At 69.5% G+C, this 57,208-nt stretch carries 46 protein-coding genes and 3 pseudogenes (2 of these 49 running past the window's edge); 26 read left to right on the top strand and 23 right to left on the bottom strand.

The features are described from left to right. On the top strand, window positions 1-1,159 hold the 3' portion of the coding sequence (locus OG456_RS04455; RefSeq protein ID WP_266557396.1) for a family 43 glycosylhydrolase. 170 nt of this gene lie to the left of the window's left edge; the window shows 1,159 of its 1,329 coding nt (coding positions 171-1,329); the start codon falls outside the window, past its left edge; it ends in the stop codon at window positions 1,157-1,159. Window positions 1,160-1,196: 37 nt separating this feature from the next. Here the strand turns inward: OG456_RS04455 and OG456_RS50435 are convergent, their stop codons facing one another. Next, window positions 1,197-1,787, bottom strand: coding sequence for an integrase core domain-containing protein (locus tag OG456_RS50435; RefSeq protein ID WP_323136295.1), 591 nt, complete (start codon window positions 1,785-1,787; stop codon window positions 1,197-1,199). A 93-nt stretch (window positions 1,788-1,880) separates the two neighbouring features. On the opposite strand from OG456_RS50435, the gene OG456_RS50430 reads away from it, so the two are divergent. Beyond that, window positions 1,881-2,138, top strand: coding sequence for a hypothetical protein (locus tag OG456_RS50430; protein WP_323136294.1), 258 nt, complete (start codon window positions 1,881-1,883; stop codon window positions 2,136-2,138). 337 nt (window positions 2,139-2,475) lie between these two features. Here the strand turns inward: OG456_RS50430 and OG456_RS50425 are convergent, their stop codons facing one another. Further along, entirely contained in the window at window positions 2,476-2,799 is a 324-nt protein-coding gene (locus tag OG456_RS50425; protein ID WP_323136293.1) for a hypothetical protein, read from the bottom strand. A 163-nt stretch (window positions 2,800-2,962) separates the two neighbouring features. On the opposite strand from OG456_RS50425, the gene frc (OG456_RS04440) reads away from it, so the two are divergent. The 4 genes from frc (OG456_RS04440) to OG456_RS04425 all read left to right on the top strand — a co-directional run bounded on the left by frc (OG456_RS04440) (window position 2,963) and on the right by OG456_RS04425 (window position 8,444). Beyond that, entirely contained in the window at window positions 2,963-4,192 is a 1,230-nt protein-coding gene (gene frc, locus OG456_RS04440; RefSeq protein ID WP_266557394.1) for a formyl-CoA transferase, read from the top strand. Window positions 4,193-5,299: 1,107 nt separating this feature from the next. Then, entirely contained in the window at window positions 5,300-6,694 is a 1,395-nt protein-coding gene (locus OG456_RS04435; RefSeq protein WP_266557392.1) for an OFA family MFS transporter, read from the top strand. Between the two features lie 204 nt (window positions 6,695-6,898). Next, on the top strand, window positions 6,899-7,450 hold the full coding sequence (locus OG456_RS04430) for a carbonic anhydrase (protein ID WP_266557390.1): 552 nt from the start codon (window positions 6,899-6,901) through the stop codon (window positions 7,448-7,450). A 202-nt stretch (window positions 7,451-7,652) separates the two neighbouring features. Continuing rightward, on the top strand, window positions 7,653-8,444 hold the full coding sequence (locus OG456_RS04425) for an acyl-CoA dehydrogenase family protein (RefSeq protein ID WP_266557388.1): 792 nt from the start codon (window positions 7,653-7,655) through the stop codon (window positions 8,442-8,444). On the opposite strand, the gene OG456_RS04420 is transcribed toward OG456_RS04425, so the two are convergent. Next, a complete protein-coding gene (locus OG456_RS04420) occupies window positions 8,405-9,091 on the bottom strand; it encodes a GntR family transcriptional regulator (RefSeq protein ID WP_266557386.1) in 687 nt (228 codons plus the stop codon). The genes OG456_RS04425 and OG456_RS04420 overlap by 40 nt on opposite strands. 430 nt (window positions 9,092-9,521) lie before the next feature. On the opposite strand from OG456_RS04420, the gene OG456_RS04415 reads away from it, so the two are divergent. The 5 genes from OG456_RS04415 (at window position 9,522) to OG456_RS04395 (ending at window position 16,647) form a co-directional block, all read left to right on the top strand. Next, window positions 9,522-10,052 carry a formate dehydrogenase subunit gamma gene (locus tag OG456_RS04415; RefSeq protein WP_266557384.1) on the top strand — a complete coding sequence of 177 codons (531 nt, stop codon included), beginning with the start codon at window positions 9,522-9,524 and terminating at the stop codon, window positions 10,050-10,052. Next, window positions 10,049-11,683, top strand: a complete 1,635-nt coding sequence (locus OG456_RS04410) for an NADH-quinone oxidoreductase subunit NuoF (protein WP_266557382.1) — start codon at window positions 10,049-10,051, stop codon at window positions 11,681-11,683. The genes OG456_RS04415 and OG456_RS04410 overlap by 4 nt, the downstream gene beginning before the upstream one ends. Then, complete coding sequence (fdhF, locus tag OG456_RS04405) at window positions 11,680-14,502, top strand: formate dehydrogenase subunit alpha (protein ID WP_266557380.1); 2,823 nt, start codon at window positions 11,680-11,682, stop codon at window positions 14,500-14,502. Before OG456_RS04410 ends, fdhF begins: the two co-directional genes overlap by 4 nt. A 4-nt stretch (window positions 14,503-14,506) precedes the next feature. Beyond that, complete coding sequence (locus OG456_RS04400; protein WP_266557378.1) at window positions 14,507-14,719, top strand: formate dehydrogenase subunit delta; 213 nt, start codon at window positions 14,507-14,509, stop codon at window positions 14,717-14,719. A 509-nt stretch (window positions 14,720-15,228) separates the two neighbouring features. Beyond that, entirely contained in the window at window positions 15,229-16,647 is a 1,419-nt protein-coding gene (locus tag OG456_RS04395) for an OFA family MFS transporter (RefSeq protein ID WP_266557372.1), read from the top strand. A 208-nt stretch (window positions 16,648-16,855) separates the two neighbouring features. Here the strand turns inward: OG456_RS04395 and OG456_RS04390 are convergent, their stop codons facing one another. The 3 genes from OG456_RS04390 to OG456_RS04380 all read right to left on the bottom strand — a co-directional run bounded on the left by OG456_RS04390 (window position 16,856) and on the right by OG456_RS04380 (window position 20,765). Then, window positions 16,856-17,554: a GntR family transcriptional regulator gene (locus OG456_RS04390; RefSeq protein ID WP_266557371.1), complete on the bottom strand. Its 699-nt coding sequence runs from the start codon at window positions 17,552-17,554 to the stop codon at window positions 16,856-16,858. Window positions 17,555-17,741: 187 nt separating this feature from the next. Next, a complete protein-coding gene (pntB, locus tag OG456_RS04385; protein ID WP_266557369.1) occupies window positions 17,742-19,214 on the bottom strand; it encodes a Re/Si-specific NAD(P)(+) transhydrogenase subunit beta in 1,473 nt (490 codons plus the stop codon). A 6-nt stretch (window positions 19,215-19,220) separates the two neighbouring features. Beyond that, window positions 19,221-20,765, bottom strand: a complete 1,545-nt coding sequence (locus OG456_RS04380) for a Re/Si-specific NAD(P)(+) transhydrogenase subunit alpha (RefSeq protein WP_266557368.1) — start codon at window positions 20,763-20,765, stop codon at window positions 19,221-19,223. Between the two features lie 253 nt (window positions 20,766-21,018). Here OG456_RS04380 and OG456_RS04375 point away from each other — a divergent pair, with 253 nt between their 5' ends. Continuing rightward, window positions 21,019-21,993: a 2-dehydropantoate 2-reductase gene (locus OG456_RS04375; RefSeq protein ID WP_266557367.1), complete on the top strand. Its 975-nt coding sequence runs from the start codon at window positions 21,019-21,021 to the stop codon at window positions 21,991-21,993. 167 nt (window positions 21,994-22,160) lie between these two features. Then, a complete protein-coding gene (locus OG456_RS04370; RefSeq protein ID WP_266557365.1) occupies window positions 22,161-23,096 on the top strand; it encodes a LysR family transcriptional regulator in 936 nt (311 codons plus the stop codon). A 37-nt stretch (window positions 23,097-23,133) separates the two neighbouring features. Here OG456_RS04370 and OG456_RS04365 read toward each other — a convergent pair whose 3' ends face one another. After that, entirely contained in the window at window positions 23,134-24,705 is a 1,572-nt protein-coding gene (locus OG456_RS04365) for a FadD7 family fatty acid--CoA ligase (RefSeq protein WP_266557363.1), read from the bottom strand. A 292-nt stretch (window positions 24,706-24,997) separates the two neighbouring features. Between OG456_RS04365 and oxc the strand changes: the two genes are divergently transcribed. Next, window positions 24,998-26,749 (top strand): oxalyl-CoA decarboxylase, encoded by a 1,752-nt coding sequence (gene oxc, locus OG456_RS04360; protein ID WP_266557361.1) that lies wholly within the window; start codon window positions 24,998-25,000, stop codon window positions 26,747-26,749. An 88-nt stretch (window positions 26,750-26,837) separates the two neighbouring features. Continuing rightward, entirely contained in the window at window positions 26,838-28,094 is a 1,257-nt protein-coding gene (gene frc / locus OG456_RS04355; protein ID WP_266557359.1) for a formyl-CoA transferase, read from the top strand. 178 nt (window positions 28,095-28,272) lie between these two features. On the opposite strand, the gene OG456_RS04350 is transcribed toward frc (OG456_RS04355), so the two are convergent. The 3 genes from OG456_RS04350 to OG456_RS04340 form a co-directional block, all read right to left on the bottom strand. After that, window positions 28,273-28,716, bottom strand: coding sequence for a PAS domain S-box protein (locus OG456_RS04350; RefSeq protein ID WP_266557357.1), 444 nt, complete (start codon window positions 28,714-28,716; stop codon window positions 28,273-28,275). Window positions 28,717-29,248: 532 nt separating this feature from the next. Further along, window positions 29,249-32,275 (bottom strand): glycoside hydrolase family 38 C-terminal domain-containing protein, encoded by a 3,027-nt coding sequence (locus OG456_RS04345; RefSeq protein WP_266557355.1) that lies wholly within the window; start codon window positions 32,273-32,275, stop codon window positions 29,249-29,251. A gap of 47 nt (window positions 32,276-32,322) precedes the next feature. Further along, on the bottom strand, window positions 32,323-33,921 hold the full coding sequence (locus tag OG456_RS04340) for an ABC transporter substrate-binding protein (protein WP_266557353.1): 1,599 nt from the start codon (window positions 33,919-33,921) through the stop codon (window positions 32,323-32,325). Between the two features lie 291 nt (window positions 33,922-34,212). Here OG456_RS04340 and OG456_RS04335 point away from each other — a divergent pair, with 291 nt between their 5' ends. Together OG456_RS04335 and OG456_RS04330 are read left to right on the top strand one after the other, a co-directional pair. Continuing rightward, complete coding sequence (locus OG456_RS04335; protein WP_266557351.1) at window positions 34,213-35,811, top strand: ABC transporter substrate-binding protein; 1,599 nt, start codon at window positions 34,213-34,215, stop codon at window positions 35,809-35,811. 56 nt (window positions 35,812-35,867) lie between these two features. Continuing rightward, on the top strand, window positions 35,868-36,794 hold the full coding sequence (locus OG456_RS04330) for an ABC transporter permease (RefSeq protein WP_100597836.1): 927 nt from the start codon (window positions 35,868-35,870) through the stop codon (window positions 36,792-36,794). Here OG456_RS04330 and OG456_RS50785 read toward each other — a convergent pair. Next, window positions 36,732-36,920: pseudogene (locus tag OG456_RS50785) on the bottom strand (hypothetical protein); the annotation flags it as partial. The gene OG456_RS04330 and the pseudogene OG456_RS50785 overlap by 63 nt on opposite strands. A gap of 16 nt (window positions 36,921-36,936) precedes the next feature. Here OG456_RS50785 and OG456_RS04325 point away from each other — a divergent pair. Genes OG456_RS04325 through OG456_RS04315 form a run of 3 tightly spaced genes read left to right on the top strand, consistent with a single transcriptional unit; the run spans window position 36,937 to window position 39,725 of the window. Continuing rightward, window positions 36,937-37,689: an ABC transporter permease gene (locus tag OG456_RS04325; protein WP_354006143.1), complete on the top strand. Its 753-nt coding sequence runs from the start codon at window positions 36,937-36,939 to the stop codon at window positions 37,687-37,689. Window positions 37,690-37,704: 15 nt separating this feature from the next. After that, window positions 37,705-38,709 (top strand): ABC transporter ATP-binding protein, encoded by a 1,005-nt coding sequence (locus OG456_RS04320; protein WP_266557346.1) that lies wholly within the window; start codon window positions 37,705-37,707, stop codon window positions 38,707-38,709. Further along, entirely contained in the window at window positions 38,706-39,725 is a 1,020-nt protein-coding gene (locus OG456_RS04315) for an ABC transporter ATP-binding protein (protein WP_266557344.1), read from the top strand. The genes OG456_RS04320 and OG456_RS04315 overlap by 4 nt, the downstream gene beginning before the upstream one ends. 7 nt (window positions 39,726-39,732) lie before the next feature. Here the strand turns inward: OG456_RS04315 and OG456_RS04310 are convergent, their stop codons facing one another. Further along, window positions 39,733-41,391 carry a BTAD domain-containing putative transcriptional regulator gene (locus tag OG456_RS04310; RefSeq protein ID WP_266557342.1) on the bottom strand — a complete coding sequence of 553 codons (1,659 nt, stop codon included), beginning with the start codon at window positions 41,389-41,391 and terminating at the stop codon, window positions 39,733-39,735. Between the two features lie 73 nt (window positions 41,392-41,464). Next, on the bottom strand, window positions 41,465-42,685 hold the full coding sequence (locus OG456_RS04305) for an aminotransferase class V-fold PLP-dependent enzyme (protein ID WP_266557340.1): 1,221 nt from the start codon (window positions 42,683-42,685) through the stop codon (window positions 41,465-41,467). A 241-nt stretch (window positions 42,686-42,926) separates the two neighbouring features. Between OG456_RS04305 and OG456_RS04300 the strand changes: the two genes are divergently transcribed. After that, complete coding sequence (locus OG456_RS04300) at window positions 42,927-43,616, top strand: FadR/GntR family transcriptional regulator (protein ID WP_100597842.1); 690 nt, start codon at window positions 42,927-42,929, stop codon at window positions 43,614-43,616. Between the two features lie 149 nt (window positions 43,617-43,765). Here the strand turns inward: OG456_RS04300 and OG456_RS04295 are convergent, their stop codons facing one another. From OG456_RS04295 to OG456_RS04280, 4 genes are all read right to left on the bottom strand, one after another. After that, window positions 43,766-43,951 carry a hypothetical protein gene (locus OG456_RS04295; protein ID WP_266557337.1) on the bottom strand — a complete coding sequence of 62 codons (186 nt, stop codon included), beginning with the start codon at window positions 43,949-43,951 and terminating at the stop codon, window positions 43,766-43,768. Between the two features lie 110 nt (window positions 43,952-44,061). After that, on the bottom strand, window positions 44,062-44,532 hold the full coding sequence (locus tag OG456_RS04290) for a helix-turn-helix domain-containing protein (protein WP_266557335.1): 471 nt from the start codon (window positions 44,530-44,532) through the stop codon (window positions 44,062-44,064). Window positions 44,533-45,160: 628 nt separating this feature from the next. Further along, entirely contained in the window at window positions 45,161-46,531 is a 1,371-nt protein-coding gene (locus OG456_RS04285) for an APC family permease (protein ID WP_266557329.1), read from the bottom strand. Next, window positions 46,528-47,406 carry a carbon-nitrogen hydrolase family protein gene (locus tag OG456_RS04280; RefSeq protein ID WP_266557328.1) on the bottom strand — a complete coding sequence of 293 codons (879 nt, stop codon included), beginning with the start codon at window positions 47,404-47,406 and terminating at the stop codon, window positions 46,528-46,530. Before OG456_RS04280 ends, OG456_RS04285 begins: the two co-directional genes overlap by 4 nt. A 193-nt stretch (window positions 47,407-47,599) precedes the next feature. Here OG456_RS04280 and OG456_RS04275 point away from each other — a divergent pair, with 193 nt between their 5' ends. Together OG456_RS04275 and OG456_RS04270 are read left to right on the top strand one after the other, a co-directional pair. After that, window positions 47,600-48,496 carry a LysR family transcriptional regulator gene (locus OG456_RS04275; protein WP_266557327.1) on the top strand — a complete coding sequence of 299 codons (897 nt, stop codon included), beginning with the start codon at window positions 47,600-47,602 and terminating at the stop codon, window positions 48,494-48,496. Between the two features lie 207 nt (window positions 48,497-48,703). Beyond that, on the top strand, window positions 48,704-50,536 hold the full coding sequence (locus OG456_RS04270) for a hypothetical protein (protein ID WP_266557325.1): 1,833 nt from the start codon (window positions 48,704-48,706) through the stop codon (window positions 50,534-50,536). 387 nt (window positions 50,537-50,923) lie between these two features. Here OG456_RS04270 and OG456_RS04265 read toward each other — a convergent pair whose 3' ends face one another. The 3 genes from OG456_RS04265 to OG456_RS04255 are packed head-to-tail and all read right to left on the bottom strand — an operon-like array spanning window position 50,924 to window position 52,281. Then, entirely contained in the window at window positions 50,924-51,217 is a 294-nt protein-coding gene (locus OG456_RS04265) for a DUF1330 domain-containing protein (protein WP_266557323.1), read from the bottom strand. Between the two features lie 33 nt (window positions 51,218-51,250). After that, the gene (locus OG456_RS04260; RefSeq protein ID WP_266557321.1) at window positions 51,251-51,700 is read right to left on the bottom strand and encodes an MFS transporter; all 450 of its coding nucleotides are present in this window, start codon (window positions 51,698-51,700) and stop codon (window positions 51,251-51,253) included. Then, window positions 51,697-52,281, bottom strand: coding sequence for a carboxymuconolactone decarboxylase family protein (locus tag OG456_RS04255; protein WP_266557319.1), 585 nt, complete (start codon window positions 52,279-52,281; stop codon window positions 51,697-51,699). The genes OG456_RS04260 and OG456_RS04255 overlap by 4 nt, the downstream gene beginning before the upstream one ends. A gap of 138 nt (window positions 52,282-52,419) precedes the next feature. On the opposite strand from OG456_RS04255, the gene OG456_RS04250 reads away from it, so the two are divergent. Beyond that, the gene (locus OG456_RS04250) at window positions 52,420-52,716 is read left to right on the top strand and encodes a helix-turn-helix domain-containing protein (RefSeq protein WP_266557317.1); all 297 of its coding nucleotides are present in this window, start codon (window positions 52,420-52,422) and stop codon (window positions 52,714-52,716) included. Window positions 52,717-52,780: 64 nt separating this feature from the next. Beyond that, window positions 52,781-53,662 carry a PhzF family phenazine biosynthesis protein gene (locus OG456_RS04245; RefSeq protein ID WP_266557315.1) on the top strand — a complete coding sequence of 294 codons (882 nt, stop codon included), beginning with the start codon at window positions 52,781-52,783 and terminating at the stop codon, window positions 53,660-53,662. 104 nt (window positions 53,663-53,766) lie between these two features. On the opposite strand, the pseudogene OG456_RS04240 reads toward OG456_RS04245, so the two are convergent. From OG456_RS04240 to OG456_RS04230, 3 genes and pseudogenes are all read right to left on the bottom strand, one after another. Then, window positions 53,767-54,196: pseudogene (locus tag OG456_RS04240) on the bottom strand (integrase); the annotation flags it as partial. 31 nt (window positions 54,197-54,227) lie between these two features. Next, window positions 54,228-55,308: pseudogene (locus OG456_RS04235) on the bottom strand (integrase core domain-containing protein). 388 nt (window positions 55,309-55,696) lie between these two features. After that, the gene (locus OG456_RS04230) at window positions 55,697-56,761 is read right to left on the bottom strand and encodes a helix-turn-helix domain-containing protein (RefSeq protein WP_266557313.1); all 1,065 of its coding nucleotides are present in this window, start codon (window positions 56,759-56,761) and stop codon (window positions 55,697-55,699) included. A gap of 194 nt (window positions 56,762-56,955) precedes the next feature. Here OG456_RS04230 and OG456_RS04225 point away from each other — a divergent pair, with 194 nt between their 5' ends. Next, on the top strand, window positions 56,956-57,208 hold the 5' end (the start) of the coding sequence (locus tag OG456_RS04225; RefSeq protein ID WP_266557311.1) for a S8 family serine peptidase. The gene runs 3,608 nt beyond the window's last position; 253 of the gene's 3,861 nt are visible here — the first part of the coding sequence; it begins with the start codon at window positions 56,956-56,958; the stop codon falls past the right edge of the window.

Raw genomic sequence — 57,208 nt, 5'->3', positions numbered from 1 at the left:
GTACGGACTCGCCGACACCCGCAAGGACTTGTGGCCGCGCGAGGACAACTCCTTCGTCCTGCCCCTCGAGCTCCGTCCCCGCGACAAGGAGCTGGGTCGGGTCTGGATGCGCGACACCTACGTCAACTGCTTCGTCGTCGACGGCCGTCCGCTCTACGTCGCCACCGGCACCACCCGCGTGCCCGGCCTCACGGCGGCCGCCCCCTGGAACGACGGCCTCTTCGTATGGACGGCACCGTCCTTGCACGGCCCGTGGCGGCTGGCCGACACCACTGGCATTCGGCCCGGCGCCGAGCGCGGAAAGGTGTGGTCGCCCGAGTTCGTCGAGGAGAACCGCCCCGGCCGCACGGTCGTCGCCCCGTGGCAGGAGTACTGGTACGACGACGCGTTCGGCAAGCGCGGCGAGGCGTGGGCGCCCGAGCTGCACTACTTCCACGGCAAGTGGTACCTCGTCGCGTGCATGGGCGACCACTCCCGGAAGGTCGGCTCGTTCCTGCTGGTGAGCGAGGGCGGGGTCGCGGGCCCGTACCGCCTCGTCGAGGGCAATCTCGACAAGCCCTTCGGTGACTCGTTCATCGGTGGGCCGTCGTTCATCAAACCCGGCGCGTACCACCACATCGACGGCAGCCTCTACACGGAAGGGGCCGACGCGTGGCTGGTGCTGCACAACCACGTCTACGCCAAGTTCCGCAAGGACATGGAGGACATCGTCCCGACGACGAACCTGCCGGCGTTCCGGCAGACGCCGTACACGCCCGAGCCGTACCTCGAGGGCGCCTACGTCTTCAAGCACGGTGGCAAGTACTACCTGGTGCACGCCGCGTGGGACCGTACGTCGGTCAATGCCGACGGCAGCACCCGCGCTGCCTACGATCCGCCGGGCACCGGCCGGACGCAGTACCAGTACGACGCGGTCGTCGCCGTCGCGGACCGTTTCGAAGGTCCGTATTCCGAGCGTTGGACCGCGGGTGTGGGCGCCGGGCACAACAACTTCTTCAAGGACAGCGACGGTGGCCTGTGGGCGACCTTCTTCCGTAACCCGGCCAGCGGCTACTGGGCCGACCCGTCCCGTGTCGGCGATGCCGCGGTCGCCGGCGTCGTCCGCCTGGAGTGGACCGGACCGAAGGGCAACCGCCTGTACGTACGGCGTCAGGCCTAGAGTCCCAGACCGACCTGCATGCCCCGTCGCGCCGGCGTCACCGAGCACGCACAAGCTCTCTCCTGGGCGCCTGCGTATCCGGTGAAACCGACAGGGCGGCCCTGGGCCAGGTGACGACGTCGGGTCGTGCGCGAACGAGTCCCTGCCCATCCGGGCAGGGGCTCGTTCGCGGGCGGTTACGGCCTGTGGGGCTCAAATATATGGGATTCGGTCGCTGATCTGCGGGTTCGTAGTGGTGCCAACTGGCGGTCTGGTATTCGTTGATGAGTCCGCCGAGGACCGCTGCGTGGTGGACGTGGTGGTCGGCGAGGTCGGTGGGGCGCGGCGGTCCGGCTTCAGCTTGCGATGGACAGAGCTGGTTCAGTGCGCGGTGAGGCCGGTGCCCGTTGTAGTGCTCCAGGTATTTGGTGAGGGTTCGGCTCAGGTGCCGTTCGTTGACGATGAGTGTCCGGTCGGGGAGCTCGCGGCGCAGGGTGCCGTTGAACCTTTCGCAGTGTGCGTTCGCTTTCGGGGCCTGGGGCGGGCTTTTGAGGACGCGCAGGCCGACGTCGGTGAAGACGGCGTCGAAGGCGTCGGTGAACTGGCCGCCGCGGTCACGGATCAGGAACTTGATGCCTGCGATGTTCATGCCGGTGTCCATGAGGAAGTTGCGGGCGGCCTGGGTGGTCCATGGGCCGGTGGGGTTGGCGGTGACGCCGAGCAGGTGCGCACGGCGTCTGCCGTGTTCGGGTATGACCAGGGCGTAGGTGCGTTTGAGGTTGATGGTGTCGACGTGCAGGTAGTCGACGGCGATGATGTGCTCGGCCTGGGCTTGGAGGAACTGCCTCCAGGTTGGTCCGGTACGACGTGGGATGGGGTCGATGCCGGCCTGGTTGAGGATGTTTCACACGGTGGAGGCGGCCATCTTGTGGCCGAGGCGGGTGCGTTCGCCGTGGATGTGCCGATGGCCCCATCCGGGGTTGTCGGCCGCCACGCGTAGGACCAGGGCTTTGGCTGCGGGGCTCGTGGGCGGGCGTCCGGGTCGGCGACGCTGGCTGTGGTCCCACTTCTTGCGACGAGTTTGCGGTGCCGGTCCGGCAGCGTGGCCGGGGTCCTGGGGAGGACCTGAGGCCGGCGGCGGCGCGGTATGAGGTGCGAGTGCGCGGCGATCCACAGGTGGTCGGCTGGTTCGTAGCGTAGGCGTGGGACGTGTCGGCGCAGGACCGCGTTTTCGTGGCGCAGCACCAGCAACTCCGCGTCCTTCGTGACGTCACGCTGCAGGAGCAACGCGGGCAGTGACAGAAGGCGGCGGGTGACGGCGTACAGCGTGGACAGGATCACGAAACGTGATCCCAGATGCGGCAGAGCCGCTGCTCAGGGTCCTGTGCTCCCGGTTCTTTGCGGCGAGGGGCTTCAAAGGCGGGACGGCGATTCGTGTTTTTGAGCCTCACAGGATCGCCCGGGCCAGGGCGGAAGGCCGACTGCACCGCGTGCTGTTCCCGCTCGGACAGCTCCTCGCTGAGGTGCCGCAGGGACTCGGCGCGCTCGGCGCGCCGCTGCCGGAAGGCCTCCAGACCGGCGCCGGTGGCTTCCACAAGGACGACCCGGCCGTCACTGCGATCGGCGTACGGACTCTGGACAACCACTCCCTCTATGGCCATGATGACGAAACAACTCCATACGGTATGCAATCTACAGTCTGGGGTTGGCCAGGCGTGATGACTGCCGTCGTCGCGCAGGGTGCGCGTGTTGGGCCTGGCCTCCGTGCCAGCGCGTTTTCAGCCCGACCCGACGTCACGACGTATCAGTGAGGTGAGGACGGCCATGGCAAAGGCACTAGAAGGCATCCGAGTTCTGGACATGACGCACGTGCAGTCCGGGCCCTCCGCCACCCAGCTCCTCGCCTGGCTCGGCGCGGACGTCATCAAGGTGGAGGCGCCTACCGGCGACATCACGCGTAAGCAGCTGCGCGACCTGCCCGATGTCGACTCGCTCTACTTCACGATGCTCAACTGCAACAAGCGGAGCATCACCCTCAACACCAAGACCGAGCGTGGCAAGGAGCTCCTCACCGAGCTGATCCGGCGCTCCGACGTCATGGTCGAGAACTTCGGGCCGGGCGCCGTCGATCGGATGGGGTTCACCTGGGAACGTATTCGGGAGATCAACCCGAAAATCGTCTATGCGTCCATCAAGGGCTTCGGTGAAGGGCCGTACACCAACTTCAAGGCGTACGAGGTGGTCGCGCAGGCCATGGGTGGGTCGATGGCGACCACCGGGTTCGAGGACGGGCCGCCGCTCGCCACCGGCGCCCAGATCGGCGACTCGGGAACGGGCATCCATGCCGTCGCCGGCATCCTGGCTGCCCTCTTCCAGCGCGAGAACACCGGGCAGGGGCAGCGCGTGAACGTGGCCATGCAGCACGCCGTGCTCAACCTGTGCCGGGTGAAGCTTCGGGATCAACAGCGGCTCGCGCACGGCCCGTTGGCCGAGTACCCGAACGAGGACTTCGGAGACGAGGTGCCGCGCTCCGGGAACGCCTCCGGCGGCGGGCAGCCCGGCTGGGCCGTGAGGTGCGCTCCGGGTGGGCCCAACGACTACGTGTACGTGATCGTGCAGCCGGTCGGCTGGCAGCCGCTGAGCGAGCTGATCGGGCGGCCCGAACTGGCCGACGACCCCGAGTGGGCGTCGCCCGCGGCGCGGCTCCCCAAGCTCGGCAAGATGTTCCAGCTCATCGAGGAGTGGACCTCGACGCTCCCCAAGTGGGACGTTCTGGAGAAGCTCAACGCGCACAACATCCCGTGCGGCCCGATCCTGTCCACCAAGGAGATCATCGAGGACGCCTCGCTCGTCGCCAACGACATGGTCGTCGAGGTGCCGCACCCCCAGCGCGGCTCGTTCACCACCGTCGGATCCCCGCTCAAGCTCTCCGACTCTCCGGTCCACATCACCAGCTCGCCGTTGCTCGGTGAGCACAACGAAGAGGTCTTCGTCGGTGAACTGGGCCTGGACGATGAAGAGTTGGCCGTGCTGCGGACCGGTGGAGTGATCTGATGCCGCTCGGACCGGATGGCAGCGTTTTCGTGCGGACGTGCTGTCGCCACGGTCACCGCCCCAGCCGCGCCGGCGCGCCTCGGTCACGTGCCGTGCACCGCGTTGTCTCCCGGATCCACGGGTATCCGCACTGCGCCGCCCGTACCACCCGTACCGCCCGTACGACCTCACGCTGAGGCGTCGGCCCTCATCGTGCCCGCGGTGGCTGACCCCGTCCGCCGCCGCGGCGCGGGTGCGAGGCCGGATGGTGTTCTCAGGCGCCCCCTGGCACCGTCCGGCCCGCCCACCCCTGCCTCGTTCCATCGCGCAACGGCACGATGGAACGGCCGCGCAAAGCCATGAGCGCCACCGTGAGCGCCGTCGGCGACCCGTCGCGCCCGACCGCATCCGCTGGCGGGCCCACCCTTCGTGAAGCCGTCAACTCGCCTACGCTGCAAGGAAATGCCACATTCGTAGGCCTGGAGTCGGGGTGCGCCCCGTGGGCGTCCACAGCGACCGCATGACGGCGTGCCGCGGCTCCTCTCGACGCGCTCGGCGCGGAATTCGGCTTCACGCCCGCGGTGCCTGCACGCTCTCGACTCCGTGGATGCGATCCCGCCCCTGCGCTACGGGAAGGCCAAGGTTCTTCCTCGGGGCGATGTGCCGCAGGTCGGCAGCGCAGGACACGGCCCCCGCGGACATCTTCGTCAGAGACTTGCGCGGCACTCCAACACCCGTACGCCCCAAGGGGATCGTGGTCCGACGGGCACCCGCCGAGGTCCGACGCGGCGGACGTGGACGTCCGTATGACCCGCATGGCATTCGCGCGAGAAAGACGGAGTGCAGCCCCTAGACAGAGAGGCGACCCCTCTACAGAATACGGGCTACTCCATATCGTATGCAAAGTTACGGCGTGTGGAGTGGATCACTGTTCCCGTCGTCGCGGAAGGGGTCGCACATGTGGTGACGCGAAGTCAGGACTCGTGAGCGCACGCGCGCTCCGGGCCACGTCAGGGCGCAGGGAGCTCCGGCCGGCCGTGGGGGCGATCGCGGGGCGGAGGGTCCTGACGGCACGTGAGAACCGGACAGGGGGCGCTGGCCAGGGTTCTGCGACGTAGGGGTAATGGCATGACGACAACTGACATACCGTCACACGTTCCGTGCAGGGAGGTGACGGACGGAAACGGACGCACCTACCGGATCGGCGAGTCCGACCGGGACATCATGGGACGCCCGCGATGGACCATGGTGCTCTTTCCCTGGATGGGCATGCTGGGCATCAGCTCCTCGGAGTACGCGTTCACATCCGCCGAGGACACGCTGCACGAAGCTCATCTGTGGAACAGCGGGCACATCTTCTGGCTCATGGGCGTCTGGGTGTTCTTCCAGGCGGCTGTGGCCCTTCCGGCCGGACAGCTGCGCGAAAGCGGCAGGCTGCCGGCTCGCAACGCCATGATGCTCGGTGCCCTCGGCACCGTCCTCGGCTATCTGTCGCTGGCGTACGCGCCGAATGTGTTCGTGGCCTATCTCGGTTTCGGCATGTGCAGCGGCATCGGCGCGGGTCTCGTCTACGCGACCTGCGTCAACATGGTCGGCAAGTGGTACCCGGAGCGCAAGGGCGGCAAGACCGGCCTGGTCAACGGCGGTTTCGCCTATGGATCGGTGCCCTTCGTGTTCCTGTTCACGTCCTACATGGACCTCAGCAACTACGAGACCGTCCTTGTCATGGTCGGCCTGATCTGCTGCACCGTGGTCGCGGTCGCGGGCTGGTTCTTCAAGGACCCGCCCAAGAGCTGGTGGCCCGAGCACGTCGACCCACTGAAGGTCTCCGACGATCCGCGGATCGTGCGCGCGCTGGAGAAGAACCCGCCGGCCGTGAAGCAGTACACGACGAAGGAAGCCGCGCGGACCCCTGTGCTTTGGATGATGTGGTTCTGCCTGCTCTGCACGGCGGGGATCAATATCTTCGGCATCGCCTTTCAGGTCCCGTTCGGCAAGGACATGGGATTCGCCGGCGGCATCGTGGCGACCGCCATGTCGCTGAAGGCGATCGTGAACGGTACGGGCCGCGGGGTCATCGGCTGGATCTCCGACAAGTACGGCCGTCGCAACACGCTCATCCTGGTCTGTCTGGTCCTGGGATCGGCGCAGTTCGGGGTGCTGTTGTCCGGATCGATGGGCAGCATGCCGTTCTTCCTCTTCTGCTCCATGGTCTCCGGTTTCGGCGGCGGCGCGATCTTCCCCCTGTTCGCCGCGATGACCGCGGACTACTTCGGTGAGAACAACAACGCCTCCAACTACGGTCTGGTCTACAGCTCCAAGCTCATCTCCGGGCTAGTCGGCTCCGGCATGGGTGCCGTCGTGGTCGGCGCGTGGGACTACGAGGGGGCGTTCGTCCTCGCCGGTTCCATCGGCCTTTGCTCTGCGGTGCTCGCGGTGTTCCTGCGGGCGCCGGGCCGGCCGAAGAAGGACGGTGTCCGCACCGCCCCGGCCACGGGCGCGGTCGCAGGGGAGGCGCTCTGAGCGGGAGGTGAGGGTTCGGCCCCGCCCAGTGCGGGGCCGAACCGGCCTGTCCTCGCAAGGCGGCCCGCCGCACCGGGCCGCCCACGCTCCTGACGTCAACGACCACTCCTGGTCTCCCTTCTGTCGCCCCCGGTTCGCCGGGCGACAGCGTTCTGCCCGGCTCCGTTCTGGCCGGGCATCGATCCGTCTGAGAGGCGACCGAGCATGCTGACATCGACATCTTCCGGTGCGCGCCCGTCCACCGGTTCCCCCGGCCAGGAATCGGTCATCGAGTCTCTGGTGCAAGCCAACCGCGCCTACGCCGACGTGTTTCGCGACCCCGGAATGGATGCCCGTCCCGTCCTCGGAGTGGCGGTCGTGGCCTGCATGGATGCCCGGCTCGACCTGCACGCTGCGCTCGGCCTGGAGCTGGGGGACTGCCACACCATCCGCAATGCCGGTGGCGTGGTCACCGACGACACCATCCGCTCCCTCACCATCAGCCAGCGCGCCCTGAACACCCGAAGCGTCGTCCTCATCCACCACACGGGGTGCGGCCTGCAGACACTGACCGAGGAGTTCCGGTACGACCTGGAGCGGGAGGTCGGGCAGCGCCCGGCATGGGCGGTGGAGTCGTTCCGGGACGCCGACCAGGACGTGCGGCAGTCGATGCGGCGGGTGCGTACGTCCCCGTTCCTGCCCCACACCGACGACGTGAGGGGCTTTGTCTTCGACGTGGCGTCGGGGCTGCTGAGGGAGATCCCGGACCTCGGCTGAGCCCCCTTGCGTCCTCGCGAATCTGCGTCGTTCGAGGGGGAGTTGGATGGTCGCACCCCTCAGATACGTAGCGCCACCGCGGAGACCAATGGCATACTGTATGCAATACAGGTCGATGCCTCGCTGATCCGCGATCCGCGGCCGAGGCCATCGGGACCGCCCGCCCGGGGCGGATCGGACATCGCACCCAAGGGGGCGCCCCGTGTCGTATCCCAGCGCACTGCACGACGTCATCGCTCTGACCGCCCAATTGGCTTGCCAGGAAGGGAAGTTCCCGCGCACGGCGGTCACGGCCCTCGGCCGGGCCGGGCTCCTCGGGCTGACTTGCCCGGCCGAACCCGCCGGTGGTGGCGCCGACTTGGCGTTGGCCGCCGAGGTGGTAGCCCGGGTCGTGCCCGTGTGCCCGGCCACGGCCGCGGTGCTCCAGTCCCACTACGCTGCGGCCGCGGTGGTCGGGGCGTACGGCGGGCGGTGGCTGCGGGGTGAGGTCGCGGCCGGCCGTCACCTGTGCAGCCTCGCGGTGGTGGAGGACGGTGTCGGGGGAACTGTGCGCTCGACCGTGCGGCGCAGGGGAGGTGTGGTGACGCTGCGGGGGCGCAAGCGCGATGTGGTCGCCGCGGGTGAGGCGGACAGCTATATCTGGTCGTCGCCGGCTGTCGCGGACTCCGGCGGCCTGACGCTCTGGGGCGTCCCGGCTCACGCACCCGGCCTGTTCGTTCCGGCGCGCGCCACCGGGGCGCCGCTTGCCAGTGCCACGTCCACGGTGGTAGCCGACCCGGTGCGCGTCCCGGCCGAGGCGATGCTGGGGGCGGACGGCGAGGGGTTCGGGATGCTGCTCGGCGCCGTGTTGCCGTGGCTGCTCGAGCTGTGCGCCGTCGTCGGGTCCGATGCGGTGCACCCCTCGCTGGGTGTGCTGGCGCGGTCCGCTTCGGGGGCCGCGCGCTCTGGAGACGGTCAGGCGCTGGCGGCCTCCGCTTCGATGGCTTTGCGGTAGGTGCGGGTGCGCTCGGTGTGCTTGCGCATGATCTCGCCGGCCCGCTCCGGGTCGCCCTTGGCGATGGCCTCGATGAGGCGGGCGTGCTCGTTCCAGGAGCCCTTGGAGCGGGAGTTGGCGATCGGGGTGTAGTACCAGCGCACCTTGCGCCCCACCTGTGTGATCAGCTCGGCGAGTACGTCGTTGCCGCCCACAGAGGTGATGTAGGTGTGCAGGGCCGTGTTCGCGGCGACCAGGCGGTGGGTCGCACTCTCGGCCAGCGCGTCCATGCCCTCCTGCTGGAGCTGCCACAGGCGCTCGATGTGCTCGGGCTTGGCGTGCTGCGCCGCAAGTTGTGCGGAGTAGGTCTCCAACACCGTACGGACGCCGAGGAGTTGGGTCGCCTCTTCCTGCGTGGGGACATGTACGAATGCGCCCTGGGCGGGCCTGAGGTCGACCCAGCCGTCCGTGTGCAGGCGCTGCAGTGCCTCGCGCACGGGTTGCCTGCTGACCCCCAGCTGCTCGGCGAGATCCGCTTCGACCAGGTGCTGGCCCGGTTCCAGGGTGCCGCTGATGATCAGCTCTGCCAGGGCGTCGGACACCGCCTGGCGCAGCGGGGTGGGGCGGGCGACGCGTCGGGCGGAGGCAGCCGTCAGGCCTTGGCGCATGGTTCTCCTGTTCCGCCCCCGATCTCACCGAGTCGGCGGCTGTGCCGGCCGTTGCCCCCGGGCGGACCGCGCGGCGGCCGATTCAGGATACAGGTTTTCGTATGCAGAGTGATGTCCCGCGGCGGCCTTGCGTGATGTCCCGCCTGGACGACGGGCGGTCGGGGACCGGATCAACTCAGCTCCTCCAGCAGTGGATTGACGGGACATCGCGGTGAATGCGTCGATGCAGTTCTGTTTGGGATTCTGTATGCAGGAGCTTGTATGCATGCCAGTTTGCTGCTTCGCTAGGACTGTTTCGCCCCTTGCGCCGTCCGTGCGCGCGAGGTGAGGTCGAGGTGCCTCTGTGACCGCGAACCGTGGTGCTCGGACCGGACCCCCAGGTGCCCGTGCCCGTACCTCTCCCACGGCCCTGACGAAAGGCCGCACGACCATGAAGATCCGGACCAGTGATCCGACGGTGGAGCAGGTGGTGAGGACGGTCGCCGCCGCCCATCGCGAGCAGCGTGGCGCGCTGCTGCCGATCCTCCACGCCGTGCAGGCCGAACTGGGCCATGTGCCCAAGGAGGCCGTCCCAGTCCTCGCCGACGAGCTCAACCTCTCGCGGGCCGACGTTCACGGAGTGGTCAGCTTCTACCACGACTTCCGCGCCGAACCCGCGGGCCGCCGCACCGTCCGCGTCTGCCGCGCGGAGGCCTGCCAGGCACAGGGCGCCGGGCGGCTCGTGGAGTACGTGGAGCAGAGCGGGCTCGCCCTCGGGCAGACCGCACAGGACGGCTCGGTCACCGTCGAGCAGGTCTTCTGCCTCGGCAACTGCGCCCTCGGACCCGCTGTCGAGGTGGACGGACGCCTGCACGGCCGGGTCGACACGGAGCGGCTCGGCGCGCTGCTCCACGGAACCGACCGGACGCGGCGCGACGGCGTCGGCGCCACGCACGACGGAAGTGAGGTACCCCGGTCATGACCCGGCATCCCGCGCAGCCCCCTGTGCGGATCTACGTCCCCCGCGATTCGGCCGCTCGGTCAGTGGGCGCCGACGAGGTGACCGCAGCACTCCAACAGGCCGTCGACGGCGCAGACATGGCCCTAGATCTCGTACGCACCGGATCGCGCGGCATGCTCTGGCTCGAACCGCTCGTTGAGGTCGCCACCGAGCACGGGCGCATCGGGTACGGTCCGGTGGCCCCCGACGACGTTCCCGCGCTACTCGCCGCCGGCCTGCTCGACGGCGGCGAACACCCCCTGCGCCTCGGCCTGGTGGACGAACTTCCGTGGCTGGCACGGCAGAACAGGGTCACCTTCGGACGCGTCGGCGTCATCGATCCGCTCGACGCCGACGACTATCTGCGCCACGGCGGACTCACCGGTCTGCGCACCGCGCTCAAGCTCACGTCCGCCGACGTGGTCGCCGAAGTGACCGACTCGGGCCTGCGAGGGCGCGGCGGGGCGGGCTTCCCCGCGGGCATCAAGTGGAAGACTGTCCTCGACTGCCCGGGCGAACTCAAGTTCATCTGCTGCAACGCCGACGAGGGCGACAGCGGGACCTTCGCCGACCGCATGCTCATGGAGGGCGACCCGTTCCTGCTCATTGAGGGCATGACGATCGCCGCGCACGCCGTCGGCGCCCGCGAGGGCTACCTCTACATCCGCTCCGAGTACCCGGACGCGGTGGTCACGATGCGCGCCGCCATCGAGATCGCCCGCGAGCGCGGCTGGCTCGGCACCTCGGTCCTCGGCACGCCGCTCGCCTTCGACCTGCACGTGCGGGTCGGTGCGGGCGCGTACATCTGCGGCGAGGAGACCTCCATGCTGGAGAGCCTGGAGGGCAAGCGCGGCATGGTCCGCGCCAAACCGCCGATCCCCGCCATCGAGGGCCTGTTCGGCAAGCCGACCGTCGTCAACAACGTCCTCACCCTCGCCACCGTCCCCGTCGTGCTCGCCCAGGGCGCCAAGGCGTACCAGGAGCTCGGCGTGGAGCGCTCGCGCGGCACCCAGGTGTTCCAGCTCGGCGGCAACATCGCCCGCGGCGGCATCGTCGAGACCGCCTTCGGCATCACGCTGCGTGAACTCGTCGAGGAGTACGGCGGCGGCACGCGGTCGGGCCGGCCGGTGCGCACCGCCCAGGTCGGCGGGCCGCTTGGCGCCTACCTGCCGCCCTCCTCGTTCGACCTGCCCATGGACTACGAGGCGTTCGCGGCGGCCGGGGCGATGGTCGGGCACGGCGGCATCGTGGTCTTCGACGACACCGTCGACATGGCCGCCCAGGCGCGCTTCGCCATGGAGTTCTGCGCGGCCGAGTCCTGCGGCAAGTGCACCCCGTGCCGGATCGGTTCGGTACGGGGCGTGGAGACCATCGACCGGATCGTCGCCGACGAGAACCGGGACGAGAACCTGGCGGTCCTGGACGACCTGTGCGAGCTGATGACGGACGGCTCGCTGTGTGCGATGGGCGGCCTGACCCCGCTGCCCGTGCGCAGCGCGCTCACCCACTTCCCGGACGACTTCACCGGGCCGGCCCGTTCCCTCAGCGGGGCGCGGACGGTCGACATCCCAATCCCGCGCGTTCCAGGTGCGAGGACGGAGGGCACAGCATGACGCTTCTGAAGGAACCCGACTTCGGCACCCCGGAGCGGCCTGGACCGGCCACCGTGTCGGTCGAGGTCGACGGCATACCGGTGAGCGTGCCCGAGGGCACCTCGGTGATGCGGGCGGCGGCCGAGGCCGGCGTCGACATCCCCAAGCTCTGCGCCACCGACTCCCTGGAGGCCTTCGGCTCCTGCCGCCTGTGCGTCGTCGAGATTGACGGCCGGCGCGGCACGCCCGCCTCCTGCACCACGCCGTGTGCCGACGGCATGCAGGTGCGCACCCAGACCCCCAAGGTCGAGAAGCTCCGCCAGGGCGTCATGGAGCTGTACATCTCCGACCACCCGCTGGACTGTCTGACCTGCCCTGCCAACGGGGACTGCGAACTACAGGACATGGCGGGCGTGGTGGGCCTCAGGCAGGTCCGCTTCGGTCAGGACGGGGCCAACCACCTGGACGCGCCCAAGGACACCTCCAACCCGTACTTCGACTTCGACGCCTCCAAATGCATCGCCTGCTCCCGCTGTGTGCGCGCCTGCGGCGAGATCCAGGGCACCTTCGCCCTGACCATCGAGGGACGCGGCTTCGACTCCAAGGTGGCGGCGGGCGCGGGAGAGTCCTTCATGGACTCCGAGTGCGTCTCCTGCGGCGCCTGCGTGCAGGCCTGCCCGACGTCCACGCTCCAGGAGAAGTCGGTCGTCGACCTCGGGATGCCGACCCGTTCGGTGATCACCACCTGCGCGTACTGCGGTGTCGGCTGCTCCTTCAAGGCCGAACTGCGCGGCGACGAACTCGTGCGCATGGTGCCGTACAAGGACGGCGGCGCCAACGAGGGACACGCGTGCGTCAAGGGCCGCTTCGCCTTCGGCTACGCAACGCACCCCGACCGTGTCCTCAAGCCCATGGTGCGCGAGAAGATCACGGACCCGTGGCGCGAGGTCGAGTGGGACGAGGCCGTCGCCACCGTCGCGCGCCGGATGCGGGGCCTGCAGGAGACGTACGGGACGGGCGCGGTCGGCGCGATCACCTCGTCGCGGTGCACGAATGAGGAGGTGTACGTCGTCCAGAAGATGGTCCGTGCCGCCTTCGGCAACAACAACGTTGACACGTGTGCGCGCGTCTGCCACTCGCCCACCGGATACGGGCTCAAGCAGACCTTCGGTGAATCCGCGGGGACGCAGGACTTCCGCTCGGTCGCCGAGGCCGACGTCATCGTGGTGATAGGCGCCAACCCCACCGACGGACACCCGGTGTTCGCCTCCCGGATGAAGCGCCGGCTGCGCGAGGGGGCCCGGCTCATCGTGGTCGACCCGCGCCGCATCGACCTCGTACGCTCGCCGCACATCGAGGCCGACCACCATCTGCAGCTGCGGCCGAGCACCAACGTAGCCGTGATCAATGCCATGGCGCATGTCGTGGTCACCGAGAACCTCGTCGACAAGAACTTCGTGGCCGAGCGGTGCGAGGGCTATGAGGAGTGGGCCGCGTTCGTGGCCCGCCCCGAGAACAGCCCCGAGGCCGTCGAGCCGGTCACCGGGGTCCCGGCCGGCGAACTGCGCGCGGCCGCCCGGCTTTACGCGGGGGCGCCCAACGGGGCGATCTACTACGGCCTTGGCGTCACCGAGCACAGCCAGGGCTCGACCATGGTCATGGGGATGGCCAACCTCGCGATGGCGTGCGGGAACATCGGGCGCGACGGTGTGGGCGTCAATCCGCTGCGGGGCCAGAACAATGTCCAGGGCTCCTGCGATATGGGCTCCTTCCCGCACGAACTGCCTGGCTACCGGCATGTCTCCGACGACGCGGTGCGCACCGTGTTCGAGGACCTGTGGGGCGCCACCTTGCTGTCCGAGCCGGGACTTCGCATCCCCAACATGTTCGACGCGGCCATCGACGGCTCCTTCCGCGGACTGTTCGTCCACGGCGAGGACATCGCGCAGTCCGACCCGAACCTCAAGCACGTCACCGCAGCCCTGGAGGCGATGGAACTCGTTGTCGTCCAGGACCTGTTCCTCAACGAGACCGCCAAGTTTGCCCATGTGTTCCTGCCCGGGGCGTCGTTCCTGGAGAAGGACGGCACGTTCACCAACGCGGAGCGCCGGGTCAACCGGGTGCGCGCGGTGATGGCGCCGAAGTCGGGCAAGCACGAGTGGCAGATCGTCACTGAGATCGCCACCGCCATGGGGTACCCGATGGCGTACGAGCACCCGAGCCAGATCATGGACGAGATCGCCTCGGTCACCCCGACGTTCGGGGGTGTCTCCTTCGAGCTGCTCGACAAGGTGGGCAGCGTCCAGTGGCCGTGCAACGCCGAGGCGCCCGAGGGTACGCCCGTCATGCACATCGACGAGTTCGTACGCGGCAAGGGCAAGTTCGTCGTCACGTCCTACGTGCCGACCAATGAGCGCTCCACCCGCCGCTTCCCGCTGGTGCTCACCACCGGGCGCATTCTCAGCCAGTACAACGTCGGGGCGCAGACGCGCCGCACGGGCAATGTCGCCTGGCATGCCGAGGACGTCCTGGAGCTGCATCCGCACGACGCGGAGGACCGCGGGATCGCCGACGGCGACCTGGTCACCCTGGCCAGCCGGGTCGGCCGCACCACGCTGCCCGCGATGGTCTCCGACCGGATGCCGACCGGTGTCGTCTACACGACCTTCCACCACCCGGTCACCGGCGCCAACGTGGTGACCACGGAGAACTCCGACTGGGCGACGAACTGCCCCGAGTACAAGGTGACGGCCGTCCAGGTCGCCCTGGCGCCGAAGGGGCAGGAAGGGGCCGTCACGGCCGCCGAGGCCCCCGTGGGCGCCCTGACGGCGGGGGACTGACACCATGGCCGCCACCGAGCCGTCTGAGCGCCGCATGGCCAACGACATCGCCGTGAACCTCGCGCATCTGCCTGCGGGACGGGCCGCCGCCGAACTGGCCGGACACATCAGCAGGTTCTGGGATCCGCGGATGCGCACCAGGCTGTGCGCGCTGGCGGACGGCGACGCGCCGGGCATGCACCCCTTGGTCATCGAGGCGGTCAAGTTGCTGCGCTGACAGTGGAGTTGAAGGCACAGCCCGCTGCGGAGTGACGTAGCGGGCTGTGTGTCGTGCAGCCCCGCGGGCAGAGCCCACGGGGCCCTTCGGCCTGCCCGGAACCGGTCTCTCCGCTCGCTGCGGCCTGTAACCACACGGCTGCCAAAGGTAGTTGGGTAATGCAGTGGTCAAGCTTCACGCCGTCCCACTGGACACGAGAATTCCGCACTCCATACCGTATGCAATCTGCGGTCAGGCTCCCTGCGCCTGATCGGCAGGTCAGTTGTCTGCCATACCTCGCCGCGGACGTGAATCCGCCGCCCCGAGGACGAACCACCAGGTCACCGCCTGCGCGCCGGCGGATTCCGGGATGCCGCCCCGGATCCGTGACGAGCCGACGGCGTACCCCCCACCGCGCCCGGCCCCAGCCCGGGCGCGCATAGCCGGAGGGGAGTCGCTTTCACCACTGCACGAAGAGCAAGGCCCCAGGGGGCGCACGCCAGGCTCTTTTCAGGCAAGGGAAGGCACACATGTCAGTAACACCGCAGGCGACTTCCACCTCGTACCGGGAAGTCACCGACGCCAACGGGCGCGTCTACCGCGTCGGCGAGACCGACCGCTCCATCCTGGGCAGGCCCCGGGCATGGATGGTCTGGCTCCCGTGGATCGCGATGATGGGTGTCAGCGTTTATGAGTACGGATACAGCTCGGCGGAGTCGACGCTCGAGCACGCCCACGGCTGGACCCTCACCGAGGCCTTCTGGATCGCCAGTATCTGGGCGGTCTTCCAGGCGGGCGTAGCCTTCCCCGCGGGCAGGCTGCGGGAGACCGGAAAGCTCTCCGCGAAGACGGGCATGCTCCTCGGAGCCGCACTGTCCGGACTCGGCTTCATCGCCATCTCACACGTCTCGAACCCGATCGTCGTGATCCTCGGCTACTCGGTGCTCGGCGGCGCCGGTTCCGGACTCGTCTACGCGACCTGCATCAACATGGTCGGCAAGTGGTATCCGGACAACAAGGGCGCACGGACCGGCTTCGTCAACGGCGGATTCGCGTACGGCACCTTGCCGTTGATCTTCGTCTTCAGCTATTGGTTCCACCCCGGCAACTACCAACTGGTCCTCGACCTGATCGGCCTGGGCATGGTGCTCCTCGTGGGTGCCTGCGGCTTCTTCTTCCGCGACCCGCCCAAGAGCTGGTGGCCGCACGACGTCGACCCGCTCAATCGCGGTGGCGGCGAGGACGCCGATCGCGTGGCGCGCAGGCTGCGCAAGAACCCGCCCGCCAAAGGGCAGTTCACCCCGATGCAGGCGATCAAGACCGGGCAGCTGCCGCTGATGTGGTTCGCCCTCGTCTGCATCGGCGGCGTCTCCCTCTTCGGCATCAACTTCCAGGTCCCCTTCGCCAAGAGCCTCGGCTTCGGGCCGCTGATCGCCGCCTCGTCGGCGGGTGTGCTCGCCGTGGTCAACGGGGTGGGCCGGGCCGCCGTGGGCTGGCTGTCGGACACGCTGGGCCGCCGGCAGACTCTGACGCTCGTCCTTGTGATCGCGGGCGTCGCGCAGTTCGGCGTGCTGTGGTCGGGGCAGGCCCACAACGAGCCGATGTTCCTGATCTTCGCCTTCGTCAACGGCTTCGGCGGCGGCGCCTTCTACCCGCTGTTCGCGGCACTGGTCCCGGACTACTTCGGGGAGAACAACAACGCCACCAACTACGGCCTCGTCTACAGCGCCAAGCTGGTCGGCGGTGTCGGTGGTGGCGGCCTGGCCGCTTCGGTGATCAGCGCCTGGGGCTACTCGGGCGGCTACTACCTGGCAGGGGGCATCGCCTTCCTGTCGGCCCTGATCACCCTGCTGCTGGGCCAGCCCGGCCGCCCCGCGGACCAGGAGCTGCCTGGTGTGCAGCCCGCCTCCGGCAGCGACAGCCGAGGGCTGACCAGCGCGGCGAATTGAGTGGACACCCGGGCGCGTCCTCGCGCCCGGGACCGCAGACCGTGCGCGGATGCGGACACAGCGCTGGACGGCGGCGGCAGTCGTCCGGCGGGCACCCGTGACACGCGCCGGGGCCGGACGGTGGGGTGCGCTCCCTGCTCCGTCCGGCTCCGGCCAATTGGTGTGTCAGGTATGGAAGTTGAGGTGAGCCCGTCCGGTGTCGCAGCCCTTACGCCCGGGCCCGGGGCACGGCACTCAGCTGCCGGCAGTAGAAGTCGGTGGTCGTCCGGGTGTGCTGGTGCATCAGGGCCTCGGCCCGGTCGGCGTCGCCGACCGCGATGCGGTCGATGATCTCGGCGTGCTCGTTCCACGCGTCCTTGCCGCGTGGTCGCGCGATGGGCATGTAGTACCAGCGCACGCGGCGGTCGACCTGCCGGATCAGCTCGGCGAGGATGGGGTTGCGCGCCAGCTCGGTGATGAATCCGTGCAGCGCCGCGTTCGCCTCGACGATGCCGCGGGCGTCGTCCGCGGAGAGCGCGGCTATTCCGGCGGCCTGCAGTTCCCACAGGCGCGCGATGTCCGCACCGGTCGCGTACTGTGCGGCGCCGTGCGCCGCGTGGGTCTCCAGGACGGCGCGGACGCTGAGGAGCTGGGCGGCTTCCTCGACGGTCGGGCTGTGCACGAACGCGCCCTGCGCGGGGCGCAGTTCCACCCATCCATCGGACTGTAGACGCAGGAGCGCCTCGCGCACCGGCTGGCGGCTCACGCCCAGGTTCACGGCGAGTTCGGCCTCGATCAGATGCTGGCCCGGCTGGAGTACGCCCCCCACGATCAGCTCGATCAAGACGTCGTACACGGCTTGGCGCAGAGGTGCCGGCCTGGCGACCGGTGTCGTCGCGGTGCCTGGGAAAGTGCGTGGCTCGCGCATGGGCTCCCTCGGGGTGGCGGGCTGCGGGGAGGTGCTGTGGTGGAGGGCTCCCGTGCAGCATATAGGCTTCTGTATGCAATCTGAGTCTGTTGTGCAGATCCCGGAACTGGCCAAGCGCGACGCGCGGCGACCGGGAGAGCATCCCGGCCGCCGCGCGTCGTATCGGCGGTGTACGTCTACTTGACGGTCAGGCAGGTGCGGGCTGCTCCGCCGGCCTGGGGCCGGAACCCGCCGCCGGGCCCGGGTTGCTCACTGCCAGCTCGCGCAGGACCGCCTCCACGCTCTGCTTGGCGTCGCCGAACAGCATGCTGCTGTTCTCCCGGAAGAACAGCGGGTTCTGCACGCCTGCGTACCCGGAGGCCATGGACCGCTTGAACACGACGACGTGCTCCGCCTCCCACACCCGTAGTACCGGCATCCCCGCGATGGGGCTGGCCGGATCGTCCATCGCCGCCGGATTGACCGTGTCGTTGGCGCCGATGACCAGGACCACCGAGGTGCCGGCGAAGTCGTCGTTGATCTCGTCCATCTCCAGGACGACGTCGTACGGGACGCGGGCCTCGGCCAGGAGGACGTTCATGTGCCCAGGCAGCCGCCCGGCCACGGGGTGCACGCCGAAGCGGACGGTCACGCCGCGCTCGCGCAGGCGGCGCGTCAGCTCCGCCACCGGGTGCTGGGCCTGGGCGACCGCCATGCCGTACCCCGGCGTGATGATCACTTGTGTGGCGTTGAGCAGTGCGTTCGCGGTGTCCTCGGCGCTGATCTCCCGGTGCTCGCCCTGCTCCTCCTCGCCGCTGGGTGCGGCCTCGACGCCGAAGCCGCCCGCGATGACGGAGAGGAAGGACCGGTTCATGGCCCGGCACATGATGCAGGACAGGTAAGCGCCGGAGGAGCCGACCAGGGCCCCGGTCACGATGAGCAGGTTGTTGTCCAGGAGGAAGCCGGCCGCGGCGGCGGCCCAGCCCGAGTAGCTGTTGAGCATCGACACCACGACGGGCATGTCGCCGCCGCCGATGGAGGCGACCAGATGCCAGCCGAGCGCGAGCGCGAGCACGGTGACGGCGATCATCAGCGCGAGGTTCGGGCTGACGGTGAACCAGACGGTCAGGCCCACGAAGCCGGCCAGCGCGCCGACGTTGAGGAGGTTCTTCCCGGGCAGGGTCAGCGGCCGGGACTTGATGCGCGCCGACAGCTTCAGGAACGCGATCACGGAACCCGTGAAGGTGACCGCGCCGATGAAGATGCCGATGAACACCTCGGCGTGATGGATCCGCAGCAGCGAACCGGCCAGCTCGGTGGAGCCCGGGTGCTGCGCCTCGACCTCCAGATAGCTGTTCCACCCGATCAGTACGGCGGCGAGCCCGACGAGGCTGTGCAGCACGGCGATCAGCTCGGGCATCTGGGTCATCTCGACGCGGCGGGCCCGCCACAGGCCGATCGCGCCACCGATCGCGCCCGCGATTGCGATCAGCGCGATCGACCCGCCGGAGACGGAGCGCCCGGCGACGACGACGGTGGCGACGAGCGCGAGGGCCATGCCCGCCACGCCGTAGGCGACCCCCGCCCGGGCGGTGTGGTGCTGGGAGAGTCCCGCCAGGCTGAGGACGAACAGCAGTGCGGCGACGATGTCGGCGGCCTGGGCCGCCGTGGTTGCGTTCATCGAACCTCAGCCTTTCGAGAACATGCCGAGCATGCGACGGGTGACGGCGAACCCACCGAAGATGTTCACGGTGGTGAGCAGGATGGCCAGGAACGCCAACACGCTGATGGCCAGGGGTGGGTGGCCGATCTGGAGCAGCGCCCCGACCACCACGATCCCCGAGATCGCGTTGGTGACCGACATCAGTGGGGTGTGCAGCGCGTGGTGGACCTTGCCGATCACGTAGTAGCCGATGACCACGGCTAGCGCGAACACCGTGAAGTTGGAGGCGAGTTGGGCGGGGGAGACGGCGACGATCGCGAACAGGGCGAGCATCCCGAGCGCGATAAGGCCGTAGCGGCCCGCCGGTGACAGGCGCCGCGGCGGCGTCGGATCGACCGGTGACGCCGGTGCGGCCGGGGCCTTCGCGGGCGCCGCCGAGACCGCGACGGGGGGCGGCGGCCACAGCGTCTCGCCGTCGTGCACCACAGTCACCGCGCGCTGTACGACGTCCTCGAGGTCGAGGGTCAGCTGCCCGTCCCGTTCCGGGGTGAGCAGCTTCAGCAGGTTCACCAGGTTCGTGCCGTACAGCTGTGAGGCCTGGGCGGGCAGGCGGCCCGCGAGGTCGGTGTAGCCGATGACGGTGACGCCGTTCTCGGTGACGATCGCCCGGCCGCTCACCGTCCCCTCGACGTTCCCGCCCTGCGCCGCCGCCATGTCGACGATGACGCTGCCCGGTTTCATCGAGGCCACCTGCACGGCCGTGATCAGCCGTGGCGCGGGGCGCCCCGGGATGAGGGCCGTCGTGATGATGATGTCGACGTCCCTGGCCTGCTCGGAGTAGATCTCGGCGGCGCGCCGGTCGTAGGCCTCGGAGGTGGCCCGCGCGTATCCGTCGCCGGCCGACTCCTGTTCGACCTCTACGGGCAGGAACTCGCCGCCGAGCGAGCGCACTTGATCGGCGACCTCGCTGCGCGGATCCGTGGCCCGCACCACCGCGCCGAGGCTCCCCGCGGCTCCGATGGCTGCCAGGCCGGCCACTCCGGCGCCGACCACCAGCACTTTCGCGGGAGGCACTTTGCCGGCCGCGGTGACCTGTCCGGTGAAGAAGCGTCCGAAGGCGTGGGCCGCCTCGATGACCGCGCGATAGCCGGCGATGTTGGCCATCGAGCTGAGCACGTCCAGGGACTGGGCCCGCGAGATGCGGGGCACGGCGTCCATCGACAATGCGGTCAGGGGTCTGTTCGCGAGCTGGGTGAGGAGTTCGGAGTGTTGCGCGGGGGCGAGCAGGCCGACGATCGTCGCCCCGTCCCGCAGCCGCCGCACCTCGTCGTGGGACGGCGCGTTGACCTTGAGGACGACATCGGCCGGCCAGGCGTCGTCGAGGCGCGCTCCCGCCTCGACGTACGACACGTCGGAGAAGCCCGATGCGGCTCCGGCCCCGGTCTCGACGACGATCTCGTAGCCGAGCTCGATCAGGCGGCGGACGGTGTCGGGGGTGGCCGCAACTCTGGTCTCCCCGGAGGTCGACTCGGCGACCACGCCGATGCGTTGTGGTGGTGAAGCGGGCATTGCTCTCCTTCTCTCAGGGGCCTTACGGGTCCGTCGGTGCGTCGGGAGCGTCGGGAGCGTAGCAAGAGGGGCACGGGGCAGGAGCAGTGCAGCATATTGTATGCAGTTTGCTGAGTGTCGGGGGTGGGCCCCGGCGGCCGGGCAGTTGGGGATATCGCGGCCGTGTCAGTTCGGGCGCGACGGGTGTACAGCGGAGAGTCGACTGCATACAGTATCCAATCAAGGCTCACCCTTCCTCCCGAGAGGAGTTGCCGTGAAGATTGCTGTCCTCGGAGCCGGCGCGATCGGAGCCTTCGTAGGAGCGGCCCTGCACCGGGGTGGTGCCGATGTCCACCTGATCGCCCGCGGTCCGCACCTGCAGGCCATCCGCGAGCGCGGGGTCAGGGTCATCAGCCCGCGCGGAGACTTCGTCGCCCACCCGCACGCCACCGACGACCCCACCGAGATCGGACCCGTGGACTTCGTGTTCCTCGGGCTCAAAGCACACTCCTACCCGTCCAGCGGCCCGCTGATCGAACCGCTCCTCGGCGAGTACACCGCCGTCGTCGCCGGGCAGAACGGCATCCCGTGGTGGTACTTCCACCGGCTCGCGGGACCCTACGAGGGCCGCCGGATCGAGGCGGTGGACCCGGGCGGTGCGACCAGCAAGGTCCTCGCGCCGGAACGGGCCGTGGGCTGCGTGGTCTACCCCGCCACCGTCATCGACGCCCCCGGCGTGATCCGCCACCTCGAAGGCACCCGCTTCTCCATCGGTGAACCCGGTGGCGGGATTTCGGCGCGGTGCACCGCGCTGAGCGAGGCGATGGTCGCGGGCGGGCTCAAGTGCCCCGTGGAGCCGAACCTGCGCGACGATATCTGGATCAAGCTGATGGGCAACGTCGCCTTCAACCCGATCAGCGCCCTCACCCGGGCCACGATGGTGGAGATCTGCCAACATCCACCGACACGACGCCTGGTGGCCCAGCTCATGGAGGAGACGTTGGACATTGCCGCCCGGGTCGGCAGCAACCCGGACATCTCCATCGAGAAGCGCCTGCGGGGCGCGGAGGGCGTCGGCGACCACAAGACGTCGATGCTCCAGGACCTGGAAGCGGGCAAGCAGCTGGAACTCGACGCCATCGTGACCGCGGTGGTGGAGATGGCCGACATCACGGGTGCCGAGGCACCCAGGCTGCGAGCGGTGCACGCGGCCACCGACCTGCTGGCACGCCGCACCGGCACGGGATGAAGCGCGGCCCTGCTCCCCCAATGACCTTGGGGGAGCAGGGCCTTCGGTTCGGGCATGGCGCCGCCGAGACCGCCGGGTAAGCTCGGGCAGCGCGCCACCGCAGGTGTGTTCGACCTGGTCGGGGGCGGGGACGTATGGGATGCGGGGGACGAAGCAGGAGGCGGGGCATGCTCTTCCGGCAGCTGGAGTACTTCGTGGCGGTGGCCCGGGAGAGGCACTTCGCGCGCGCCGCGGAAGCCTGCTTCGTCTCGCAGCCCGCACTCTCCGTGTCGATCGCCAAACTGGAGCGCGAACTCAACGTCACACTGATCAACCGCGGCCACAACTACCAGGGCCTGACGCCCGAAGGCGAGCGCCTGGTCGTCTGGGCCAAGCGGATCCTCGCCGAGCAGGAGGCGTTCAAGGCCGAGGTGGCCGCCGTCCAGTCGGGCATCACCGGGACGCTGCGCCTCGGCGCGGAGCCCACCGCCTCGACGACGCTCGCGCTGCCGGTGATGGCGTTCTGCACCGCGCACCCGCTGGCCAAGGTCCAAGTGCGCTCCCGCCTGTCCACCACGGAACTCATCCGGCAGCTGCGCGCCTTCGAGCTCGACGCGGCCATCGCCCACTTCGGCCCCGAGGACCGGGACGGACTCCAGGTGACACCGCTGTACGAGGAGCGGTACATGCTGCTTGCCGCGGCCGATCAACTGCTGCCCCAGTCCGACACCCTCACCTGGGCCGAGGCGTCCCAGCTGCCGCTCGCGCTGCTCACCCCCGACATGCGGATCCGTCAGGTCATCGACGCCGCGTTCACCCGCAGCGGAGTCACTGTCACCCCGCAGGTGGAGACCGACTCGGTGGCGACCCTGTACGCGAACGTGGGCGCGGGCGCCTGTACCAGCATCGTGCCCCACACCTGGCTGAGGGCCCTGCCGGTCACCGGCCGGATGCGCGCGCTGCGCCTCGTCGAACCGGACGCGCGAGCGCTCATCTCTGTCGCGATCCACGACGCGACGCCGGGCTCGCTCGCGGCCCGCGCGTTCATGACGGCGGCGGCCTCACTGCGCCTGGACGACTTCTTCGACCAGCCGCTGCCCGTGGCCGAACCCCTGGTCCGCTGAAGCCGGGCGGGTCCGGCTGGCCCGCCCGGCCGCTACGTCACCGGGCGAAACGGAGCTGGACCGCCTGCCGGTCCAGCGCTCCCTTGGCCGTGTGCGGCAGCGCCTCGACGACCCGGATCCGCTCGGGCACCTCGAAAGCGGCCAGCCGGCCCCGGCAGTACCTGACGATCTCGGAGGGCTCCGCGTCCTCCCCCTCGCGCAGCACCACGGCCGCGCCCACCCGATGCCCGTGCCGCTCGTCCGGCACCCCGAACACGGCGGCCTCGGCGACAGCGGGACAACCGCACAACACGTCCTCGACGTACTCGGGACTGACCTGATCGCCCGCCCGCGTGATCAGATTCCTGATCCGGCCGGTGAGGAACAGAGCGCCGTCGGCGTCCAGATGCCCCAGGTCCCCGGTGCGCAGCCAGCCTCCGCCGAAACCGTGCGCCGTCGCCGCCGGATCGACGAGATAGCCCCTGGTCACGCTGGGGCCGCGCACCCAGACCTCGCCCTGCACACCGGGCGGGCACGCCTGCCCCGACGCGTCGACGACCTGAATCCGCGTCCCGGTCGGCCGGCCCACGGATCCGTGCTTGGACGTACCGGTCGGCGGCAGGGGTTCGCTGCTCGCCTGATGGGCGGCCTCCGTCATGCCGTACGCCGACAGCAGCGGCACCCCGAGCGTGCGCTCAAGAGCCCGCTGGGTCGCGGTGTTGAGCGGAGCGCTGGAACTGCGGGCGAATCGCAGCGGCGGCACGAGCGGCGCGAGATGTTCGACCGCCGAGCGGTCGAGGAGGATCTCGTGGATTGCGGGCACCGCGGTGAACCAGGTGGCCCCCACCGCCCGCATGTCATCCCAGAACGTGTCCGCCGAGAAACGCCCCCCGGCCGGGAGCAGCACACACCCGCCGCCGGCGAGCGTGGCGAGCAGCGCCGCGACCAGCCCGTGCGTGTGGAACAGCGGCATGACCGCCACCGTCGCGTCCCGCGGCCCCAGTTCGTACGTCGCGCACAGCGCACGCACCGCCGCGGCCACGTTCCCGTGGGTCAGCGGCACCAGGCGGGCCCGGTCCGTGGTGCCCGCCGTCGACAGGATCAGGGCGTCGTCCGGGGCGAGGCCCGGTGCGGGTGTCCCGTATAGGCCGAGCGGCGCGCGCGTCGTATCGAGCGTGACCATGCAGGGGGCGCCGGACGCGACGCTTACCCGCACGGGCCAGGCCGGTACGCCCGCGGGCGCCTCGGGCCCGCACAGCACCACCCGCGCCCCGAACATCTTGAGCCGCGCGGCCAGTTGACCGGCGGTCAGAGCCGGATCCAGCGGGGCGACGACCGCGCCGGCCCGGGCCGCACCCAAGAGGGACACGACGTACTCGACGGTGTTCGCGGCGACCAGCCCCACCGGGTCCCCGGGCCGTACCCCGGCGGCCGTCAGCCGGCGGGCCAGGTTGTCGGCGAGCGAGGCGAGAGCGGCATACGACAGTTCGACGCGCTCCGCACCGACGACGAGGGCCCGCGCGTGCGGACGCGCCCGCACGGGCCGCGACAGCAGATCGACGAGACCGGTGAGCGCGGGGGCGTGGTAGCGGTCCGGTTCACGCACGGACGCCGTGGCCACTGTGGCCATCACCGCACCTCCTTGCGCCGGTTGAGGCGAACAGCCGACACAGCCGAAACGGTCGACAGAGCTGAAACGGTCGACTGCGAGCCTGGGGGCCGTGGCCCGTCAGCGTCCAATGCGCAACGGTGAACGGCTGATAGTGGCCGACTATCACCGCAGGTACCCGGGCCCGTTCCGGCCGTTGATAAATACTGGTTATTGGCTGGTCGTCGTCAGGTCTTGGACGGGGCGAGGGTGCAGTGCGGAAGGTGGATCCACAAGCCGCACAGCATTACTTGCCCAAGGAGGACCTCGGACCATGACCGCCCCCTCACCACAGGAGACAGCGGCGAACGCCGACGCACAGGCCGAGCTCACCGACGGGTACCACCTGGTCGTCGACGCTCTGAAGCTGAACGACGTCGAGACCATCTACGGCGTGGTCGGCATCCCGATCACGGATCTGGCCCGGCTCGCCCAGGCCGAGGGCATCCGCTACATCGGCTTCCGCCACGAGTCCAACGCGGCCCACGCCGCGGCCGCGGCCGGCTACCTCACCAAGAAGCCGGGCATCGCTCTCACGGTGTCCGCGCCGGGGTTCCTGAACGGACTCGTCGGCCTGGCCAACGCCACCACCAACTGCTTCCCGATGGTGCAGATCTCGGGGTCCAGCGAGCGCCACCTCGTCGACCTCAAGCAGGGCGACTACGAGGAGATGGACCAGCTCGCCGCCGCGCAGCCGTTCTGCAAGGCCGCGTACCGCATCAGCCGGGTCGAGGACATCGGCCGGGGCATCGCCCGCGCGCTGCGCACCGCCGTCTCCGGCCGGCCGGGCGGCGTCTACCTCGACATCCCGGCCGCCGTACTCGGCTCCATCATGGACAAGGCGGAGGGCGCCAAGACCCTCAGCCGGCTGGTCGACCCGGCTCCGCGACAGCTGCCCGCGCCCGAGGCGGTGGATCGCGCCATCGAACTCCTCTCCGGCGCCGAGCGGCCGCTGGTGGTGCTCGGCAAGGGCGCCGCCTACGCCCAGGCCGACGACAGGATCCGGGAGTTCGTCGAGTCGACCGGCATCCCGTACGTACCGATGTCGATGGCCAAGGGCCTGCTGCCCGACGACCACCCGCAGTCGGTGGCGACCGCCCGCTCCCTCGCGCTGCGCAAGGCCGACGTCGTGATGCTCGTCGGAGCCCGCCTCAACTGGCTGCTCGGACACGGCGAGGCGCCGCAGTGGAACCCCGACGCGAAGTTCATCCAGGTCGACATCGAGCCCAGGGAGCTGGACAGCAACCAGCCGATCGCGGCCCCCCTCGTCGGTGACGTCGAGTCCGTGCTGGAGGCGCTGGCCGAGCGCGCCAAGCCGGGACAGATCTCCGCGCCCGCCGCCTGGCGCGAGGAGCTCGCGGCGCGCTCCGCGCAGAACGTCGAGAAGATGGCCGGGCGCCTGGCGGCCGACCCGCACCCGATGCAGTTCATGGGCGCGCTGCGCGCCGTCCGCGACGTGCTGCGCGACAACCAGCACGCCTACCTCGTCAATGAGGGTGCCAACGCCCTCGACATGGCGCGCAACGTCATCGACATGCACGTCCCGCGCCACCGCCTGGACGTCGGCACCTGGGGTGTGATGGGGATCGGCATGGGCTACGCGATCGCCGCCGCCGTGGAGACCGGCCAGCCGGTGATCGCCGTCGAGGGCGACAGCGCCTTCGGGTTCAGCGGCATGGAACTGGAAACGATCTGCCGCTACCAGCTCCCCGTCACCACCGTGATCATGAACAACGGCGGTGTGTATCGCGGCAACGACGTCAACCCGCGCGACGACGCCCCGTCGCCCACCACCCTGACGCTGTCCGCCCGGCACGACCTCATGATCGAGGCGTTCGGAGGCAAGGGCTACCGCGCCACCACGCCCGCCGAGGTCACCGCGGCCCTCACCGAGTCGCTCGCCGCGGGCGGACCCGCCCTGATCGACTGCGCCATCGACCCCGGCGCGGGTACGGAGAGCGGTCACATCTCGCACCTCAACCCCAAGGGCATCACCGTCGGCAACATCGTGCCGTCGAAGAAGTGACCGCCCGCGCTGTTTGGCAAGCCATCTCTCAACTTGCGTACACACAACCACTGTTCGCCGCGCAACCCATCACGAGAAGGACTCAGACATGAATGAACAGCCGCTCGCGGGCATTAAGGTGATCGACTTCACCGGGGTCCAGGCGGGCCCTGCCTGTACGCAGATGCTCGCCTGGTTCGGCGCCGACGTCATCAAGGTCGAGCGCATCAATGGCGGCGACGTGACCCGCCAGCAGCTGCGCGACATCCCGGACCTCGACGCCCTGTACTTCACCATGCTCAACTCCAACAAGCGCTCCCTGGCCATCAACACCAAGACGGCCGAGGGCAAGGAGGTCATGGAGAAGCTGATCCGCGAGGCCGACATCCTTGTCGAGAACTTCGCGCCCGGCGCCATGGACCGGATGGGCCTCGGCTGGGACCACATACACGAGCTCAACCCGCGCCTCATTTTCGGCTCGGTCAAGGGCTTCAACGAGCAGTCCAAGTGGAACGACCTGAAGACCTACGAGAACGTCGCCCAGGCCGCCGGCGGCGCTGCCTCCACCACCGGCTTCTGGGACGGCCCGCCCACCATCTCGGGCGCCGCCCTCGGCGACTCCAACACCGGGATGCACCTGATGATCGGGCTGCTCACGGCCATCATCCAGCGCAACCAGACGGGCCTCGGCCAGAAGGTCTCCGTCTCCATGCAGGACGCTTGCCTCAACCTCACCCGCGTCAAGCTCCGCGACCAGCAGCGCCTGGAGAAGATCGGCTACCTGGAGGAGTACCCGCAGTACCCGCACGGCGAGTTCGGCGACGCCGTGCCGCGCGGCGGCAACGCGGGAGGCGGCGGCCAGCCCGGCTGGATCCTCAAGTGCAAGGGCTGGGAGACCGACCCCAACGCCTACATCTACTTCACCGTCCAGGAGCAGAACTGGAAGCGCACGGCCGAGGCCATCGGCCGCCCGGAGTGGGCCGACGACCCGGAGTACAGCACTGCCCGCGCCCGCCAGCCACACATCATGGACATCTTCGGCGAGATCGAGAAGTGGCTCGCCGACAAGACCAAGTACGAGGCCGTCGACATCCTGCGCGAGTGGGAGGTGCCGTGCGCCCCGGTCCTGTCGATGAAGGAGCTCGCCGAGGATCCCGACATGCGTAAGAGCGGAACCATCGTCGAGGTGGAGCAGAAGGAGCGTGGTACCTATCTGACGGTGGGCAGCCCGGTGAAGTTCTCCGCGTTCCAGCCGGACATCAAGGGCGCGCCGCTGCTCGGTGAGCACACCGACGAAGTCCTCGCGGACCTGGGCTACGACGCGGACGCCATCCGCAAGCTGCACGAGGGTTCCGTCGTCGCCTGACGCCTGTCCGCCTGGCGGCAGGGGTCAGGCGGCAGGCGGGGCAGGAGTTAGAGGACAAGGGGGTGCCCCGTGCGCGACGAGCGTGCGGGGCACCCGCGTGTGCGGTCCCGGAGAACGCAGAACAGCGAGGAGGGCAGGGAACCCGGGGTTCCCTGCCCTCCTCGCCATGACGCGCGTTTCACAAGGTCGTGGCGCCGGCGTTCGCGTCGGCGAGGCGGCGGCGCAGCTCCTTCTCCTGAGCGCGGCGCGCGGTGACGTCACGGATGACCGCGCCGACATGTCCGGTGCCGCCCTGCGGATCCGGCAGGAGGCACACGCTGAACTCGATCGACAGGCTCGACCCGTCGGCCTTGAGCGCGGGCACGGTCAGCAGGTCGCTCGCACCGTAGTGGGTGGAGCCCTTGGCCATCGCCGCGTGGAAGCCCTTCCAGTGCGGGCGCCGGTGCCGCTCGGGGATGATCAGGTCGAGGCTCTGTCCGAGCACCTCGCTCTCCTTCCATCCGAAGATCCGCTCCGAGCCGCTGTTCCAGAACTCGATGAGCCCCTCGCTGTCGACGATGACGATGCCGTCGGGCGCGTGGATGGTCATGTGCGCGAGCAGTTCGGGGTGCGGGACTGCCATGGCTCCTCCGGGTGGGCGCGATGCGGGTGTAAGGCCGGTTGTAAGCATACTGAATACAATCGACCAGATCGATGGGTGAGTCGAGGTTGAACTCAGAATTGATGCCCGGGAGTTGACGAGCCCGACCGGAGTCGTGAGCTGGGCCTCCCCCCGCTCGCGCACGACGAGCGGTGCCGCGAGCCCGCACCACCCGCCGCCCCTGCTTCCTAACGAAGCGCGGGAGGAATCATCGGTGTCACTTCAGCCGAACGCGCCGATCACGTCCTGCGTGACCTCCAGCCCGTCTGGGCCCAACGCGCTCGCCCGCAGGGAGACTGAGACATCGTCGGAACGCGGTATGGACACCTGCGCCGTCCATCGGCCGTCGCCGGTCCGGTCCAGGGAGAGCGACTGCCGGCTGTCACTGCCGTCGCACAACCTGGAGCGTGGCACCGGTCGCCACGGCGCCGCTGGTGTAACTGGGATAGCCACCTGAGCGGTTCGCCGGTTCACGCCGACGACCAGGTGCGGGGCGCCACGGCGCCCCGCACGCTCAGGACTCCGTGAGGGCCGCCTGTGCCAGCCGCAGCGTGACCAGCTGGAAGGGGCGCAGCGCGAACGACAGATCCGCGACGTCCGGCTCCGCCGGGGCCACCGGACGCTCCAGCAGATCGCAGCGGACCGCACCGGCCGCGTCGAACCCGGGAGTGAGGCGCACGGTCGCCCGGCCGCCCCGCGTCTCGTAGAAGCGGACGACGACATCGCCCGAGCCGTCGTCGGCCAGCTTGACCGCACTGAGTACGACGGACTCGTGGTCGACGTGTACCAGCGGCGCGACCTCGGCGCGGGCCGTGCCCGTCACCTCCCGCTCCGGCAGCGACAGCGCCGCGCCCTCGCGGACCGCGCCCCCGACGGCCGCGCCCGGCACCAGGGCGTGCCGGAAGCGATGGGTTCCCTGGTCCGTCTCCGGGTCGGGGAAGCGCGGTGCCCGCAGCAGCGAGGCGCGCACGGTCGTGGTCGTCCCGCGGTCCTCACGCACCGTACGGGTCACGTCGTGGCCGTACGTCGAAGCGGTCACCAGTGCGACACCCCAGCCGGGCTCCGCGAGGTGCACGAACCGGTGGTTGCAGGCCTCGAAGCGCGCCGCCTCCCAGCTCGTGTTGGTGTGCGTGGGCCGGTACACATGCCCGAACTGGGTCTCCGACGCGTACCGTTCCGCGTGCACGTCGAGCGGGAACGCCAGCTTCAGAAACTTCTCGGTCTCGCGCCACTCCACCTCCGTCGCGACGTCGAGGCGCCCGGAGCCGGGGGAGAGGGTGAAGGTCTGCGCGGCGACGGACTTGCCGAAGGAGCGGGTGACCCGCACCCCGTCGGCGGTCGCGGTCAGCGCGTCCACGTCCGTCAGGTCGGTGCCGGTGTTGCGGTAGAACTTGTCGACGTCCCACGCGTCCCACTTGTTCGGCAGATCCGGGTGGAGCTGGAGCAGGCCCGCCGCACGGCCCGGGGCCAGCGTCTCGCGGCCGCTCGCCAGGTGCACCAGCGAGACGACCAGGCCGCGGCCGTCGATCTCGGCCCGCAGGATCGTGTTGTCGAGGACGAAGCCGCCGCCGTCGCGCTCACGGACCTTCGTCGCCGCGAGGGCAGGCTGGGGGCCCGCAGCGCCGAGCGCGGGTACCGAACTGCGCCCGTGCGGCGCTGAGTTGAAGCGCAGAACACCCGTGCCGCGGCCGGCCAGGGCGCGCTGCGCGGCGTCGACGATCTCCTCGAGTTCGGCCGTGACCCGTGCGTACGTCGCGCGGGCCTCGCGGTGCACCCAGGCGATCGACGAGCCCGGCAGGATGTCGTGGAACTGGTGCAGCAGCACCGTCTTCCAGAGTCGGTCCAACTCCTCGTACGGGTAGGGGAATTCGCACTGGACGGCTGCCGTCGCGGCCCACAGCTCCGCCTCCTGGAGGAGGTGCTCGCAGCGCCGGTTGCCCTGCTTGGTCTGCGCCTGGCTCGTCAGCGTCGCCCGGTGCAGCTCCAGATACAACTCGCCGACCCACACCGCGGGATCGGTGTACTCGGCCTCGGCCTTCTCGAAGAACGCCGCCGGGGCCTCCCACTCCACGGTGGAGGAGCCGTCGAGCGACCGCAGCCGCCTGGCCCGCGCCACCATCTCGCGTGTCGTTCCGCCCCCGCCGTCACCGAAACCGGTCGGTGCGAGCGAACGGCTCGCCCGCCCCTTGTCCTTGAAGTTCCGTTCCGCGTGCGCGAGTTCACGTCCCTCCATGGCGCAGTTGTACGTGTCCACGGGCGGGAAGTGGGTGAGGACCCGGGAGCCGTCGATGCCCTCCCAGTTGAACGTGTGATGCGGGAAGGTGTTCGTCCGCGACCAGGAGATCTTCTGCGTCAGCAGCCACTTGGAGCCGGCCTCGCGGATGATCTGCGGCAGCCCGGCCGCGAAACCGAAGGTGTCCGGCAGCCACACCTCCTCGTTCTCGATGCCGAACTCGTCGAGGAAGAACCGCTTGCCGTGCACGAACTGACGGGCCATCGCCTCCGAGCCCGGCATGTTCGTGTCCGACTCCACCCACATGCCGCCCGTCGGCACGAACCGCCCCTCGGCCACGGCCTTCTTGACCTTCGCGTACACCTCGGGCCGGTGCTCCTTGATCCAGGCCAGTTGCTGCGCCTGCGACATGGTGAAGACGAAGTCCGGTTCGGAGTCGAGGAGTTGCGTCATGTTCGACGCGGTCCGCGCCACCTTGCGCACCGTCTCGCGCAGCGGCCACAGCCACGCCGAGTCGATGTGCGCGTGCCCGACCGCGCTGATCCGGTGCGCCGACGGTCCCGCGGGGGTGTCGAGGACCGGTGCAAGCACGTCGCGGGCCGCCTGCGCGGTGCCGTTCACCTCGCCGAGGTCCACCACGTCCAGGGCCGCCCCCACCGCGTGCAGGATCTCCCAGCGGCGGGCGCGGTCCAGCGGCAGCTCGGCCATCAGCTGGCCCAGCACCTCCAGGTCGTGCAGCAGCTCCCACACCGTCTCGTCGAAGACGGCCAGCTCGACACGGCCCAGCGTGTAGAGCGGATCGTGACCCGCGGTGTCCGTGTCACCGAGCCATGTAGGCTTGAACGCACGGGAGTTGAAGAACCCGGGGTTCGACGCCGCCTCCACGCGCAGCTCCACCTGCTCCCCGCCCGCTGCCGGAGCCCCGACGCGCACCCAGTGATTGCGTGGGTGCAGGCCCTTCACCGGTGTCCCGTCCGGCTCGTAGACCAGGCCCTCGCACTGGAAGCCGGGACCGCCGTGCCCGTCGAAGCCGAGGTCGATCAGCGCCTCGACGGTCCGCCCCGCCCACTGCTGGGGAACCGTGCCGGTCACCGTGAACCAGCTGGTGCCCCACGGCCGCCCCCACCGGGCGCCCTCCCCGATGGACAGCGCGGGCGCCGCGAGCCCCTCCGCGACCGGCACGGGCTCGTCCGGCGCGTGCCACACCCGCACGTCCAGCGGCACGGTCTCCGGGTACACGGCGGGCCTGATGCGCTCCTCGAGCACACGTCGCAGCCGGTCTTCGATGAGCGAACGGTCGTCATGCATGGGCGTTGAGTCTCCTGGAGTACGGAAGGCGGGGCGGGCGGCCCGGTTCAGCGGTCGATCGTCGAGCGCACGGGATTGATGTCCGCGTACCGGGAGTCCAGCGGGTGGACGTCGGTCGCGTGCAGATAGATCGTGCGCGTGTGGAACAGCGGCACGACCGGCATGTCCCGGGCGATCAGGTCCTCGATGCCCTGGTAGGCGCGCGTGGCCTTCGCGGGGTCGGCGATCTTGTTCGCCTGCTCCAGACGGCTGTCGACCTCGGGGTTGCGGTAGCCGTTGGAGTTGAAATCGCCGTACGAGGCGAAGATCGGCGTGAGGTAGTCCTCGAGCGACGGATAGTCGTGCCCCCAGCCCGAGGACCGCACGCCGTCCAGCGCGCCCTTGGACGCCATCGCGCTCAGGTCGCTGCCGGGCTTGCCCACGTACTGGATCTTCAGGCCGAGGTTCTGCCGCCACATGTTGCCGAGCGCCTCGGCGAAGACCTGGTCTCCCGGGTTGTCACTCGCGTAGTACATCTTGAGGCGCCCGGAGAAACCGCCGGCCTCGCGCAGCAGCTTCTTCGCCCCGCCCACGTCCAGCGTGCAGGCGGTGCAGGTGTTCTCGCGGTGCCCGTCGAGGGTCGAGGCGGTGAAGGACGTGGCGGGGAACGCGCCCGGCTTCAGCTTGACGAGGGCCTTGCGGTCCAGGGCGAGCGAGAGCGCGCGCCGCACCTTCGGATCCTTGAACCCCGGTGTGTTGACGGGGAGTTCGAGGTAGCTGAGGTTCGGTGCGGACTTGCCCTGGCTCCACTTGCCGGGAGCGTCCGTCTTGTACGCGTCGATCTTTGAGGACGGCAGCGTCGCGTAGTCGAGGTTGCCGGCCAGGAACTCGTTGTAGGCGGTCTCCGGGTTGGAGAAGAAGCGGTAGACGAGGCGGTCGGCCTGCGGGGCGTCCTTGCCGGCATAGCCCTTGTTGCGCGTGAGGCGCACGGGCTGTCCGGCCTTCCACGCGCCGTCCAGCTTGTAGGGGCCGTAGCCGATCGGCTTGTGGCTGTACGCGTCCGGGTCCTTCAGCGTCTCCGCGGACAGGGCGGCGAGTCCGTAGTAGCTGAGCGTCGACGGGTACGGCGAGAAGGGCGCCTTGAGGGTCACGGTGAAGGTGAGGTCGTCGACCACCTTCAGCCCGGACAGCGTGGTCGCCTTCGGCTTGCCCTTGGCCGGGTTGAGGTCCTCGTAGCCCTGAACCCGCTGGAAGAAGCCGTTGCTGAGGTACCCGTGCGGTCCGTACGCGGTGTAGTTCCACGTGTCCACGAACGACTTGGCGGTGAGCTTCTCACCGTTGGTGAACTTCCAGCCGGGCTTGATCTTGATCGTCCACGTCTTCGCGTCCTTCGACGTGACCGAATCGGCGACGACGTTCACCAGCTTGCCGCTCTTCGGGTCCACCCGGGTCAGCGGCGCCCACATGGCGAAGGCCAGCTGGATGTTGGCGGAGCTGTTGTCCTTCTCCGGGTTGATCGCCGCGATCTCCGCGCCGGTCGCCACCGTCACCGTACGGCCGGCGGCACCGGAGCCCTTGCCGTCCGAGCCGCCGCCGCTGCATCCGGTCGCCGCGAGGGCGAGCGCGGCAATCGCCGCCACCGTGGCGGCTCTTCGTGTTCGCACCATGTGGACTCCCGTGCGTCCGGCCGGAATCGGGGACCCGGCGCGCCTGACTGTCGGGCGGTGACGCTAGGAACGCGGCGTTCCTGCGTGCAAGTTCCCCCTGCTGAACGTCCATTCAGCGCCCATTCAGCGGGTGCGAGGGATGCGGAATGGACGTCGGATGGACGCCGAAGGGCATCCGCCTTGACGCCCACCTGGGCCGTTCCTACTGTCGCGGCCCAACCGACCGGCGCGTCCGGGCTGGTCACGGCGGTGCCCGCCGCGACCGGTCCGGCCAGGACTGCGGGAGAACTCATGGCCCGGACACGAAGAATCGTCAAAGCGGCGACCGGCACCGCGCTGGCGGTGCTGCTCGCCGGATGCAGTGGCGCCGGGAGCGGGGACGGCGCGGGAAAGGACGACGGCCACTCCATGGCGATCGCCACCGCGGCCGAGGTGCCCTATCTGAACCCGTCGAACGACAACGGCACCACGGGCATCCAGATCGAGTCCGCGCTGTGGGCGCCGCTGACCCGGGTGGACGCGAAGACCGGCAAGCTGGTGAATGTCGTCGCCGATTCGGTCACGTCGAAGGACGCGAAGACGTGGACGATCAAGATCAAGCCCGGCTGGAAGTTCACCAACGGTGAGAAGCTCACCGCCAAGTCGTTCGTGGACACGTGGAACTACACCGCGTACGCCCCGCACGCCTTCGCGAACAACGGCGCCTTTCAGCGGGTCGAGGGCTACGAGGACCTGAACCCGGCCAAGGGCAAGCCGAAGGCGACCACGCTGTCCGGGCTGAAGGTGGTCGACGATCTCACCTTCACCGTCACCCTGAAGGGGGCGTTCTCGCCGTATCCGACGACGCTCAGCTACCTCGGCGTCGCCGCGCTGTCCGCCGAGACGCTGAAGGACCCGGACCAGTTCAAGCACAAGCCGATCGGCTACGGCGCCTACAAGCTGGACGGCGGATGGAAGGCGGGGCAGCCGGTGCGCCTCATGCGCAACAAGGACTACGCCGGCAAGGACGCCCCGCAGGCCGACCACATCACGTTCCGGTTCTTCTCCAACCCGGAGACCGCGTACAACGAGTTCCTCGCCGGCAACGTCGACTACGTCGCCGTACCGTCGTCGAAGATCGACTCGTACAAGACGGACGCACCCGGCAAGTGGAGCCAGGCCAAGGCCGCCGCCGGCATCAACTACCTCAACCTTCCGGTGACGCTGAAGCCGTACACCGACACCCGCGTCCGCCGGGCGCTCTCGCTCGCCCTGGACCGCGACTCCCTGGCCAAGCTCAAGCCCGGCAACTTCCCCGCCACCTCGTTCACCGCGCCCAGCGTCGACGGCCACCGCGAGAACACCTGCAGTGACTGCAGGCTTGACGTGGCCCGGGCCAAGAAGCTGCTGCGGGAAGCCGGCGGGTTCCCGGGCAAGCTGCGGCTCTTCTTCGCCAGCGACAACCCCGGCGAGCAGGTGTACGCCGAGGCGCTGGGCAACATGTGGCGGCAGAAACTGGGGCTGAAGATCCAGTATGTCGGCAAGCCAGGCGCCGAGATCGGTCCGCTCGCCAACGCGGGCAAGCTCGACGGCATCCGCATCATGGGCTGGGGGCACGACTACCCGGCGCTCGAGGACTACCTCACCCCGATGTTCGCGTCCTACGGCGACGTCAATACCGGCCGCTACCGCGACGCGAAGGTCGACCGGATGCTCGGCGAGGCCAACGCCCAGGTCGACCAGGCCCAGGCGACGCGCGACTACCAGGCGATCGAGGACCGCATCGCCGAGCAGATGCCGGTGCTCCCGCTGTCGCACTCACGGGACGTCTATCTGCATGCCGAGGGCGTCGAACCCCTCAACGCCCCTTTCGCGAACGTGGATCCCGTCCGGTCGACCTTCGCCGACTGACCCCGCCCGCCCCCCAATCCCGTAACTCCTCTCCGTAACTCCCAAAGGAGGACACGGTGTTGCGTTTCGCGCTCCGCCGCCTCCTGATCATGATCCCGATCGCGGTCATCGTGACGTTCCTCGTCTACGCGATGGTCTTTGCCCTCCCCGGCGACCCGATCAGGGCCCTGTCAGGACAGAAACCCCTGGCCGAATCCGTCATTGCGGCCAAACGCGCCTACTACCACCTGAACGATCCCCTGTTCGTCCAGTACCTGCACTTCATGGGCAACCTGCTCAAGGGCGACCTCGGGCAGACCTTCGACGGGCAGGACATCGGCGAACAACTCGCGCTGCGCTGGCCGGTGACCCTCCAGCTCGGACTCACCGCCCTCGCCATCCAGCTCGTCCTCGGGCTCGTCAGCGGTGTGTACGCGGGATGGCGGCGCGACGGCCTGGTGGACCGGGCGCTGCTCGGCGCCACGCTCGGGGTGCTCGCCGTGCCCGGTCTGGTCGCCATGTTCTTCGCGCAGTCCTTCTTCGCGGTCGAACTCAGCTGGTTCCCGGTCTCCGGCGCCACCGACGGCTGGCCCGGCAGCTATCTGCTGCCCGCCACCGTGCTCGGCGTCCTCGGCTTCGCCGGACTCGCCCGCGTCACCCGCACCAGCATCGCCGAGGTCGCGAGCGCCGACTTCGTCCGCACCGCACGCGCCAAGGGGCTCGCCCCGAACCGCATCCTGTGGGGGCACGTGCTGCGCAACGCCATGCTGCCCGTGATCACGTACATCGGGCTCGACCTGGCCGGCATTCTCGGCGGTGCGATCATCACCGAGGGCATCTACAACCTGAACGGCATCGGCCAGTTCATGTTCCGCTCCATCGCCATGAAGGAAGGCGGGGTGGTCGTCACCCTCTCCACGGTGCTGCTGCTCGGCTACATGCTCGTCAACCTGGTCGTCGACCTGCTCTACGGCCTCCTGGACCCGAGGGTGCGCCATGTCTGACACCGCCCTGGCGACCGCCGCGACCGCCGCCGAACTCGAGCCCGTCGGCGAGGACAGCCCGCGCGGCGCCGCCGTCCTACGCGAACTGCTGCGCAAGCCACGCTTCGTCCTCAGCGCCCTCGCCATCCTGGTCATCGCGCTGATGGCCGCCTTTCCCCGCCTGTTCACCGCCACCGATCCCACCGTGTGCGACCTGAAGCTCTCCAAGGGCGCCCCGTCCGCCGCGCACTGGTTCGGCTACGACATCCAGGGCTGCGACTACTACGCCAACGTGATCTACGGGGCCCGGCCCTCGGTCCTGGTCAGCGTCTCCGTGTGTGTGGTCGGCTTCGCTGTCGCCTGCGTCCTCGGCATGCTCGCCGGATACTTCCCCGGCTTCGTCGACAGCCTCGTCTCGCGCACCGCCGACGTGCTGTTCGCCCTGCCCGGCCTCGTCGCGATGATCGTCATCCTGCAGGCCTTCTCGTCCCGCTCCGTGTGGACCATCGCCTTCGTGATCGTGCTGCTCGGCTGGCCCGCGGGCATGCGGCTGATGCGCTCCACCGTTCTGAGCGTGCGCACGCGCGAGTACGTCCTCGCCTCCCGCGCGCTCGGCGCCGGGGCCCAGCACATCCTGCGGGTGCACATCCTGCCCAACTCGGTGGCGCCGCTGCTCGCCATGACCACGCTCACCGTCGGCGCGGCGGTCGGCACCGAGGCCGCGCTCACCTTCCTCGGCATCGGGCTCCAACCCCCCACCATTTCCTGGGGACTTCAGATCGCCATCGCCGCCTCCTACCGCGACGACGTCCACCTCTTCCTCTTCCCCGCCCTGCTCCTGACCATCACCGTCATGGCCTTCATGATCACGGGCGACACGGTCCGCGACGCTCTCGACCCGAAACTGAAGAGGTGAGCGGTGAACCGCCCCATGGCAGCTGAACCTCTGCTCGACGTACGTGACCTGAGCGTCGAGTTCGACACCCGCGCCGGCCGCCTGCGCGCCGTGGACTTCGTTTCCTGGACCCTGCACCGCGGCCGCACCCTCGTCATCCTCGGCGAGTCCGGCTCCGGCAAGAGCGTCTCCACCCAGGCCATCACGGGCATCCTCGACAGCCCGCCCGGTCATGTCACCGGCGGCCAGGCCCTGTTCGACGGAATGGACCTGCTGACGCTGACCGAGCGCGCACGCCGCGGCGTCGTCGGCAGCCGGATCTCGTTGGTCTTCCAGGACGCGCTGTCCGCACTCAACCCCGTGCACACGGTCGGTCGGCAGATCGCCGAGCTGTACCGGGTACACCGGGGCACGAGCCGCTCCGACGCCATGAAGCGGGCGGCCGAGATGCTGGACCGCGTGGGCATCCCCGGCGCGCGGGGCCGTGTCCACGACTACCCGCACCAGTTCTCCGGCGGCATGCGCCAGCGCGTGATGATCGCCATGGCGCTCGCCCTCGGCCCCGAGGTGCTCATCGCCGACGAGCCGACCACCGCGCTCGACGTCACCGTGCAGGCCCAGATCCTCGAACTCCTCGCGGAGATCCAGGCCGACACCGACATGGGGGTCGTGCTCATCACCCATGACCTGGCCGTCGCCGCGGAGATCGCCGACGACCTGGTCGTCATGTACGCGGGCCGGGTCGTGGAGTCGGGGGCCACGGCCGATGTGCTGGGTGATCCACAACACCCGTACACCCAGGGGCTGTTGCAGTCGGTGCCGTCCGCCGAGAGGCGCGGCCAGGACCTGCCCGCCATCCCCGGCACGCCGCCTGACCTGATGCGGCTGCCGTCCGGCTGCCCGTTCCGGCCGCGCTGCCCGCACGCCCACGACCGGTGTGTCACCGAACGCCCCGCCCTGCAGCCCGCCCCCGGCGAGCTCCGCTTCGGTGCCTGCCATCTCCTCGACCAGCCGCTCAGCCCGGAAGGCGCCGCACGATGACCGACGACGTGATCCTCAGGGCCGAAGGGCTGGTCAAGCACTACGGCGGCGGGCCCGCGCTGCCGTGGCGGCGCGGCCGGGGCGCGGCCGTGGTCCGGGCCGTCGACGGCGTCGGCCTGGAGCTGCGGCGCGGTCAGGCGCTCGGCATCGTCGGCGAGTCCGGCTGCGGCAAGTCGACTCTGCTTCGGCTGCTGTGCGCGCTGGAGCGGCCGACCGACGGGCGGCTCCTCTTCGAGGGCGAGGACGTCGCGCGGCTGCGCGGCGCCGCCCTCAAGCGGTGGCGCCGCCGCGTCCAGGTCGTCTTCCAGGACCCGTACGCCTCGCTCAACCCACGGCTGAGGGTCGGCGAGATCATCGGGGAGGCCTTCGACGTCCATCCCGATGTCGTCCCGCGCGCCGGGAGGCGGGCCCGGATCGCCGAACTCCTGGAACTGGTCGGCCTCGACGCCCGTCACGCGGACCGCTATCCGCACCAGTTCTCCGGCGGACAGCGCCAGCGCATCGGCATCGCCCGCGGCCTCGCCCTCGGCCCCGACGTGCTGCTGTGCGACGAGCCCGTCTCGGCGCTCGACCTGTCGGTGCAGGCCCAGGTCGTCAACCTGCTCCTGAAGCTCCGTCGCGAATTGGGTCTCGCGCTCGTCTTCGTCTCCCACGACCTCGGCGTCGTACGCCACGTGTGCGACGACGTCACCGTGATGTACCTGGGCAAGGTCGCCGAACAGGCCCCGGTGGACGCCCTCTACGCGGTCCCGGGCCACCCCTACACCGAGGCGCTCCTGTCGGCCGAACCCTCCCTCGACCGCATCCGCGACCCGCACGCCCCGCGCCGCACCCGCATCGTCCTTGCGGGCGATCCGCCGTCGCCGTCCGCACCGCCGCCGGGCTGCCGGTTCCACACCCGGTGCCCGCGCGCACAGGACCTGTGCCGTGACACCGAGCCCCTGCTGACGGTGTGGGGACAGCGGGCCGGCGCCTGTCACTTCACGGACGCGATGCTCGCCGGGAGTGTGGACTGACGGGGTGTCAACCTGCCGATGCGATACGGGTCCTGGCGGTGCGCGGGCCGTCCGGGAACCCCGGGTGCGAGGCGGGCGGCCCGCCGATGTCGTCCACCCGGGCCGCTTCGTCGGCGGCCCGCGCGGCGGCGAGCCGCAGCGCCAGCGGATGCCCGGCGCAGCCGTCCGCGAGGCTGTGCAGAGCGGACGTAGCCGTGGCGGTGGCCGCCGAACGGTACGGCAGCGCCGCGACCGAGGCCAGCGGCGCCCCCGAAGCGAACCGGCGCAACAGCCGCAGGGACTGGGCCGCGTCCAGCGGGCCGAGCCGGAGCGGCACCCGGCCGGGCAGGTCCCGCAGCGGGGCCCGGCTGGTCACCAGCACCGCGCAGCCGGGCGCCGCGGGCAGCAACTCCCGCAACTGGTCCGTGGACTGGGCGTCGTCGAGCAGGACGAGCAGCCGACGTTCGGCGGTGAGTGTACGGAACCGGACGGCGCGCCGCTCCAGACCGTCGGGCACCTCGTGCGGCGCCACCCCGAGGTCCTCCAGGAATCGGCCGAGCACGTCGGCAGGGGCGCGCCCGCCGAGCACCGCGTAGAGCTGGCCGTCGGGGAACCGGTCCCGCACCTGGTGGGCGACGTGCACGGCAAGCGTGCTCTTGCCGAGGCCCGCCGCACCGGAGATCACCACGGTGGGGCAGACGGCGGCGGGGGAGTCGGGGCGCCGCAGCAGTTCGCGCAGCTGCCGCACCTCCTCCTCCCGACCGGTGAAGTCGGCGCTGTCGCGCGGCAGTTGAGCGGGCACGGGCAGACGGGGGGCCGGTGCCGGACACGCGGGCGTGAGTGACCGCGGCGGCTGCCGGGGCGCGGCCAGCGAGGGGTCGGCGTGCAGGATGCGCTCGTGCAGCCGGCTCAGTCCCGGGCGCGGTTCGACACCCAGGTCGTGCACGAGGGCGCGCCGCACTCCGCGGAACAGGGCGAGGGCCTCGGGCGTGCGCCCGCTGCGGTACAGCGCCAGCATCAGCAGCGCCTGCAACCGCTCGTCGTACGGTCTGCCCGGCACCAGCGGGGCGATCCGCTCGGCGGCCTCGGCATGTTCACCGAGGTCGAGCAGTGCCTCGGCGTGTTCGAGGCGGGCGTCGAGGCGCAGCCCGGCGAGCCGGTGCCGGGCATCCGCCGCACAGCGTTCCGGCACCCCGCTCAGCGCCTGCTCGCCCCGCCACTGGGCGAGGGCCCGCTCGTAACAGGTGCGGGCGGCGCCGACCCGGCCCGCGCGGCGCTCCCGGCGCGCCTCGGACAGCGCGTCCTCGAACCGCCACAGGTCCAGTGCGTCCCGCCGCAGATGCAGCCCGTAGGTGGTGCCCCGCGTGATCAGGAGCCGGGGTGCGGCGCGGCGGGCTCGGTCCGGCTCCAGCGCCTTGCGCAGGCGCGCTGTGTACGTGGCGAGCAGGCCCGCCGCGCTGTCCGGCGCGTGCTCGCCCCAGACGGCCCGCACCAGTTCGGTGCGCTCGACCTGTTCACCGCCGCGCAGCAGCAGCGCCGCGAGAAGCGCCTGCTGTTTCGGGGTGCCCGGCGGTAGCGGCTCTCCGGCACGCTCCGCGCGTACCTGGCCTAGGAGGCGGTACCGCACCAGAGCGCTGTCGTACGCGGGCGGGAGTGGGGGGAGGTCCGTCGAGATGCTCGGGGCCACGGGTCGTTACCTTCCTCGTCGGGGCCGTGTTCGGAGAGCCGTGCGGGCTGCTGGGCCGGGGGCGCGCGCGGGCTCAGGCGGCGCGGCTCCACGCCACCAGCCGAGGCACGCACCGCTCGGCGAACTCCTCATAATCGGCGGGGGTGTTGTAGACGTGCGCGGAGAGCCTGATATAGCCGACCCCGTCGAAGGACGTGAACGCGGTCTCCGCGCCGAGTTCCTGTGCGGCCCGGTCACGCAGCACATCACTCGCGAACCGGTCGGGGCCGAGCTCGTCGGGCAGTCTTACCAGGCGTAGCGCCGGCGCGGGTGTGCCAACCGCCGGCACGGCGTCCTGTCCGATGTGCCGGGCGAACGCGTCCGCGACGGTGTGCTGCCCGTAGTCGGCGAGCGCGCTCAGATACCCGCGGACCGTCTCCCACCCCCACGTCCGCTCGACGAAGGACAGCGCGGCCGGGGCCGCGAGCCAGGCGGAGGTGTCCTGGGTCCCGGTGTGATCGAAGCGTGCGGGGAAGGGCAGTTGGGTGCCCCAGGAGTCGATCAGCGGGTACAGGGCCGCGCGCAGTGGACCGCGCGCGACGAGGGCGGAGGTGCCGCGCGGGGTGCAGGCGAACTTGTGCAGATTGCCGGTCCAGAAGTCGCAGGCGAGACCGTCCAGCGGCGCGGCCAGCATGCCGGGGGCGTGCGCGCCGTCCACCAGGAACGGGATGCCGCGCCGTCGGGCGAGCCGTGCGATCCGCTCGACCGGCAGCAGTCGGCCGGTCGACGACGTGATCTGGTCGAGGAGGATCAGCGCGGTGCGATCGCCGACCTGTTCGGCCACGGCCGTAAATGCCTCGTCCGCGTCGGCCGCGAGAGGGATGTGGGCGGTCCGCACCCGCCCGCCGCAGCGCAGGGCCGTACGCTGCGCGGCCATGGTGACCGCGCCGTATCCGTGATCGGTGACCAGAATCTCGGCCTCGGGCGGCAGGGTGAGCGAGGCCAGGACGGTGCTGACTCCGGCGCTCGCGTTCGGTACGAGGGCCAGATCGTCGGCGTCCACACGCAAGAACGCGGCGAGTTCGGCGCGGGCCGTGGAGATCCGCCGCGGCTGAGCCGGGAACCATACCACCGGCGCCCGCTCGGCCCGCTCCCGCAGCCGGTCCTGCTCACGCTGTGCCGCCACCGGCACCGCACCGAACGAACCGTGGTTGAGATGCAGCAACTCCGGGTCGAGCGACCAGGCATCCGCGGCGGGTCGGCCGTTGGGCAGGGACAAGGGTTTCGGCGGGGCGACGGCGAGGCCCGTACTCATGCGACTCCTAGGAGGAACTACCCAAGACGTATGATGACATGCAGCATCCTGGCATGTGCATCGCTGCGATTAAAGTGCTCCTTCCCTGAGTTTTCAGGGAAGGTGGCTGATGACAGGAGCGCGAGTTGATCTCAGACTCCTGAAGACATCAGATGACTTGCTAGGGTCTCATCAGTCGAAGCACGCTGACGGAGCACGGGCCGCGGGCCGTGGGGCACGGCACGGATCGGAGGAGCGGGATATGTCCGCAGTGGAGAAGGCCTTTCACGGCCTACGGCACATGATCGCCGACGGGCGGCTGACAGCCGGTGCGCGCATGCCGCCCGAGGCGGACCTGTGCGCCGAACTCGGAGTCTCCCGCGGGCCGTTGCGGGAGGCCGTGCGGATGCTCGCCGCGCTGCGCGTGGTCGAACCGCGCCACGGCTCGGGCACCTACGTCTCGGCACTGCGGCCCGAGGACATCATCGGCAGCCTCTCCCTCACCGTGGACCTGCTGCCGCTGCCCGGCCTGCTCGAGGTCTACGAGCTGCGCCGCGTCCTGGAGGCGCACGCCGCCTCGCAGGCCGCCGCGCGAGTGGGCGCCGAAGCGTTGGAGCGCATGCATGCCCACCTCGCGGCAATGGAGGCCACCGATGATCCGGCGGAAGTCTCCGACCTGGACCACCGGTTCCACTCGGAGGTCGCGCGCGTCGCGGGCAACCCCGCGCTGGATTCACTGCTCACCGTGTTCCGTACCCGCTCGCGCCGCCACCAGATCTTCACGTTGCCCGAGGGCCCGGACATCAAGCGGGTCAGCGACGCGGGCCACCGCGAGATCGTCGGAGCGATCAGTCGCCACGACCCGGTGGCGGCCGCGTCGGCCGCCGCGGCGCACATCGCGCATTCGGAGAAGTGGCTGCGCCATCTTCTGGACCAGGAGCGACAGGCCTGACCGGAGGCTCGTACTACTACCTCACGACCACGAAACCCCAGGTCACAACCACAATCTGAGGTCTCTACCGAACCCGGAACGGTTCACACCAGCACCACGGCCTCGGCGTCGGGGTAATCCACGCTCAGCAGCTGTTTGATCTGGCCGGCCTAGTCGGTCCGGGTGCGCCGGGGCAGGGCCTGGACGCGGCGCCACCCGGCCAGGGGTTCGACCCACACGAAGATTGAGCAGGTGCCGCAGCGGATGTACTCGCTGTCCTGGCGGGCGTCGTGGCCGGGGCGGGCCGGGAGCGGGGCGCGGGCATGGTCGAGGAGCTGGTAGGGCTTCTCGTCCATGCACACGACCGGACGTGCTGGGTCATGGGGCCGGGCATAGATGGCCAGTACGTCTTCCATCCTGGCCGCGAACTGCGCGTTCGCCTTCGGTGGGATGGTCCAGCACTTCTTCAGATGAGGACGCAGTTCCGTTTTTTTAAGATCCGCCCGATGGTGGAGTGGTCCAGGTTCGGGATGTCCTCGACCAGCGCGACATGTTTCTCCAGCAAGCGCAGGGACCACCGGGTATAGCCCTGGGGTGGCTGTGAGCATGCCATCGCGATCAGCCGGGCTTCGACCTCACCGGTCACCGGTGAGGGCACCGGCGGCAGCTCGCGCTTCTTCCGGGCGATCGTGGCGTGAACATCGCCACCGGTCTCGGCGAACCGCTTGGCCACCAGCCGCAGTGTCTCGCCCGAGACTCCGGCCCGGGCCGCGACCGCGTCCTGCGAGCCGATCGCGCCTGCAGAGGTGTCGAGCGCGAGCAGCACCCGCGCCCTCCTGATCACCGAGGCTGGATGGATACCCGTCGTGGTTACCCGAACCAGCTCTTCACGATCAGCCGCGGTCAGCACCACCGGCCTCTTCTTCTGCGAACCCATCACCCCAACTCCCGTCCGGCAGAAAGGAAGCAACATCTGCCGGACCCCACCATCCCAACCAAACAACCCAGAACTAAGCAACGACACGCTACTAGTCGTGAGGGGGAGCAGGCTGGGGGAGTCATATGTCGGTATCGGCTGGGTCGGAAGGGGCGGCGCCGTACGTCGAGGTGTCGTGCGTGGTGGGCAGGCGCGGCCGTCGACGGCGTCTTGAACGCGCCAGTCGAGCACGCCCCCGCCCTGCGGATGCCCCGTCTTGCCAGCGCAACGGCCAGTCCTCGTTGGTGCGCTGGGCAACGATTGCCCGTTCGCCGAGCTCTACGAACGCCGGGGCCACGTCTGCCTTCGCAGGCATCGGCCACAACTGGGTCGAGGCGGCGCCGGATGTCGGCGACGCCAATGGGATCCACTTTCCCCGGGTCGGCGAGGAGGCGTACGCGGTTGGTCTGATCCGCCGCACCATCCGCTCTGCCGTGTGCGGGCTGAGGGACCCGCTTCCCTTCGTCGACTTGGCCGCAGCCGGCCCTGGACGCAGGGCAAAGGGCAGCTCGGAGGGGATGTGGCCGTGCCTCACCCGGCTGGTGACGGCGTCGCGACACCGCACGACGAGCCCGGGCGAGGCAGGGAGCTACGCGGTGACCGTGTTCGTGGCCGTGGTGTCGTCGTCGAAGGTCATCTCCGGTGCGGGCCGGCGGAAGCCCTTGGTGAGGACGGCCAGGTAGACGACGCCGATCGCCAGCCAGACGCCGCCGATCTGGAGTGCGACGTGACCGAGCTTCGTGAGCAGGTAGAGGGAGACGGCGGCGCCGATGGCCGGCATCACCAGGTACGAGAAGAGGTGGGGGGTGCGGCCGTGTCTGCGCTCTCGGACCAGGTGGGCGATCACGCAGACGTTCACCAGGGTGAAGCCGAGGAAGGCGCCGAAGTTGATGAATGAGGTGGCTGTGGTCAGGTCGAGTTTCATGGCGATGACACCGGCGGCCGCGGTCAGCAGCAGGTTCAAGACGGGCGCGCCGGTCTTCTGTGACAGGTTGCCGAAGACGGCCTTGGGCAGTGCGCCGTCGCGTCCCATGACGTACATGAGGCGGGCGGCGGAGGCTTGCAGGGCGATACAGGAGGCGATGGATCCGGCGATGGTGACGAAGTTGATGATCTCGGCGTACGTTGTGCCGCCGACCTGGACCTTCAGGTGGTAGGCGGCCGCGTCGACGTCGGCGAACTTCGCGCCGGGGTGGACCAGTTGCATCACGAAGGACAGCACGATGAAGATCGCTCCGGCGGCGATGACGCAGCCGATGATGCCGCGGCCGATCGTCCTCGCTCCGCCCTTGGCCTCTTCGCCCAGCGTGGAGACGGCGTCGAAGCCGAGGAAGGAATATGCGGCGATGGCGGCGGCCGCCGTGACCGCGCCGATCGAAGTGCCGGAGTTCCACAGGGCGCTGGTGGCGGGGGCGGAGGAGCCGTGCTTGCCGAGGAAGACGACACACAGGGTGGCGAAGAGGACCAGCGACCCCAGAGCGATGAACATCAGGCCCTTGTTGACGCGGTCCGCGAGCTTCATGCCGAAGACGTTGATGGCGGTGGTGATGCCCACCGAGACGATCAGCCAGACCCACTTGGGTATCTCGGGGAACTGGGCGTGGAAGTAGATCGCCGTGATCAGCCAGCCGACCATCGGGATGAAGAAGTAGTCGAGCAGCATCGCCCAGCCGGACAGGAATCCGATGCGGCTGTCGAGCATCTTGCGGGCGTAGGTGTAGACCGACCCCGCGCCGGGCACAGCGCGCGCCATCTTCGCGTAACTTAGCCCGGTGAGCAGCATCGCGAGGGTGGCGATGGCGAACGCGGTCGGGGCCGCGCCGCCGCTGGTGGCGGCGACCACGCCGAACATCGTGACGACGATGCCGGGGGATATGTAGGCCAGGCCGAACAGCACGACGGAGAGCAGGCTCAGGTCGCCCTTCAGTCTCATGGTGCTCTCTGTGGTCTCGCTGCTCATCGTGGTGGCTCCTCGGTGGTGTGGGCGGGGTTCCAGGTGGCGGGGTCGATGCGGCCGCCGTACAGCGGGAGTTCGAGGGCTGGGTCGCCAGGGCGGAACTGGTCCCAGATCCGGTTGAGGCCGGCGGTGCCGTAGCGGCGGACGTTGCTGACCTCGTCGAGGTCGATCACGTCGGTGAGGGTGGAGTCGCCGGCGTCGACGGTTTCGGCGCGCACTGTGCCCTGTGGATCGATGACGAGGCTGCGGCCGGTCCCGGAGGGGGCAGCGGCATTGACGCTGGCGACGAAGACCTGATTGGTGATGGCGTTGGCGCGGTTGAGGACGACTTCCTGCGCGCGGTCGCTCGTCGGCGTGCGGACCACGTTGACGATCAGCTCTGCGCCCATCCAGGCCAGATGGCGGGAGATCTCCGGGAACCAGGTGTCGTAGCAGATGGACAGTCCGATGCGGCCGACCCCGGGGAGGTCGACGACCTCGAACCGGTTGCCGGGTGTGGTCGTCTCGTACGGGCGCCACGGGCAGATCTTGCGGTACGCGGCGAGGCGCTCACCCTGTGGTGAATAGACCGGTGTCGTGTTGTGGACGCGGTCGCCGGTGCCTCGCTCGTAGACGCTGCCGGGCACCAGCCAGATACCCAGATCCCCCGCGAGCTCGGCGAAGGCCGCATCGCGCTTGCCGTCGAGCGGCTCGGCCCCCTCCTCCGGGGCGGCCGGGACGCCGGGGGCGCTCTCGCCGAGGTGCAGTTCGGGGTAGACGACGAGGGCGCCGGGTGCGCGCAGTTTCACGCGCCGCTCCACGTCGGCGGCAAAGCCTGCGAGGTCGTCGGCCGGGCGGCCGGGCGCCTGGGCGAGGATCAGGGGCAGGGGGCGGGCCATGCGGGAACACCAGCCAATCAAAGGAACTGTTCGAGGAGAAGTCGACGGAGATTCGGGCGCCGATAACCAGAAATTCCGGTGGGACAAGAATGCGGCTAGTCAGCCATAGCCTCAAATACTTGTGAGGGGTGATTACCATGCCTTTGAGGCATGAAGGTGTCATGCCTCCTCCGTCTCCCGAAGGACCACCGTCATGGAACTCCGAGTGCTGCGCTACTTCCTGACCATCGTGGAGACCGGTTCGGTCACCAAGGCTGCCGAGGTGGTCCGCGTCGCCCAGCCCTCGCTGTCGCGCCAACTGCGCGGCCTGGAAGGGACCTTGGGGATGACACTCTTCGACCGCGGCGGCAAGCAGATGGTCCTGACGGCGGCCGGCCGGCGCTTCCTTCCCCTGGCCCGCGACCTGGTCGCCCGCGCGGACGCCGCCGAGGCCGCAGTCGGTGCGCTGGCTGCCGGTCGTGCCATGCGGATCACCGTGGCGGCGCCGCCCACCACCATCACCGACGTGATCGCGCCGTTCCTGGCCACCTGGGGGCCGGAGGATCCGCTCGTCACCGTGCAGGCGGAGAGTCCGGCACACGCGTACCAGGCCCTTGCGAGGGGCGCCGATGTAGCCATCTCCTCGGCACCTCCGAGGAGCCGTTTCGCCGGGCTCCCGGTGGCCCGCCTGCCGCTGTGGGCCTACGTCCGTGCCGACCATGCCTGGGCGAACCGGGACCGCGTCACCATCAGGGAACTTGCCGCGGAGCCCCTCATCGTCCTCACCCCGGCGCACGGCACCCGCCGCATCCTGGACCGTGCCGTGCAGGATGCGGACGCCTCGTACGACATCGTGCTCGAATGCGACACCCCGCACGTCGCACAGGCCATGGCGGCTTCGGGCCATGGTGTCGCGGTGGTCTCCGACGATCCCCGCTTCGACCTGCACCCGCTGCTGATCCTCGACAGCACGGGCGAACCGATGCAGATCCACCTGCACGCGGCGTGGGACGCCGGCCACTATGCGCTGCGCAGCATCGAGGCATTCGCGGCCGGGTTGTCACGTTTTTGTGTCGAGCGGTACGGGCCACAGGTCGCCGCCCGCCTATGAACTGCAGCGACGACTACAGACCACGGCCCTCACCACGACACGAGGCGTGAGCGCACGCCGACCCGACGGCCGACAGGCCAAGGAGAGCTCGAGGTATGCCCGGCAGGCAGCCTGACCAGATCGGGCAGGCATTGGACGGCGGCCCCGGCGCGCCCCAGCATGCGGCGATATCCCGCATCAGCTGCCAGCCCGAGAGGACCTCGGACCATGCCGAGACCGTTCCATGCCCGACGGCTACGCCGTGCCGCCGCCACTGCCGCCGTACTCGCGGGGCTGTTCGCAGTCCCGCTGCCGACGATGGCGGCGCCCGCCGCAACCGCACCCGTACCGGGTGATCCGCTCACCGGAAGCGGTGCGGTGAACCGGACCGAACTCACCGCCGGCCAACTCGCCGGGGGTACCGCCGAGGACACCGTGCCCGACAGAGCCTTCGCCCTGCCGGCGCAAGCAGCGCCACCCACCCACAGCTTCGAAGGCACCCTCACCCTCGACGGCCTCTCCACCGCCGGCGGATTCCGCGCACTGAAGGACCCGAACGGATACGGAGACGCAGCAGCCACCCGGCACCTGCCACCGGTCGACATCGCGCTCGTGCAGAACGGCAGCAACCTCATCCCGGCGAAGCGCGGGCTGCGGTACACGGGGAACCAGGCGTGGAACCTGGCGGTGGGACCCGGCCGCGCGTGGAACGAGGACGGCGACGGCCAACGCACCCGCGCCTCCCTGCCGTTCGCGCTCGTCGAGCGCAACGCCAACTGCGTGCACAACGGCGCCCTCACCTTCCTCTTCGACGCCACATCGATCTCCGAAGTCCGCTACCAGATCACCACGGAGACCTGCGAGTACTTCCAGTTCGACATGTGGGGCCAGGTACCGGCCGACTACCGGCCCGGCCCCGTCGACGGCGCCGAGAACCTACGCGACGCATACGCCTCCGAGGTCGGGGACCGGCTCCCGACCAAGCCCATCTCGGCGCTGGCCACCGACTACCCGGACAGTGGGGTGGACGTGGCGAAGTTCGGCTCCGGCATCACGCCGTCCGCGCTGAGCACCTTCGGCTTCTACTTCGGCGGAGTCCACTACGCGGGCAACTGTCGGACCCGGCAAGGGGAGTACCCGTTCTGCGGCCAGATGCTGCTGCCTTCGTACTCGACCGCGAAGTCGGCGTTCGCGGGAACAGCCATGCTGCGTCTGGCGAAGCGCTACGGCCCGGCCGTGGCCCAGGAGAAGCTCTCCGACCGAATCCCCGAGACCGCCGGCAACACTGCCTGGAGCGGCGTCACCCTCGACCGCACCCTCGACATGGCCACCGGGAACTACACCTCGCCCGGCTACGAGACCGACGAATCGCGCCGCACCATGGCGGACTTCTTCGCGGCCGAGCCCTACGTCGACAAGATGCGACTCGCCCTGTCCTTCCCGCGTAAGGCCAGCCCCGGCAGCAAGTGGGTCTACCACACCTCGGACACCTTCCTCGCCACCGCCGCGATGAACAACTACCTGCAGGACAAGGCCGGTTCGGACGCCGACATCTTCGACATGCTCCGCGACGACGTACTCGAACTCATTGGCGTCGGGCCCGACTCCCTCGTCTCCTCCCGCACCGACAACATCCCCGGCGGGGCACCCTTCGGCGGCTACGGAATGTTCTGGACGCCGGACTCCGTCGCCCGGTTCGCGAAATTCCTCAACAACGACCACGGCGCCGTCAACGGCACGCAGATACTCGACCCGACACTGCTCGCGGCCACCATGCAACGCACACCGCAGGACCGGGGCATGACCACCACCGGCACCAAGCCCATGAAGTACCAGAACGGCTTCTGGGGCGCCGAGTTCACCTCTGCCGACAACCCTGCCTACACCAGCCCCTTCTACGTACCCTTCATGTCGGGATACGGCGGCATCACCGTCGCGATGATGCCGAACGGCGCCACCTACTACTACTTCAGCGACAACAACGAGTTCAGTTGGAACGCCGCCGTCGCCGAAGCCGACAAGCTGGTGCCCATGCCCGGCGCGGCAGCTACTGCGAGGTAGACCCCCATCGAACGCACCCTTGCCGGCCTGGGATGCGCTTCGCCCGACTATGACCCCGGCCGGCCGACAGTCGCTGAGGAGCGGACAGTTCAGCCTGCTTCCTGTGGTCACGCTCCTGCCCGTCGGGTACTTCGACCGACGGGCAGGAGCGTGCCTGGATGCGTCACCGGGGCGGGACCGATCAAGTAATGAGGCATCCAGGCTCAACTGACAGCTCCCACGCTAGGGGGCCATCAGAATCTGCGACCGCTGCTGGCGAGGACCTATTCAGCCGCAACCGATGTCGGGCATCTCCTGAGTGAATGGCCAGCCCCTTTGACATCCAACTCAGTCGGGCGCAGGATGCTGAGCTGCGGCGACTAAGTTGGGTGTCCGACTGGGCCTCGGTCAGTCGATGCCTTCGACGATGCGGAAGTCGCGCTCGACGCCGTCGGAGAGGGCGTCCAGCGCCTCCTGGTAGGCCGCACTCTCGCGTGCCGCGACGGCCTGCTCGAAGCTGTCGAACTCGATCAGGACGGTGCGCTCGGCGATTCCGGCGTCATGCGCCACGACCCGACCGCCACGGGCGAAGGTTCGACCGCCCCCGGCCTTGACGGCCGGAGCGGCCAGCTTGTTGTAGGCAGCCAACTTCTCAGGGTCTGAAATGGTGCGGTAGACGCTGACCCAGTAGCCCTTGGGCATGAAACCTCCAGTGTTGGGATGAGTGCATCTGGCTTACGGGTTGGTCTCGGACGAGCGTCGGCGGGTGAGAGCGAGGCTTGTCAGCGTCGTGATCGCCATGGCGCCGATGCCGACCAGCGCCGCGGTGGTGTAGGCGCTGTCGTCGGGGAAGAGGTGGCCGGGGCCGGTGCCCGCGGCGAGGATCAGGCCGCCGATGGCGCTGCCCAGGGAGTACCCGACGCTGCGGACGACGTAGTTGAAGCTCATGGCGCTCGACGTCTCGCTCTTGGGGGTGACGGCCAGGATGACGCCGGGCATGGCGGCCGTGAAGCTGCCGACGCCGAAGCCCAGCACGCCCATGGCCACGAACAGTCCGGCCAGGTCCGACCGGGCCGCCGCGAACAGGGCGAACCCGCCGCCGACCACGACGGCGCTGCCGGCCAAGAGCAGGGGGTTGGCGATCCGCATCAGCCGCGCCTCGGAGTGCTCCCGGGTAGTGCTCACCGGTTGGTCGCGGTCGTGATGGGGAGGAAGTCGGCGAAGCGAGGCGCGCCGGGCTCGTGCGGCACGCGCGTGGCGCGCGCGGCGAAGCTGACGGCGTGATACCACCCGCACAGCAGGAGCAGATCGAGCAGCTGGAGCTCGTCGAAGACCGACACGAGTTGTGTCCACAGCGCGTCATCGATGTCGGAACGCTCGTGCAGCGCGTCGACGGCGAGGATGAGCAGCTGTTCCCGCTCGGACGTCCAGCACTCGTCAGCGGGGTCGCCGTGCACCAGGGATGCCGCCTGCTCGCGGGTGAGCCCGACCCGTTCGGCGAACGTCATCATGTGCACGCCCCACTCGTACTCGCAGCCGCACAGCGCGCACGTCCGGTCGATGGCGATCTCGCGTTCCCTCATGGTCAGGGTCAGCTGTCGGCCCAGCTCATAGCGCCCCCATCCGTGCATGGCGCCGGCCATCGGGAGGTTTCTGGCGAACATCCGGAACAGCCCGATCGGCGGCACGTCCCCGGGCATCATGCGCGCGAGCAGCGCTCCGGCCTGGTCGGCGTACGGCGGTTCCAGCAGGGCTATTCGCGACATCGGCGCTCCCGTTGAGGTTGTTTCGAAATTCGAAACACGCATGGATGCTAGTGTTTCGAATAACGAAACACAAGGAGGGTCATGCCGCCACCGCGCCCAGGAACACCGGTTCGTGGATCGACGACCGGCCGTCCGATCATGGCCGCGATGGACCTCTTCGGCCGTCGGTGGGCGCTGCGCATTCTCTGGGAGCTGCGTGCGGGTCCGCTCGGCGCCCGCACGCTGCTGGCACATTGCGAAGGACTGTCATCCAGCGTCCTCTACCAGCGGCTTCGCGAACTCACGTCAAGCGGGATCATCGCCCCCTCAACCGACGGCTACGAGCTCACTCGCCTGGGGGCAGCACTCAGTCACGCCCTACAACCGCTCAACGAATGGGCGATCACCTGGGCGCAGGAGCAAGAACAGAACGATCAGAATCCTGCGGAGGCATGAACGTGGAGCCGGCGGTGGGCGGGGGAAGCGGACGCCGGTCCGGCACAAGGATCACGGCACTGCGATGAGTAGGCACGGTCTGCCCGTCACGATCGTCAGCGCGTGTCTGCGCGACGGCCACGGCGGTAGTCCCACCGCGGTGCTGGACGAGGCGCCGTTGAGTGACGATGAACGCCGTCGTGTGCCGGCTGCGATGGGAACGTCGCACGCCGTCTTCGTGTCGGTGCACGACAGCCGACGGGGCGGTCCGGTCGTATCCCTCCGCTTCTTCACCGCCGAGGGAGAACTGCCTGCGTGCGGTCACGGGACGGTTGCCGCTCTGGCCTTCCTGGCCGAGCGCGCCGGGGGCCAGGAGTATCGAGCCACCATCCATGCGGCAGGGCGTGTCTTCCCTGGTTGGTCCGTACGGGAGGAGACGCATGTCAATGCCGCCTTCGACCCCGGTCCCGTAGGCCTGCGCAGGCCCACAGCGGCCGAGTGCGACCTTGTCCTGCCCGCACTCGGTGTCACCTCGGGCACACTCGCTCCCGGTACCCGCGTCGCCTCTGTGGGGCGGTCGCGGTTGCTGGTTCCCCTTACTGCGCGGTCCGCTCTCACCACCCTCAGCCCGGACTTCGAACGGCTCCGTGCCGCCTGCGACCGTCTCGGATTCCTGGGCTGCTACGCCTACTCGGTGCCGACGCCCACCGGCAGCGTCGCGGCCCGCATGTTCGCCCCGTCGATCGGCGTCGCGGAAGACATCGCCAACGCCAACAGCACCGCCTGCCTCGCTGCGCACCTGGCGGGCCAGGGCATCCGCGACATCGCCGTCGACATGGGGGACTCCCTCGGCAGTCCCTCCACGATCACCGCCACCGCACAGCACGACGCGTCGGGGCTGCTGGTCCACTTGGGCGGTGCCGCGGAAGTCACACGCAGCATCCGCATGTCCATAACCGGTCCGTAGCTCATCAGCGGCCGGCACGTCAGGCGATCGTCACCCGCCCTGTCCTCCCGCAGCAACGAGCGACGAAAGCGGCTCCTGCCACCAAGTCTGTGGGTGCCGATTAATCATCCGGCCTGGTGGTACTCGTGAAGGGCTCCGCCGAGTCGATCTCGTCGGTGGACCTCCAGGTGCCCGATCTGTCCTGGTTCGGTGATCGGTTCGGAGAGTGCGGAGTGGAGCCGCCTGATGCAGGGTCCGGTGCGGCCGATGCCCGTTGCAGAAGGACTCGAACTCGAGCAGCGTGTGGAGGAGTTGGTGCTGGTTCCATAGGGGGGCGCGGTCCAGCAGCTCGCGCCGGCAGGTCTGTATCCACCGTTCCATCACCGAGTTCATCCGGGGCATCCGGACACCGCTCTTGACGACCGCCAGCCCGGCATCGGCGAGCACGGCGTCGAACGCTGCGGTGAACTTGGAGTCGCGGTCCCGGATCAGGAACCTGGCTCTGCCGCCCGCGTCCTCCAAGTCCATGACGAGATTGCGCCCGAGCTGCATCACCCTGTGCTGCTCGGAAACTCATCGCCCATGGTCAGGCTGCATATCTGTACTCGTTGATCACGCCGCCGAGTATTCGGGTGCGCAGAACCCGGTGAGCGGACGGAGCGGCCATGGGCGTCGGGTGCTTCCGGGCGAGGGGAGGGAGCTGTCGGCGAGCCTGGTGGGGGCGATGACCGTTGTCATGCCGGGCGTACGCATCGAGGACGTGCCGGGCGTGCCACTCGTTCCAGATCAAGAGGTGGTCGAGGACCTCGCGCCGCAGGGTGCCGATGACCCGTTCGCAGTGGGCGTTCATCCGAGGGGCCCGCGGCGCGCTTCTCACAGCTTGGATGTCGTCGGCCGCGAAGACCGCGTCGAAGGGGTCGGTGTACTTCGAGTCCCGGTCTCGGAGCAGGAAACGCAGCGAGTCCGCCCGCATACCCAACTGGACGGCGAGGTTTCTCGCCTGTTGCACCGTCCAGGGCCCGGTGGGATGGGCAGTCACTCCCGCGATGTGCAGCCGGCGTGTGCCGTGCTCGAACACGAGCGCGCACACCCGGCGTAGATCGACCAGGTCGATATGGACGAAGTCGCCGGCAATGATGCCCTCAGCTTGCGCGATCAGGAACTCGCGCCACGTCGGACCGCTGCGGCATGGGGCCGGATCAAATCCCGCTGCGGTGAGGGTCTCCCAGATCGTCGTCGAGCCGACCGGTGTCCGAGCCGGACGATTTCCCCTTGGATCCGTTGGCAGCCCCAGCGCGGATTCTCTTTGGCGAGCCGCAGTACCAGAGCTTTCACCGCACTCGCGGTCGACGGTCGACCGGGCCTGCTCCGGCGCTTGCTGCAGTCCTACCTCCGGGCGATCAGCCTGCGGTGCCACGCCAGCATCGTCGTGGGCGCCACCGGGAACACCTGCGCCTACCGGCGCCGGGGGATCAGCGAGGACGGCCCTGTGAACCACAGCCGATCCGCCAGTCGTAGTGCACCGGCTTCGTGAGCTGCCTGCGCAGCACCGCGTTCTCGTGCCGCAGTACCAGCAATTCCGCGTCCTTGGCCACCTCTCCGCGTAGCAGCACTGCCGGAACCGCGAGCAGTTTCCGCGCCACCTGGTACACCAGTGAAACGATCACCCGGCCAGGGTTCCAGCAGACAGTGATGCCGCGCCAGACCGCCTCCGAGCAGTAGCGATGAGTTTCCGAACGGCACAGGTGTGGGTGGACTTGTGCGGGTCGATTCCGATCAGCATCACGGGACTGTTCCTCACGGTCGGACGACGGGTCAGCCGCAGCCGACACGCCGACTTCCAGGCCGGCGGATCAGGACGCGCCTCTGTTGAGTCAGACCGCAGCCGAACGCCGGGGCGGTGACACACCCCGGGAGAGCCAGCCCCGAAGAGCGGCAGGCGATTCACGAATCACCCGACCCGGCGTCCTACGGCACGCTACGAGCGGCCAACCCGACCGCGTACCGCTATCCCCATACAAGTCGGCGATTCACCTCGGCGCGGGATCTGCGCGATCACTCCATGACCTCTTCGTTCACCCCGGTGGCGGGCGCGCCGTCCTCGAGCCCCGGCGGTGCCGCGTGCGCAGGCAAGGGCACAGGCGCGGCCACCCATCCATGCGCTGCGGCGTGTAGGCCGAGTTGGAAGCGTGTCTGCGCGTGCGCCCGCTCCATCAGCGCGCGCAGACGACGCTGCAGCGTGCGGTAGCTGACGCCGGCCTGCCGTGCGATGGCCTCGTCCGGAAGCCCCGCCGTCAGGAGGCTGACCAGCAGGCGCTCCTCCGGCGACAGGCGGTGGGGATCGGCGCTTTCCACATCGTCGAGACCAAACGGCAGGGCCACCACCCAAAGCGTCTCGAACAGTGCGGACAGCGCGTCGAGCACCGCTGAGCGGTGCAGGACGACAAAGGACGGACTCGGGTCCGGACCCGAGCCCGAACTCAGCGGCAGGATCGCGATTCTGTCGTCGACCAGGGCCATCTTCGTGGGAACGTCGTGGAGCACTCGGGCCTGCTCACCTGCGGCTGCCCACATGCGCAGAACACTCAGCCGGTCGGGCGTGTTGATGCCGTCCGAGTCGTACAGCGCCCGGACGGTGACACCGCGGGCGAGCAGCTCGAGTTCGGGTTCGTTCGCGTAGAGGGGGCCCGGGTAGTACGGCGGTTTGTCGAAGCCGCGCAATTGGTGCCGGGCACTGCGTACGGCCTGGTCGACCCGTTGGCGTACCGCGTCGGCGCCGGTGACGATCTCGACGAGGGCGGCCGGGTCGCGGGTGGTCACCGCTTGACGGAACCGCTCGGTGAACTCCCCGGCGCGGACCTTCGCCCGGTGCAGCTGTTCCTGCCCGCTCAGCAGCAGTCCGTCCAGGGCGACTTCGGGGTCGATGGCCACGTAGGTGACCGGGCGGCCGGGCCGGCGGCTCACCAGTCCGGACGACTGGAGCCGACGCAGCGCCACGCGCACCCGGGCCGGTGACAGCCCGGTGGCGCACGCCAGGTCGTCGGGCGCGGCCGGCCGCGCGGTGAGCAACGCGGCGTAGAGGGTCTCTGATTCCGCGTCGATACCGAGTACCTCGAGCATGATCGACATCCCCCAACGCGCGTGGCAAAAACTCGTCATTGGCGACGTTACGCCTGGTGCGAAGCCCCCGGCGGCGCGGTGGATGCGTTTCACTTCCACCGCAGCAGACCCGCACCTCAGCCCGTTGGCGGCGATGGGTCCGTCTGCGGCACCACCTGTGCACGTCTCACCAGTTCCGCCCTGAGAGGATCTTTATGCATATCTCCACCGGCCGAATAAGACGAACCGCCGCCACGGGGGCGGCCCTTGCCCTCACCCTGTCGCTGACGGCCCTGCCCGGTATTGCGACGGCGTCGCCGCCTGCGGCGGTCCCACTGTCCACCGCACACCCGCCGGCGGCCGCGCCGAGACTGACCCTCATCACAGGGGACACCGTCGCCGTGACGACCGGCGCCGGCGGCAAGCCGACGGTGGATGTCGTCTCCGAGGCAGGAACGTCGAAACAGT

This window comes from Streptomyces sp. NBC_01446 (assembly GCF_026340095.1).
Taxonomy (GTDB): Bacteria; Actinomycetota; Actinomycetes; order Streptomycetales; family Streptomycetaceae; genus Streptomyces; species Streptomyces aureus.
This window is presented reverse-complemented; position numbering and strand designations above follow the sequence as displayed.

Bases quoted from the DNA above. Each gene is read 5' to 3' on its own strand.
- OG456_RS50435 (WP_323136295.1), bottom strand. From the start codon at position 1,787: ATGAACATCGCAGGCATCAAGTTCCTGATCCGTGACCGCGGCGGCCAG.
- OG456_RS50425 (WP_323136293.1), bottom strand. From the start codon at position 2,799: ATGGCCATAGAGGGAGTGGTTGTCCAGAGTCCGTACGCCGATCGCAGT.
- frc (WP_266557394.1), top strand. From the start codon at position 2,963: ATGGCAAAGGCACTAGAAGGCATCCGAGTTCTGGACATGACGCACGTG.
- OG456_RS04435 (WP_266557392.1), top strand. From the start codon at position 5,300: ATGACGACAACTGACATACCGTCACACGTTCCGTGCAGGGAGGTGACG.
- OG456_RS04430 (WP_266557390.1), top strand. From the start codon at position 6,899: ATGCTGACATCGACATCTTCCGGTGCGCGCCCGTCCACCGGTTCCCCC.
- OG456_RS04420 (WP_266557386.1), bottom strand. From the start codon at position 9,091: ATGCGCCAAGGCCTGACGGCTGCCTCCGCCCGACGCGTCGCCCGCCCC.
- OG456_RS04415 (WP_266557384.1), top strand. From the start codon at position 9,522: ATGAAGATCCGGACCAGTGATCCGACGGTGGAGCAGGTGGTGAGGACG.
- OG456_RS04410 (WP_266557382.1), top strand. From the start codon at position 10,049: ATGACCCGGCATCCCGCGCAGCCCCCTGTGCGGATCTACGTCCCCCGC.
- fdhF (WP_266557380.1), top strand. From the start codon at position 11,680: ATGACGCTTCTGAAGGAACCCGACTTCGGCACCCCGGAGCGGCCTGGA.
- OG456_RS04400 (WP_266557378.1), top strand. From the start codon at position 14,507: ATGGCCGCCACCGAGCCGTCTGAGCGCCGCATGGCCAACGACATCGCC.
- OG456_RS04395 (WP_266557372.1), top strand. From the start codon at position 15,229: ATGTCAGTAACACCGCAGGCGACTTCCACCTCGTACCGGGAAGTCACC.
- OG456_RS04390 (WP_266557371.1), bottom strand. From the start codon at position 17,554: ATGCGCGAGCCACGCACTTTCCCAGGCACCGCGACGACACCGGTCGCC.
- pntB (WP_266557369.1), bottom strand. From the start codon at position 19,214: ATGAACGCAACCACGGCGGCCCAGGCCGCCGACATCGTCGCCGCACTG.
- OG456_RS04380 (WP_266557368.1), bottom strand. From the start codon at position 20,765: ATGCCCGCTTCACCACCACAACGCATCGGCGTGGTCGCCGAGTCGACC.
- OG456_RS04370 (WP_266557365.1), top strand. From the start codon at position 22,161: ATGCTCTTCCGGCAGCTGGAGTACTTCGTGGCGGTGGCCCGGGAGAGG.
- OG456_RS04365 (WP_266557363.1), bottom strand. From the start codon at position 24,705: ATGGCCACAGTGGCCACGGCGTCCGTGCGTGAACCGGACCGCTACCAC.
- oxc (WP_266557361.1), top strand. From the start codon at position 24,998: ATGACCGCCCCCTCACCACAGGAGACAGCGGCGAACGCCGACGCACAG.
- frc (WP_266557359.1), top strand. From the start codon at position 26,838: ATGAATGAACAGCCGCTCGCGGGCATTAAGGTGATCGACTTCACCGGG.
- OG456_RS04350 (WP_266557357.1), bottom strand. From the start codon at position 28,716: ATGGCAGTCCCGCACCCCGAACTGCTCGCGCACATGACCATCCACGCG.
- OG456_RS04345 (WP_266557355.1), bottom strand. From the start codon at position 32,275: ATGCATGACGACCGTTCGCTCATCGAAGACCGGCTGCGACGTGTGCTC.
- OG456_RS04340 (WP_266557353.1), bottom strand. From the start codon at position 33,921: ATGGTGCGAACACGAAGAGCCGCCACGGTGGCGGCGATTGCCGCGCTC.
- OG456_RS04335 (WP_266557351.1), top strand. From the start codon at position 34,213: ATGGCCCGGACACGAAGAATCGTCAAAGCGGCGACCGGCACCGCGCTG.
- OG456_RS04325 (WP_354006143.1), top strand. From the start codon at position 36,937: ATGGCCGCCTTTCCCCGCCTGTTCACCGCCACCGATCCCACCGTGTGC.
- OG456_RS04320 (WP_266557346.1), top strand. From the start codon at position 37,705: ATGGCAGCTGAACCTCTGCTCGACGTACGTGACCTGAGCGTCGAGTTC.
- OG456_RS04315 (WP_266557344.1), top strand. From the start codon at position 38,706: ATGACCGACGACGTGATCCTCAGGGCCGAAGGGCTGGTCAAGCACTAC.
- OG456_RS04305 (WP_266557340.1), bottom strand. From the start codon at position 42,685: ATGAGTACGGGCCTCGCCGTCGCCCCGCCGAAACCCTTGTCCCTGCCC.
- OG456_RS04300 (WP_100597842.1), top strand. From the start codon at position 42,927: ATGTCCGCAGTGGAGAAGGCCTTTCACGGCCTACGGCACATGATCGCC.
- OG456_RS04295 (WP_266557337.1), bottom strand. From the start codon at position 43,951: ATGGACGAGAAGCCCTACCAGCTCCTCGACCATGCCCGCGCCCCGCTC.
- OG456_RS04290 (WP_266557335.1), bottom strand. From the start codon at position 44,532: ATGGGTTCGCAGAAGAAGAGGCCGGTGGTGCTGACCGCGGCTGATCGT.
- OG456_RS04285 (WP_266557329.1), bottom strand. From the start codon at position 46,531: ATGAGCAGCGAGACCACAGAGAGCACCATGAGACTGAAGGGCGACCTG.
- OG456_RS04280 (WP_266557328.1), bottom strand. From the start codon at position 47,406: ATGGCCCGCCCCCTGCCCCTGATCCTCGCCCAGGCGCCCGGCCGCCCG.
- OG456_RS04275 (WP_266557327.1), top strand. From the start codon at position 47,600: ATGGAACTCCGAGTGCTGCGCTACTTCCTGACCATCGTGGAGACCGGT.
- OG456_RS04270 (WP_266557325.1), top strand. From the start codon at position 48,704: ATGCCGAGACCGTTCCATGCCCGACGGCTACGCCGTGCCGCCGCCACT.
- OG456_RS04265 (WP_266557323.1), bottom strand. From the start codon at position 51,217: ATGCCCAAGGGCTACTGGGTCAGCGTCTACCGCACCATTTCAGACCCT.
- OG456_RS04255 (WP_266557319.1), bottom strand. From the start codon at position 52,281: ATGTCGCGAATAGCCCTGCTGGAACCGCCGTACGCCGACCAGGCCGGA.
- OG456_RS04250 (WP_266557317.1), top strand. From the start codon at position 52,420: ATGGCCGCGATGGACCTCTTCGGCCGTCGGTGGGCGCTGCGCATTCTC.
- OG456_RS04245 (WP_266557315.1), top strand. From the start codon at position 52,781: ATGAGTAGGCACGGTCTGCCCGTCACGATCGTCAGCGCGTGTCTGCGC.
- OG456_RS04230 (WP_266557313.1), bottom strand. From the start codon at position 56,761: ATGCTCGAGGTACTCGGTATCGACGCGGAATCAGAGACCCTCTACGCC.